The 57,671-nt window shown below is 39.2% G+C and carries 54 protein-coding genes (1 of these 54 running past the window's edge); 30 read left to right on the top strand and 24 right to left on the bottom strand.

Annotation, left to right across the window (positions count from 1 at the left end):
• On the bottom strand, nt 1–359 hold the 5' portion of the coding sequence (locus tag MMP60_RS15615; RefSeq protein ID WP_241337252.1) for an MBL fold metallo-hydrolase. 496 nt of this gene lie to the left of the window's left edge; the window shows 359 of its 855 coding nt (coding positions 1–359); its start codon is at nt 357–359; the stop codon falls past the left edge of the window.
• Nucleotides 360–466: 107 nt separating this feature from the next.
• On the opposite strand from MMP60_RS15615, the gene MMP60_RS15610 reads away from it, so the two are divergent.
• The 3 genes from MMP60_RS15610 (at nt 467) to dnaK (ending at nt 4,166) form a co-directional block, all read left to right on the top strand.
• Entirely contained in the window at nt 467–1,360 is an 894-nt protein-coding gene (locus MMP60_RS15610) for a LysR family transcriptional regulator (RefSeq protein ID WP_241337251.1), read from the top strand.
• A 159-nt stretch (nt 1,361–1,519) separates the two neighbouring features.
• The gene (grpE, locus tag MMP60_RS15605) at nt 1,520–2,065 is read left to right on the top strand and encodes a nucleotide exchange factor GrpE (protein WP_241337250.1); all 546 of its coding nucleotides are present in this window, start codon (nt 1,520–1,522) and stop codon (nt 2,063–2,065) included.
• Between the two features lie 157 nt (nt 2,066–2,222).
• The gene (dnaK, locus tag MMP60_RS15600) at nt 2,223–4,166 is read left to right on the top strand and encodes a molecular chaperone DnaK (RefSeq protein ID WP_241337249.1); all 1,944 of its coding nucleotides are present in this window, start codon (nt 2,223–2,225) and stop codon (nt 4,164–4,166) included.
• A gap of 47 nt (nt 4,167–4,213) precedes the next feature.
• Here dnaK and MMP60_RS15595 read toward each other — a convergent pair whose 3' ends face one another.
• Nucleotides 4,214–5,098, bottom strand: coding sequence for an MBL fold metallo-hydrolase (locus tag MMP60_RS15595; protein WP_241337248.1), 885 nt, complete (start codon nt 5,096–5,098; stop codon nt 4,214–4,216).
• Nucleotides 5,099–5,295: 197 nt separating this feature from the next.
• On the opposite strand from MMP60_RS15595, the gene MMP60_RS15590 reads away from it, so the two are divergent.
• From MMP60_RS15590 to MMP60_RS15575, 4 genes are all read left to right on the top strand, one after another.
• Nucleotides 5,296–5,712: a hypothetical protein gene (locus MMP60_RS15590; RefSeq protein ID WP_241337247.1), complete on the top strand. Its 417-nt coding sequence runs from the start codon at nt 5,296–5,298 to the stop codon at nt 5,710–5,712.
• Nucleotides 5,709–6,617 (top strand): matrixin family metalloprotease, encoded by a 909-nt coding sequence (locus tag MMP60_RS15585; RefSeq protein ID WP_241337246.1) that lies wholly within the window; start codon nt 5,709–5,711, stop codon nt 6,615–6,617. The genes MMP60_RS15590 and MMP60_RS15585 overlap by 4 nt, the downstream gene beginning before the upstream one ends.
• A 381-nt stretch (nt 6,618–6,998) precedes the next feature.
• The gene (locus MMP60_RS15580) at nt 6,999–7,931 is read left to right on the top strand and encodes a matrixin family metalloprotease (RefSeq protein ID WP_241337245.1); all 933 of its coding nucleotides are present in this window, start codon (nt 6,999–7,001) and stop codon (nt 7,929–7,931) included.
• Between the two features lie 318 nt (nt 7,932–8,249).
• Complete coding sequence (locus tag MMP60_RS15575; RefSeq protein ID WP_154650428.1) at nt 8,250–8,633, top strand: hypothetical protein; 384 nt, start codon at nt 8,250–8,252, stop codon at nt 8,631–8,633.
• 51 nt (nt 8,634–8,684) lie between these two features.
• Here MMP60_RS15575 and MMP60_RS15570 read toward each other — a convergent pair whose 3' ends face one another.
• The 5 genes from MMP60_RS15570 to MMP60_RS15550 form a co-directional block, all read right to left on the bottom strand.
• Nucleotides 8,685–9,980, bottom strand: coding sequence for a lytic murein transglycosylase (locus tag MMP60_RS15570; protein WP_241337244.1), 1,296 nt, complete (start codon nt 9,978–9,980; stop codon nt 8,685–8,687).
• A gap of 578 nt (nt 9,981–10,558) precedes the next feature.
• A complete protein-coding gene (locus MMP60_RS15565) occupies nt 10,559–11,530 on the bottom strand; it encodes an acyl-CoA desaturase (RefSeq protein WP_241337243.1) in 972 nt (323 codons plus the stop codon).
• 301 nt (nt 11,531–11,831) lie between these two features.
• Nucleotides 11,832–12,953, bottom strand: a complete 1,122-nt coding sequence (locus MMP60_RS15560) for a 5-(carboxyamino)imidazole ribonucleotide synthase (protein WP_241337242.1) — start codon at nt 12,951–12,953, stop codon at nt 11,832–11,834.
• Nucleotides 12,954–12,964: 11 nt separating this feature from the next.
• Nucleotides 12,965–13,477: a 5-(carboxyamino)imidazole ribonucleotide mutase gene (gene purE / locus MMP60_RS15555; RefSeq protein WP_208727585.1), complete on the bottom strand. Its 513-nt coding sequence runs from the start codon at nt 13,475–13,477 to the stop codon at nt 12,965–12,967.
• Nucleotides 13,478–13,611: 134 nt separating this feature from the next.
• Complete coding sequence (locus MMP60_RS15550) at nt 13,612–13,911, bottom strand: DMT family protein (protein WP_241337255.1); 300 nt, start codon at nt 13,909–13,911, stop codon at nt 13,612–13,614.
• Between the two features lie 265 nt (nt 13,912–14,176).
• On the opposite strand from MMP60_RS15550, the gene mpl reads away from it, so the two are divergent.
• Complete coding sequence (mpl, locus tag MMP60_RS15545) at nt 14,177–15,538, top strand: UDP-N-acetylmuramate:L-alanyl-gamma-D-glutamyl-meso-diaminopimelate ligase (RefSeq protein WP_241337241.1); 1,362 nt, start codon at nt 14,177–14,179, stop codon at nt 15,536–15,538.
• A gap of 247 nt (nt 15,539–15,785) precedes the next feature.
• Here mpl and MMP60_RS15540 read toward each other — a convergent pair whose 3' ends face one another.
• The 4 genes from MMP60_RS15540 to MMP60_RS15525 are packed head-to-tail and all read right to left on the bottom strand — an operon-like array spanning nt 15,786 to nt 19,608.
• Complete coding sequence (locus MMP60_RS15540) at nt 15,786–16,529, bottom strand: SDR family oxidoreductase (RefSeq protein WP_241337240.1); 744 nt, start codon at nt 16,527–16,529, stop codon at nt 15,786–15,788.
• Nucleotides 16,530–16,546: 17 nt separating this feature from the next.
• Complete coding sequence (locus tag MMP60_RS15535; RefSeq protein ID WP_241337239.1) at nt 16,547–17,245, bottom strand: histidine phosphatase family protein; 699 nt, start codon at nt 17,243–17,245, stop codon at nt 16,547–16,549.
• Nucleotides 17,242–18,363: a phosphotransferase family protein gene (locus MMP60_RS15530; RefSeq protein WP_241337238.1), complete on the bottom strand. Its 1,122-nt coding sequence runs from the start codon at nt 18,361–18,363 to the stop codon at nt 17,242–17,244. The genes MMP60_RS15535 and MMP60_RS15530 overlap by 4 nt, the downstream gene beginning before the upstream one ends.
• Before the next feature lie 15 nt (nt 18,364–18,378).
• Nucleotides 18,379–19,608, bottom strand: a complete 1,230-nt coding sequence (locus tag MMP60_RS15525) for an acyl-CoA dehydrogenase family protein (RefSeq protein ID WP_241337237.1) — start codon at nt 19,606–19,608, stop codon at nt 18,379–18,381.
• Between the two features lie 106 nt (nt 19,609–19,714).
• Here MMP60_RS15525 and MMP60_RS15520 point away from each other — a divergent pair, with 106 nt between their 5' ends.
• The 5 genes from MMP60_RS15520 (at nt 19,715) to MMP60_RS15500 (ending at nt 23,780) form a co-directional block, all read left to right on the top strand.
• On the top strand, nt 19,715–20,647 hold the full coding sequence (locus MMP60_RS15520; protein WP_241337236.1) for a LysR family transcriptional regulator: 933 nt from the start codon (nt 19,715–19,717) through the stop codon (nt 20,645–20,647).
• Between the two features lie 286 nt (nt 20,648–20,933).
• Nucleotides 20,934–21,890: a TerC family protein gene (locus tag MMP60_RS15515; protein WP_241337235.1), complete on the top strand. Its 957-nt coding sequence runs from the start codon at nt 20,934–20,936 to the stop codon at nt 21,888–21,890.
• A gap of 192 nt (nt 21,891–22,082) precedes the next feature.
• Complete coding sequence (locus MMP60_RS15510; protein WP_241337234.1) at nt 22,083–22,472, top strand: hypothetical protein; 390 nt, start codon at nt 22,083–22,085, stop codon at nt 22,470–22,472.
• A 20-nt stretch (nt 22,473–22,492) separates the two neighbouring features.
• Nucleotides 22,493–23,653 (top strand): glutathionylspermidine synthase family protein, encoded by a 1,161-nt coding sequence (locus MMP60_RS15505; protein ID WP_241337233.1) that lies wholly within the window; start codon nt 22,493–22,495, stop codon nt 23,651–23,653.
• Nucleotides 23,601–23,780 carry a hypothetical protein gene (locus MMP60_RS15500; RefSeq protein ID WP_241337256.1) on the top strand — a complete coding sequence of 60 codons (180 nt, stop codon included), beginning with the start codon at nt 23,601–23,603 and terminating at the stop codon, nt 23,778–23,780. Before MMP60_RS15505 ends, MMP60_RS15500 begins: the two co-directional genes overlap by 53 nt.
• Before the next feature lie 50 nt (nt 23,781–23,830).
• Here MMP60_RS15500 and MMP60_RS15495 read toward each other — a convergent pair whose 3' ends face one another.
• The 3 genes from MMP60_RS15495 to MMP60_RS15485 are packed head-to-tail and all read right to left on the bottom strand — an operon-like array spanning nt 23,831 to nt 25,570.
• Nucleotides 23,831–24,664 (bottom strand): SDR family oxidoreductase, encoded by an 834-nt coding sequence (locus MMP60_RS15495; RefSeq protein WP_241337232.1) that lies wholly within the window; start codon nt 24,662–24,664, stop codon nt 23,831–23,833.
• A 17-nt stretch (nt 24,665–24,681) separates the two neighbouring features.
• Complete coding sequence (locus MMP60_RS15490; RefSeq protein WP_241337231.1) at nt 24,682–25,065, bottom strand: DoxX-like family protein; 384 nt, start codon at nt 25,063–25,065, stop codon at nt 24,682–24,684.
• Nucleotides 25,066–25,096: 31 nt separating this feature from the next.
• Entirely contained in the window at nt 25,097–25,570 is a 474-nt protein-coding gene (locus MMP60_RS15485; protein WP_241337230.1) for a hypothetical protein, read from the bottom strand.
• A gap of 186 nt (nt 25,571–25,756) precedes the next feature.
• Here MMP60_RS15485 and guaD point away from each other — a divergent pair, with 186 nt between their 5' ends.
• From guaD to MMP60_RS15470, 3 genes are all read left to right on the top strand, one after another.
• Nucleotides 25,757–27,073, top strand: coding sequence for a guanine deaminase (gene guaD, locus MMP60_RS15480; protein WP_241337229.1), 1,317 nt, complete (start codon nt 25,757–25,759; stop codon nt 27,071–27,073).
• Between the two features lie 224 nt (nt 27,074–27,297).
• Nucleotides 27,298–27,825, top strand: coding sequence for a hypoxanthine phosphoribosyltransferase (gene hpt, locus MMP60_RS15475; RefSeq protein ID WP_241337228.1), 528 nt, complete (start codon nt 27,298–27,300; stop codon nt 27,823–27,825).
• A 224-nt stretch (nt 27,826–28,049) separates the two neighbouring features.
• Nucleotides 28,050–28,301: a GlsB/YeaQ/YmgE family stress response membrane protein gene (locus MMP60_RS15470; RefSeq protein ID WP_241337227.1), complete on the top strand. Its 252-nt coding sequence runs from the start codon at nt 28,050–28,052 to the stop codon at nt 28,299–28,301.
• A 53-nt stretch (nt 28,302–28,354) separates the two neighbouring features.
• Here the strand turns inward: MMP60_RS15470 and MMP60_RS15465 are convergent, their stop codons facing one another.
• On the bottom strand, nt 28,355–29,053 hold the full coding sequence (locus tag MMP60_RS15465) for a DsbC family protein (RefSeq protein WP_241337226.1): 699 nt from the start codon (nt 29,051–29,053) through the stop codon (nt 28,355–28,357).
• A gap of 439 nt (nt 29,054–29,492) precedes the next feature.
• On the opposite strand from MMP60_RS15465, the gene MMP60_RS15460 reads away from it, so the two are divergent.
• Nucleotides 29,493–30,662, top strand: coding sequence for a PilT/PilU family type 4a pilus ATPase (locus tag MMP60_RS15460; RefSeq protein WP_241337225.1), 1,170 nt, complete (start codon nt 29,493–29,495; stop codon nt 30,660–30,662).
• A gap of 97 nt (nt 30,663–30,759) precedes the next feature.
• On the opposite strand, the gene MMP60_RS15455 is transcribed toward MMP60_RS15460, so the two are convergent.
• From MMP60_RS15455 to rpmH, 6 genes are all read right to left on the bottom strand, one after another.
• On the bottom strand, nt 30,760–31,101 hold the full coding sequence (locus MMP60_RS15455) for a hypothetical protein (RefSeq protein WP_241337224.1): 342 nt from the start codon (nt 31,099–31,101) through the stop codon (nt 30,760–30,762).
• 246 nt (nt 31,102–31,347) lie between these two features.
• Nucleotides 31,348–32,703, bottom strand: coding sequence for a tRNA uridine-5-carboxymethylaminomethyl(34) synthesis GTPase MnmE (gene mnmE / locus MMP60_RS15450; RefSeq protein WP_241337223.1), 1,356 nt, complete (start codon nt 32,701–32,703; stop codon nt 31,348–31,350).
• Between the two features lie 114 nt (nt 32,704–32,817).
• Nucleotides 32,818–34,575 carry a membrane protein insertase YidC gene (yidC, locus tag MMP60_RS15445; protein WP_241337222.1) on the bottom strand — a complete coding sequence of 586 codons (1,758 nt, stop codon included), beginning with the start codon at nt 34,573–34,575 and terminating at the stop codon, nt 32,818–32,820.
• Between the two features lie 5 nt (nt 34,576–34,580).
• Nucleotides 34,581–34,901, bottom strand: a complete 321-nt coding sequence (yidD, locus tag MMP60_RS15440; RefSeq protein ID WP_241337221.1) for a membrane protein insertion efficiency factor YidD — start codon at nt 34,899–34,901, stop codon at nt 34,581–34,583.
• A gap of 9 nt (nt 34,902–34,910) precedes the next feature.
• Nucleotides 34,911–35,306 (bottom strand): ribonuclease P protein component, encoded by a 396-nt coding sequence (rnpA, locus tag MMP60_RS15435; RefSeq protein WP_241337220.1) that lies wholly within the window; start codon nt 35,304–35,306, stop codon nt 34,911–34,913.
• Nucleotides 35,307–35,334: 28 nt separating this feature from the next.
• A complete protein-coding gene (gene rpmH, locus MMP60_RS15430) occupies nt 35,335–35,469 on the bottom strand; it encodes a 50S ribosomal protein L34 (protein WP_000831329.1) in 135 nt (44 codons plus the stop codon).
• A gap of 663 nt (nt 35,470–36,132) precedes the next feature.
• Between rpmH and dnaA the strand changes: the two genes are divergently transcribed.
• The 5 genes from dnaA to cybC all read left to right on the top strand — a co-directional run bounded on the left by dnaA (nt 36,133) and on the right by cybC (nt 42,803).
• A complete protein-coding gene (gene dnaA / locus MMP60_RS15425) occupies nt 36,133–37,527 on the top strand; it encodes a chromosomal replication initiator protein DnaA (RefSeq protein ID WP_241337219.1) in 1,395 nt (464 codons plus the stop codon).
• 90 nt (nt 37,528–37,617) lie between these two features.
• Nucleotides 37,618–38,766, top strand: coding sequence for a DNA polymerase III subunit beta (dnaN, locus tag MMP60_RS15420; RefSeq protein WP_241337218.1), 1,149 nt, complete (start codon nt 37,618–37,620; stop codon nt 38,764–38,766).
• A gap of 15 nt (nt 38,767–38,781) precedes the next feature.
• Complete coding sequence (recF, locus tag MMP60_RS15415) at nt 38,782–39,864, top strand: DNA replication/repair protein RecF (RefSeq protein WP_241337254.1); 1,083 nt, start codon at nt 38,782–38,784, stop codon at nt 39,862–39,864.
• Between the two features lie 48 nt (nt 39,865–39,912).
• A complete protein-coding gene (gene gyrB, locus MMP60_RS15410) occupies nt 39,913–42,381 on the top strand; it encodes a DNA topoisomerase (ATP-hydrolyzing) subunit B (RefSeq protein WP_241337217.1) in 2,469 nt (822 codons plus the stop codon).
• A gap of 35 nt (nt 42,382–42,416) precedes the next feature.
• A complete protein-coding gene (cybC, locus tag MMP60_RS15405; protein ID WP_241337216.1) occupies nt 42,417–42,803 on the top strand; it encodes a cytochrome b562 in 387 nt (128 codons plus the stop codon).
• Between the two features lie 110 nt (nt 42,804–42,913).
• Here the strand turns inward: cybC and MMP60_RS15400 are convergent, their stop codons facing one another.
• Nucleotides 42,914–43,471, bottom strand: coding sequence for a VTT domain-containing protein (locus MMP60_RS15400; protein ID WP_241337215.1), 558 nt, complete (start codon nt 43,469–43,471; stop codon nt 42,914–42,916).
• Between the two features lie 313 nt (nt 43,472–43,784).
• Complete coding sequence (locus MMP60_RS15395) at nt 43,785–45,713, bottom strand: ATP-binding cassette domain-containing protein (RefSeq protein WP_241337214.1); 1,929 nt, start codon at nt 45,711–45,713, stop codon at nt 43,785–43,787.
• Nucleotides 45,714–45,927: 214 nt separating this feature from the next.
• Here MMP60_RS15395 and MMP60_RS15390 point away from each other — a divergent pair, with 214 nt between their 5' ends.
• From MMP60_RS15390 to erpA, 6 genes are all read left to right on the top strand, one after another.
• Nucleotides 45,928–46,935 (top strand): putative solute-binding protein, encoded by a 1,008-nt coding sequence (locus MMP60_RS15390; RefSeq protein ID WP_241337213.1) that lies wholly within the window; start codon nt 45,928–45,930, stop codon nt 46,933–46,935.
• Nucleotides 46,936–46,989: 54 nt separating this feature from the next.
• Nucleotides 46,990–48,003 carry a putative solute-binding protein gene (locus MMP60_RS15385; protein ID WP_241337212.1) on the top strand — a complete coding sequence of 338 codons (1,014 nt, stop codon included), beginning with the start codon at nt 46,990–46,992 and terminating at the stop codon, nt 48,001–48,003.
• Between the two features lie 242 nt (nt 48,004–48,245).
• A complete protein-coding gene (locus tag MMP60_RS15380; RefSeq protein ID WP_241337211.1) occupies nt 48,246–49,247 on the top strand; it encodes a putative solute-binding protein in 1,002 nt (333 codons plus the stop codon).
• Between the two features lie 214 nt (nt 49,248–49,461).
• Nucleotides 49,462–50,469 carry a putative solute-binding protein gene (locus MMP60_RS15375; RefSeq protein WP_241337210.1) on the top strand — a complete coding sequence of 336 codons (1,008 nt, stop codon included), beginning with the start codon at nt 49,462–49,464 and terminating at the stop codon, nt 50,467–50,469.
• A gap of 288 nt (nt 50,470–50,757) precedes the next feature.
• Nucleotides 50,758–51,762: a putative solute-binding protein gene (locus MMP60_RS15370; RefSeq protein ID WP_241337209.1), complete on the top strand. Its 1,005-nt coding sequence runs from the start codon at nt 50,758–50,760 to the stop codon at nt 51,760–51,762.
• Nucleotides 51,763–51,884: 122 nt separating this feature from the next.
• A complete protein-coding gene (gene erpA, locus MMP60_RS15365) occupies nt 51,885–52,220 on the top strand; it encodes an iron-sulfur cluster insertion protein ErpA (protein WP_018679880.1) in 336 nt (111 codons plus the stop codon).
• A 55-nt stretch (nt 52,221–52,275) separates the two neighbouring features.
• Here erpA and MMP60_RS15360 read toward each other — a convergent pair whose 3' ends face one another.
• Nucleotides 52,276–53,403, bottom strand: a complete 1,128-nt coding sequence (locus MMP60_RS15360) for an anhydro-N-acetylmuramic acid kinase (protein ID WP_241337208.1) — start codon at nt 53,401–53,403, stop codon at nt 52,276–52,278.
• A 61-nt stretch (nt 53,404–53,464) separates the two neighbouring features.
• Here MMP60_RS15360 and tyrS point away from each other — a divergent pair, with 61 nt between their 5' ends.
• Together tyrS and MMP60_RS15350 are read left to right on the top strand one after the other, a co-directional pair.
• A complete protein-coding gene (gene tyrS / locus MMP60_RS15355) occupies nt 53,465–54,697 on the top strand; it encodes a tyrosine--tRNA ligase (RefSeq protein ID WP_018679882.1) in 1,233 nt (410 codons plus the stop codon).
• Between the two features lie 522 nt (nt 54,698–55,219).
• Nucleotides 55,220–57,343 (top strand): ATP-binding protein, encoded by a 2,124-nt coding sequence (locus MMP60_RS15350; RefSeq protein ID WP_347005394.1) that lies wholly within the window; start codon nt 55,220–55,222, stop codon nt 57,341–57,343.
• Nucleotides 57,344–57,671 lie beyond the last annotated feature (328 nt).

Genomic DNA, 57,671 nt, shown 5'->3' with positions numbered 1-57,671 from the left:
TTCAACGCTTGTGTATCCTGAATATGTTTTACCGTTTCTGGTGTCGCAATAATTTGCACATTCGGGAAGTATTGTTTAAAGACATCTAAACCAAAATAGAAATCTGGATCGCCATAACTGACAAAAATAGTTTTCAAGGTTTTCCCACGATCTAAAATATCGGCAGCAATACGCAAAGCTTCTGATTTAGAGAATTGGGCATTGACTAATAAGACTTCTTTATCCCCTTCAATTAAGGTAGACGTCACACCAAAGTGTTCAGGTTTTGCTAAAAAATTTTGGATTTTTAAATCTTGTGCAGAAGCGACTGATGTTGCTGCTAAAGTAGTTAAGGCAATCGTATAAAGTTTGATATTCATCTTATCGTCTCCAATCTGATAAGAGCTACTTTACGTTGCAATTATTGCTGAATAAACACACTAAATTAAGATAAAATGTTGCATATATTGCAACAATGATAATAAATATGGATACCTTAAAAGCCATCCAAGTCTTTGTTTGTATTGCCCAACAAGGCAATCTTAGCAAAGCCGCTGAACATCTCGATTATTCGAAAGCCATGGTCTCTCGTTACTTAGAACATCTCGAGCAAACGTTTTCAACTCGACTGTTTCAACGCAATACGCGTAAAGTTTCACTGACCCCAGCAGGCGAAAAAGCATTGTTGTATTGTGAAAATATTTTACAACAGCAACAACTTCTCGAAGGCTTAGCTGCACCTGAACAACATCGCGGTACGATTCGCTTTACCTGTGGCTTGTTTTTATTTCAGTTGGGTGTCAATGAATGTATAAAACAATTTAAGCAACGTTACCCACAGATTCATTTTGACGTGTATTTAACTGAAGATACCGTCGATCTCATGGATGCTCAAGTTGATCTAGCATTACGTATCACCCAAAAAGTCGCGGATGGTTTAATTGCACGCCCCGTCTGCCAAATCGAATCGGTCTTTTGTGCGCACCCACATTATTTACAAGACCACACTCCCCTGTTACACCCAAGCCAACTATTGCAACATGAGTGCATTGCACATCACACACATAACCAATATTGGACCTTATTTGATACAGATCAGCAACCGCAGAACTACCCTTTAAATGTTAGCTTTAAAAGTAATGATGTGATTGCGCTTTACCAAATGTGTCTCAAAGCTGAGGGTATTGCGATGCTACCAACTTTACTGGTGCGCAAGGATATTGCGCAACAGCATTTGCAACAGGTATTTACAGATTTTTCTGCACCTGATCTGACCTTGTCCTTAGTCTATGCTTCAAGGCAACATTTACCCAAAATGACTCAAGAATTTATTGCTTTCGTGATCGAAAACTTAGGTTTTTACTTAAATCAACAAAATTAAAAGATTTAAATCAACCTGAACGCTTGAATTTTGTCGCGTTGCCCATACTTCATCCCTATCTATGAATGACGAATATGTGGCGGTTCGGGTTTGACCCTATAAGCATTCACGCTAAAAGGACTGTACATGTTTAAGAACCTTTTTAAACGGAGATCATCAATGGCTAATGAGCACAATGAGCAAGCTCAAGACATTCAAAATGAGCAACAAACTGAACAAACTCAAGCTGAAGGTGTAGAGCAAGCAAACGAGCTTAGCGTTGAAGATTTACAAGCGCAAATCACCAAACTTGAAGAAAGTTTGAAATTAGAAAAAGCTCGTACAGCCAATGCAGTTTATGAAGCACAGAAAAGCGTAGAACGTATCCAACGTGAATCTGAAAAGCATAAAGAAACCGTGCTAGAGAAATTCGCAAAAGAACTTTTGGATTCTGTCGACAACCTTGAACGTGCGATTCAAGCTGCGGGTGAAGAAGAGACACCTGTACTTGAAGGTGTAAAATTAACGTTGAAATCACTATTAACTGCACTTGAGAAATTTGGCGTGGTTGAAGCAGATACCCAAAATGGTTTCAATGCCGATTTACACCAAGCGGTGGGCATTGATCCAAATGCTACTGCCAATCAAATTGGCACTGTTTTACAGAAAGGCTATACCTTAAATGGTCGCCTACTCCGCCCAGCAATGGTTTTGGTCGGTCAGTAAAACCTAGTTTTTTGAGAGTTTTTTGATTTTTTTTCATAAATATGCTTGAAAAAAACCGATTCACTCTCATATCGAATAACAAGCAAATCCCCTTTTTAAGTCTCCTTGACCAAAGAGGAAATTAGGGGATTCACAAAATTTTAGAGGAACATCCCAAATGGCAAAAATTATTGGTATTGACTTAGGTACTACCAACTCATGTGTTGCTGTACTTGAAGGCGATAAAGTAAAAGTAATCGAAAACGCAGAAGGCGCACGTACAACTCCATCAATCATTGCATACAAAGATGGTGAAATCCTAGTTGGTCAAAGTGCGAAGCGTCAGGCTGTCACTAACCCAAAAAATACATTGTTCGCGATCAAACGTTTAATTGGTCGTCGTTATGAAGATCAAGCGGTACAAAAAGATATCGGTCTTGTACCTTACAAAATCATCAAAGCAGACAATGGCGACGCTTGGGTTGATGTAAACGATAAAAAATTAGCACCTCAACAAATCTCTGCTGAAATCTTGAAAAAGATGAAGAAAACTGCAGAAGATTATTTAGGTGAAACGGTTACTGAAGCCGTGATTACGGTACCTGCTTACTTTAACGATGCACAACGTCAAGCAACTAAAGATGCAGGTAAAATTGCAGGTCTTGATGTTAAACGTATCATTAACGAACCAACTGCTGCTGCGCTTGCGTTCGGTATGGACAAAAAAGAAGGCGATCGTAAAATCGCGGTTTACGACTTAGGTGGTGGTACATTCGACGTATCAATCATTGAAATCGCTGACCTTGATGGCGACCAACAAATCGAAGTGTTATCAACCAATGGTGATACTTTCCTTGGTGGTGAGGACTTTGATAACGCATTAATTGAATTCTTGGTTGAAGAGTTCAAGAAAGAACAAAGTGTGAACTTGAAAAATGATCCACTTGCGTTACAACGTTTGAAAGAAGCTGCTGAAAAAGCAAAAATCGAGCTTTCTTCATCGAATGCAACTGAAATCAACCTGCCATACATCACGGCTGATGCGACTGGTCCTAAACACTTAGTGATCAACGTAACGCGTGCGAAACTTGAAGGCTTGGTTGCTGATTTAGTTGCTCGTACCATTGAGCCTTGCCGTATTGCGCTTAAAGATGCTGGTCTTTCGACGTCTGACATCTCTGACGTAATTTTAGTTGGTGGACAGTCTCGTATGCCACTTGTACAACAAAAAGTACAAGAATTCTTTGGTAAAGAGCCACGTAAAGACGTGAACCCTGACGAAGCAGTTGCGATTGGTGCAGCGATTCAAGGTGCGGTATTGTCTGGTGACAAAACTGACGTACTTTTATTAGACGTAACACCGTTAACACTTGGTATCGAAACCATGGGTGGCGTATTAACAGCAATCATTGAGAAAAACACAACGATTCCTGCGAAGAAATCTCAAGTGTTCTCTACTGCTGCTGACAACCAACCTGCTGTCGACATTTCAGTGTTCCAAGGTGAACGTAAAATGGCTCAACAAAATAAATTGTTGGGTAACTTCCAATTAGGCGATATCCCACCTGCTCCACGTGGTGTACCGCAAATTGAAGTATCGTTCGACATCAACGCTGACGGTATCTTGAAAGTATCGGCTAAAGATAAGAGCACTGGTAAAGAGCAATCAATCCAGATTAAAGCAAACTCAGGTTTGTCTGATGCTGAAATCGAAGCAATGATTAAAGATGCTGAAGCGAATGCTGAAGAAGACCGTAAGTTTGAAGAGTTAGCAAAAGCACGCAACGAAGCGGATGCTTTAGTGTCTAGCTCGAACAAAGCAGTGAAAGATCTTGGTGACAAAGTCACTGAAGATGAAAAAACTGCAATCGCGACTGCGGTTTCTGAGCTTGAAGCAGCAACCAAAGAAAATGATGTTGAAGACATCAAAGCGAAAACTGAAGCTTTACAAAACATCTTGATGCCGATCACTCAACGTGCTTATGAACAAGCACAAGGTGCTGGCGGTGCAGAAGGTTTTGATCCAAATGCATTCCAAGGTGGTGATGCAGGTCAACAACAGAAAGCGGACGATGGCGTTGTAGATGCTGAGTTCACAGAAGTAAAAGACGACAAAAAATAATTTGTCTCTTTAAAAAAAACCGCGCTTTTGCGCGGTTTTTTTATGTTTTAAAGTTCTGTATTTTGATCAAAATACAGTTCGCCTAAAATCGGCATAAACAAAGGTATAACGCCACAGGCTTTTATTTCATCAAGAAACTCAGGAATGTTCACCCCAGGTAATAACTGTGGTGGTGCATCAATCGGTGTCACCATGCTATCCCAATGACATGGAATAATGTATTTGGGTTTTAGCAAACGCACCACATCTTTGACATAATTGGGGCGATATTTCCGTCCAATCGCACATAGACAGACGATATCTGCCTGCCTGCCCTGCAACTCTTGTTCAATAAAATCGGCTGAATCAATATGTACAACACTAAGCTGCCCCGTATTAATCCACCAATTAAAAACTTGCCCATGCCGTAGATGATGAAATTTCGGTGGAAACGGTGGTGGTGTGGTCATATCCCCTGGTAATGGAACACGACCAAACAATGCTTTACCATGAATGGATGGCAGACCAACCACTTGCCATTTTCCACATTGAATCGCTTCCCGCCCCGTTGTCTCAAGCATTTGTTGCTCAGATAAACCTGCTGATCGTCCATACATTAAAGTTGCTTGCGAACCAATTAACCTTGCCCCAGTTTGTTTACAAAGCTCTGGTGCATCCAGAATATGGTCATAATGTGCATGCCCAATCAGTACATCATCAGCGTATGGAATATATTGTTTAACTAATACTGGATCACTCAATAACGGTTGGCTAAAGGTTTGCCAAAGATTAGGACGGCTAATAAAAGGGTCAAGTACAACTGTACGATGCTGATCAGAAAGAATAAATCCCGCTGTCCCCAAATATTTAATTTTTAAATTTTCAGCTTTTGCCTGAGCTGGAGAAGTGGCAACCCATGTTGAATCAGGTGCTTTCAGTAAATATTTCAGCATGCATATTCCTTTGCATTTTATGTGTTGATTGGTATTTGATCAAAGTCTCGTAAATATGGCAGCTGTAGACATGAATAACAAGTAATAGCCAAAATTCGAGCACATTCAATTATAATCAATCAAGTAATATCAATTTGATACAGCTAAAATATTGTATGTATAATCTAAAGCATTAAAACATCACACTATTTATAAAAATGAAAACTGACCCCATTATCACCAAAACCAAATTTAGAGGAATGCTTCTTGCATCTCTACTCTGTGTCTTTATTAGTACAATCTTTGATGCATATGATGAAACATCCATCTTGATTAATGAGGCTTTATCAAAGGATCCCCAAAACTGGGAGTTAGCCATTACCTTTATTCTTTCAATTGGTCTTTTTGTTGTAGCGATAGGTTTACTTCTATTCAAAGAATGGGCAAGAAAATTATATGTTTATAGCTTTTTCCCTCTCTTACTCATTTATCTCTTACCTAGTTTTTCTTGGATATTCATATCGGGTCTAGGTGCTATTTTTTATGAAATAAGCTGTATTCTATCTACATTAATCTTGGGAATTTTGATTGTACCAAGCCTATACCAACCCTTATTTAAAAAAAATATTGAATGAAACGAATAATTTTTATTGTTATCGCAGTTTTCATCCTATGGTCGGGTTATCAAACTCACCAACACCCTCAACTCAAATTTAACTCATTGGCCGACCGTATGAGCAGCCCACTAGATACACGACTGCATTATCGAATTGCTGAAGTCGACTCTCGTTTTAAACTAAGTATTGAACAGGTTAAAGCAATAACTCAGCAGGCAACTCAAATTTGGAAAGATGGTACTGGGCAGGATTATTTTGTCTATGATCCAAATGCCAAACTTGCAATCCACCTGATTTATGACGAACGCCAGTTTGAAAGCGAACAACGTCGAGAACATTTAAATCAGCTCGAGTCGAATCAGCAGGTTTGGCTTGATAAAAAAGAACAATTAGATCAAATTGAACGAGAAGTAGTTCAAAATAAACAGTTTTTAGATCTCAAACAACAGCTGTTAAATCAACAAATTCAGCAATACAATCAAGAACAGCTCTCTACTCAACAAAATCAATCTGCTTTTGAAAATCCTGAATACGCTCAACAACGACAACAGGAACTACAGCAAAAAATTGAATTAATTCAACAAGAAATAAATACACATAATCAAAAAATCAATCAATTAAACCAGCAAGTTGATGAACTTAATTCACTTAATCAACAACTAGATTCCTCCGTCACACAATACAAACAACGCTTTCAGCCCCATTTATTCCATAAAGGTTTATTTAATGGTAAACAGATATTAATTTATGAGTTTGAATCTGAAGATGATCTAAAATTAACGCTAGCACATGAATTAGGTCATGCCTTGGGTCTACAGCATGCAAATGATCCACAGGCGTTGATGTATCCAATGATGCAGGATCAAGATATGGCTCATTTCCGTCTGACTCCAGCAGATCGTAATTTGTTGTTAACGAGATAAGCTCAACAAGGCTGATGATCTCATCAAAGCAGAAAAAGGTTAAAATTCCAGTGGACTTTAAATGTCACAAACAAACAATTTTTCACTAAAAAGTAAAATAATTCCCATTTTTTCGTAATCTTTACAAAAGTTAACAATTTGATGGTTTTCTCACTTCCTTTTAGGGAGTTTTTATCTTTTTAAATTTAATACTTTGATATTCTTTGATTTAAGAATAAAAAAAAACAAATATGCTCCTTTTTCATTCTGTAAATCATTCGATTCATTTTTTTATTTATTAGAAAAAAATCACACTTTTTACTTATATTTATTAAATCTATAGCGTTTTGACGAACCCAAAAGATTGCTTAAAAATAAGCTTTATTCAGGGGGAGATTACTCATGCGCTACCATCATTTTGCTTTTTTTGCTGCATGTATATGTATGGGAATATCTAACCTCAGTTATGCGCAAAATAACTCAACAAATACTGACACGCACACACATGAACTGGTGAAAGCTCCTCTACATTATCGTATTGCTGATATTGACCCTCGATTTAACTTAAGCACACAACAAGTACTCGAGTTAACCCAACAAGCTGCTCAGATTTGGGAAAAAGAAACAGGTCAACAACATTTTATTTATGACCCTCAAGCAGAGTTCACGATTAATCTCATTTTTGATGAACGCCAACAACGCAGTACTGAACGTGTTCAAAACCTAGATCAACTTAAGCAACAACAAGGGCAATGGGAACAACAAAATAAACAGTTACAACAGTTCAAAGATGAGGTTCAAAAAACTACCCTTTTGATTGCCAGCAAACAATCTCAACTGGCAGCACAATTTCAACAGTATAATATTGATGTACAACGTTTTAATCAGATGCGTTCTTCTTCTAAAGAATTAGCAGACCAGTTGACCCAACGTCAAAAAGTATTGCAGCTTCAATCTGCTGCGTTGCAGCAAGAAGTTCAACAGCATAACCAGAAAACTCAACAGCTGAATCACGATATCAAAATACTTAACCAAAATAATAAACAATTGGTTGCCTCAGCCAATCAATTTAACCAGACCTTCGAACCACGCTTGTTTCATAAAGGACATTTCAATGGTAAACAGATTTATGTTTACGAGTTTTCATCTAAGAATGATCTACGTTTAACACTTGCACATGAATTTGGACATGCGCTAGGGCTAGAACATACCAATGATCCAACATCATTGATGTACCCCATCATCCAACAGCAAAATATTCAGAAATTATCACTCACAGAAGCAGACCGAGACCTTGTTAGGGCAACTACCCCGATCCTATCTGCAAGCAACTAAGTACATCTCTTCCTAATAAACTGATCAGTTAATATATTTGGTAGCATAAAATGGCACTTATTCTTGTGAAATAGATCGTGCTTGAAATATTCCTCGTGATTTCAGATCTCAAATATGTCGCCACACATTAGAAAACGGAACGTAAAAAGAACTTTCAACCAACAAATAGTAGTTTAAAACGACTTCCTTTTTGTGGTTAAGCCTCAATCATTAAGATACAACAGCTATATAAGATGATGTTTTTAAAAGATAACAAGAATGAGCAATTCTTTTGATTTATTCATGCTATTGTGGTGTCAAAATATCATCTTAGTCTTAATGGAGATCAGCATGAGCTATTATCATATCTTAATTGAAGTGAGTGACCACATCAGTACGATTGAACAGACTCGTGATATTGAAATTTTGGATATTCAGGATCTTAGTCCATATCTTCATTCGATTTTGATCCCCTATTTCAATGAGCATGAATTAGAGCTTGAAGATGAAAATCTTGCGTATAATGAAGTGTTGCATCTCGAAATCAAACAGACGCTCTTACCAATTGAGCACTTGATTGAAGAAGAACAAAAACAATTACCAAGTGATACCGATGTCACAATTACTGCCTATGAGATTTTTAATGACCGTGATCTCAGCCAAGATGTCACTGCTGTGATTTTTGATATTTTAGAAGCTATAAAGCTAGATGCTGCTCCCTAAATAAAAAAGGTCTGCTCATACGCAGACCTTTTGACTTGCTTCAATAGATTTTTATTGCATCATTTGCTTGGCTTGCTCTTGTCTAAATGCACGTAAAATCTGCTGTCCAGCGCGACCTGTTGGATTCAAACCTAAACGACTTTGCTCTTGACGAATAGCTTGACGACTTTTATCCCCAATCAATCCATCTACAACACCAATATCATAACCGCGCTTAACCAAAAACTGCTGAATTTCACGACGCTCTGCACGAGACGTCCCCGCATCATCGGTTGGCCATGGTGTTAAAAATGACGCCCCGCCCTTCAAGCGATCGGATAAATGGGCAATCGCCAAACCATAACTTTCAGCGGCGTTATAACTATAAATCGCATCAAAATTTTTAAAGACCAAAAATACTGGGCCATTTGCTCCTGCTGGTGAAATCAACCCCGCTGGCGTACTACCCGATAAATTACCTTGAATTAAAGCTGTACCATCAGCACGTATCAGTCCTTGCTCAATCCAACTATTTAGAGATTTTTTATTACGACGACTTTCACCCGCAATCGACATACCTTGTGGAATTTTCACTTCAAAACCCCATGGCAATCCTGTTTGCCAACCTGCTTGCTTTAAAAAGTTTGCAGTTGAAGCCAAAGCATCTGCTGTACTTGAAACTAAATCACGGCGACCATCACCATCAAAGTCTACCGCCAAACGTTCATAAGTCGATGGCATAAACTGGGTATGCCCAAATGCACCTGCCCAAGAACCATAAAGCTGATCTTGGGTTAAATCACCGCGCTGTAAAATACGCATCGCGGCAAAAAGCTCACCTCGGAAATAACTTTGACGACGTCCCTCACAACTTAAAGTTCCTAATGCTTGCAATAAAGGATATTTACCTGAAATATCTCCATAATTACTCTCTACTCCCCAAACTGCCACCACAGTTTCCGCAGGTACGCCATAAGCCTGTTCAACCCGATTTAAAACAGCACGATGTTGAGCAAGTTTCTGCTTACCTGTTTGGACACGCTCATCATCAACCAAACCTGATAAATAGTCCCAAATTGCAGTTGAAAACTCAGGTTGATAATTTAATTTATCAATCACTGAATAATCGGGGTTTAGGTTTTGGGTATAGCGATCATAGCTCGAAGCCGAAACACCAGAAGCAATTGCTTGCGAGCGTAAATTTGCTAAGCAACCTTGAAAATCTGAATTTGAAGTATATGTACTCGGACGTGAAACAATTGTTGCAGAAGGAGAAAATGCTGCACCATTAATCACAAGTTCAGCATGTGCCTGACTGAAAAACGTAAAAAAGGCAGTGCCTAGAAAAAAAGAAAAATAATGTTTCATGACTTAACCAAAATATTTGAATTCAAATTTCCATATCACCTTAACACGCTGCTTGAGTATGTATCGTTTGGAAACGTAACTTTGAATTCATTTTTTGTTTTTAAATTTAAAACGTTATGTTTAAATTCAAAATGAACACATGTTTTTAAATTTAAAAGCTACCAACACCGCAATTTGAATTCAAAATACGCAATTCAACCAACAGAAATTTTAAATTCAAAAGATAACTTCATATCGATCATATTTTTGAATTCAAAAACCCCCACTCAACTTAAATTCATTCCAACCCATTAAAACAGCTTAAATACACCAATTATTCCTTACATTTCATAAAATTAAGATCAAAAAATAAATATCCACAATCTAAAAATTTAAATTAGAAGCACAACCATACTCGTATTTTTAAATTTAAACCGCACTCTTTCACAACCAACCTAATTTAAATTCAAATCTTTCACATAATTTTAAATTCAAAACCAACCACCAAGTTATCCACAATCTATTTTACATTTCATCAACCAGTGGCATAAAACGATTAAAAAAAGACTCGATGAAAAATTTCATCGAGTCTTTTTTATTTAACGAATCAAGCCCAATACAGGACATTTATAAGGCACTTTATTCCCAGTACCCTGTATAGCTCGATAAGTAAGCGCATGTAAATTTTTACGATATGGTACAGCTTCAGGCAATACAATATCCCATACCAAACCCAAATTATTGAGTGCATTGAGCGCCCACCAACCTGGGTCTGGCTGGTTTGCATAGATACCCAAAATTGCTGACTCTGGATAAGCATGGTGATTGTTATGCCATGATTCTCCCATCGTAATATAAGAAGCCCACTTTACGTTATGCCCCTGAACTGCAGCACCCACAACCTCATTATCCATTTCCCCATGATTATGGGCAAAATAACCAATCAACCAATGACCTGTAACAGACACCACTATACGAGCTGAAATCCCCCAAATCACCCACGCAGCCCCACCGCAAGCAAATAAAATGAGTGCTAATGGCAACTGCTGAAACATCCACGTTTTTTCCATAAATCGATAAACAAAATCATCTTTTAAACGGGATTCAGGCGTAAAAACAGGAGGATGTTCGAGTTTCAGATCACAATGTAATTGCCACCAACCATCCTTCAAAATATTCTCGCCATGACGTAAATAGGAATGACAATCTTTCTGCCTTTGTGCCCAATCCCTTAAATCATGTGTATGTACCATGCCAAACGGTCCAGCCAACCCAACAAGCACACCAAGATGAACCAAGAAATACTCCAACCACTTAGGGCATTGATAACTATGGTGAATCAACTTACGATGCATTCCCAACGAATGACCAAAGCATAGTGTAAATGCTGTCGCAACAAGAAAGACCAATAAAGCATCGAGAGAAAAAGTTAGCACCCCGCCCACCACAGCGATCAGCAAATGACTAAACACCCATAAAGATTTTACAGGCGACCACTTCACATCACCATCAAGCGCATTCGTTAAAGGGTTTTGCATTTTTATTCGAGCAATTTCAATTTTGTCAGACATAGACAATCCTTAAAGTTTATAAAAATTTTTGAATTTAATTTCTCTTTTCATCAATTAGAAGTAAGGCTTATTTAGCAAGTAATCGATTTTTTTATACAATATCAGGAATATCTTAACCACGCGTCATTATTTAAATTCAAATCTTTTACATAATTTTAAATTCAAAACCCACCACCAAATTATCCACAGCCACACCCACCATAACAATCCATAATTTTTTAAATTCAAAAACTTTAAATTTAAAAATCATACGCAATAAAAAAAGCGATCCGAAGATCGCTTTTAGATAATGTGGATAAGTTTAGAGATTCATATCATCTGTTAGCGCTAATGGCACAGGCAAAATCTTTGCCAATTGACGACACAATACGGTCAATTCATCACTATTGTTCGGCATCAAAGTAATATGACCAAGCTTACGACCTGTACGCTCAGACTTATTATAAAGATGTAAATGCGCACCTTTCAGTGCCAAAACATCTTCTGATTTCGGGTGTTGACCAATGATATTAATCATCACTGTTGGACGAACAACATCGGTTGAACCGAGTGGCAAGCCTGCAACCGCACGAATATGATTTTCAAATTGCGAGCAAATCGCACCTTCAATTGACCAATGACCTGAGTTATGGACACGACATGCCATTTCATTGGCATATAAACCTTGCTCAGTCACGAACAGTTCAAGTGTCAATACACCCACATAATTGAGGTGATTCAACAAACGAGTAATATAATCTTGCGCAACTGGCTGTAAATCTGTGCTATTTGGTGCAGGAACAATAGAGTGTGACAAGATACCATTGTGATGGTGGTTTTCTGCCAAAGCCCAAGTTTTCACATCACCATTTTGTCCGCGTACTGCAATAATCGACACTTCACGGCTGAATTTCACAAAACTTTCAGCAATCAAGCTTTTTGCAGGCCCTAATTCAGCCCAAGCCGTATCAATTTGATCCTCTGAACGTAACACAAACTGACCTTTACCATCGTAGCCACCTGTTACGGTTTTTAAAACGATAGGTAATCCAAGCACAGCCACGGCTTGCTTTAAGCTCTCTAAGCTATCCACAGCACGATAGGGTGCAACTGGAATAGCCAATTGATCAAATAAAGCTTTTTCAGCCAAGCGGTTTTGGGCTGTTGCTAAAGCAAGGCGAGGAGGGTGTAGTGTTTTGGTTTGGGTCAACACATCTACGTCGGCAACAGGTGTATTTTCAAATTCAAGGCTAAAGACATCGGCACTTGCGATGAAATCTTGTAAGCCTTGTTCATTTTTACTGGAAAATACAGGACCTAAAATTGCTGCAGGACAATTTGTTTCTGCTTCAAAAAAAGTACATTGAAGATTGAGTGGTAAAGCTGCTTGCGCCATCATGCGTCCAAGCTGTCCGCCACCAAAAATACCGATGGTTTTATTCATGATTGGCCTCGTTACACTTGACCAGGAATATTATTGCTCGATACTTTTTCCGTTTGTGCACTACGGAAATCAGCCACATTTTTAGCAATATCTGGACGTGTTAAACCAAGAATTTGCGCCGCAAGAATCGCAGCATTGGTTGCACCTGCCTGACCAATCGCTAAAGTCCCCACAGCAATACCCGCTGGCATTTGTACAATCGAAAGTAATGAATCCACGCCATTTAAAATCGAAGATTTAACAGGCACGCCAAGCACAGGTAAATCAGTTTTAGCAGCACACATCCCCGGTAAATGTGCCGCACCACCCGCACCTGCAATAATCACCTGAATACCACGATCACGTGCTGTTTCAGCATATTCAAACAAACGATCTGGCGTACGGTGCGCAGAAACCACTTCAGCTTCAAAAGGCACACCCAATTGTTTGAGCATGTTAGCGGTATGTTCAAGTGTTGCCCAATCTGATTGAGAACCCATGATAATTCCGACTAAAGGTTGGCTATCTGTTGCGACCGCATTCATTGGCTTTTCCAAAACATGATAAAAATAGAGAAGTATCTCGACTTACGCCAAGTACAAAGGAAGAAATTGGCAAATATTATAGCGGTTTTTTCAAGCATCCCCAACTAAAGAACATTTTTACTGATCCCCAAAAATTAGCTTTGATGACGAAAAACAAAATAGACACAGCCCATTAAACAAAGCATCGCCCAGACATAATCCAACTTGAATGGTTGTTTAAACAGAAAAATCATAAAGGGCACAAACACAATCAGCGTAACGACTTCTTGGGTGATTTTCATTTCGCCCAAACCCCAACCCTGTTGATTTAATAGTTTAGTTGCAGGAATCATAAAACTATATTCCAATAGGGCAATCAACCAACTAAACAAAATCGCTTGCCAAAGCGGCGCATTGTGTAAAATTTTCAGATGCCCATACCACGCCATCGTCATAAAACAGTTAGAAATGATCAACAAACATAATGCTAAAAGTGTAGGGCTCAATCGGATGTCCTTTTATAAAAATAAGGGCTGAATCATTTGCATTTGAATACATCAGAATAACGTTAAAATCACTCAATTTTAAGTTAATAACAACAACGAATTTTGACTATCTTTTCAATGTCAGCCTTGCTATCGTTGCGATTGATTTTTATTGATAACGACAATCATACACACGAGATTAGTGCTGTATGCAAAGCAGTGGAGAAGGCGCATTATGCATCTGCATATTTTGGGTATTTGTGGCACATTTATGGGGTCTTTGGCTCTATTAGCACGAGATTTAGGACATAAAGTCACAGGCTCAGATGCCAATGTTTATCCACCGATGTCAACTCAACTAGAAAATGCGGGTATCGGGTTAATGCAAGGCTATGATCGTAGCCATTTACAACCGCATCCCGATCTTGTCATTGTCGGCAATGCCATGAAACGTGGTATTGATGCGATTGAATACATGCTCAACGAAGGACTCCCTTATATTTCAGGTCCACAATTTTTAGCTGATCATGTACTACAAGGCAAACATGTACTCGGTGTCGCAGGTACACATGGTAAAACCACAACCACAACCATGTTGGCTTGGGTATTGGATCAAGCAGGTTTAAATCCGGGTTTCTTGATCGGTGGTGTGCCGTTAGGTTTTAGTGAGAGCGCACGTTTAGGTGGTGGAAAATATTTCTGTGTTGAAGCCGATGAGTATGACTCTGCCTTCTTCGATAAACGTTCTAAATTTGTTCACTATCATCCAAAAACTGCGATTTTAAATAACCTTGAATTTGATCATGCCGACATTTTTGATGACCTCGCTGCCATTCAAAAACAATTCCATCATTTAGTGCGTACCATTCCAAGTGAAGGTCGTATTATTGCCCCGATTACTGAAACCAATATTGATGAAGTGCTAGAACAGGGCTGCTGGACGCCTGTGGTTCGTACTAGTCTTGAGCCAAATGACCAAGCTGCTTTATCTGCGGCGCTGATCAGTACTGATGGCAGTCATTTTAACGTGCTTGAACACGGTCAAGTGATCGGTACAGTCAAATGGAATATGACAGGGCAACATAGCGTTGCCAATGCTTTGGCGACGATTGCTGCGGCGCAACATGTCGGTGTGTCGATTGAACAAGCTTGTGAAGCTTTATCCAACTTCGGCGGTGTTAAACGCCGTATGGAGCTGTTAGGCACGGTGCGTGGCATCGAAGTCTATGATGATTTTGCCCATCACCCAACCGCAATTGAAACCACGCTGGACGGCGCACGTAAACGTCTAGGCGAACGTAAGTTGTGGGCGATCATTGAACCACGTTCTAACACCATGCGTATGGGCAGCCATAAAGATAGTTTGGCACATTCGGCACGTTTAGCGGATGAAGTGATTTGGTATCAGCCAGAGGGCTTGGATTGGGATCTACAACCTGTCATCTCTGCGTCATCAAACAAGGCTGAAGTCAGCCGTTCATTAGATGACATCATTGCCCGCGTGGTCAATGAAGCAGGTGAGGGCGATGCTGTAGTGATCATGTCCAATGGTGGTTTTGGTGGATTACACCAAAAGTTGATTACGGCTTTATCGTAATCTAGCCGGTAGCCTATTTTCATCATCTAATTTTGTCACGGTATTCACTATCGTGACAGGCGGCATGGATGCCGCCAGTTGAGCAGCGGTTACATGGATGTACCCTCTGCTCAACAAAAGATTTTTGTTACTTTTCATCTTTGAAAAGTAAGGAAATGCCTATACCCAAACAAGTCAATGATTCAGCCTATATGAGGCTGTGCAAACTTGTCGAATAGAGATATCTCCCACCCACTTTAAATTGCAATCAACTCAGTTTATTCAACAATTTCAACGGCAAAATCTTCATTGCAATCCCCATTGGCAACCACGGCCACTGTGGCACATACGCCTTCACAGGCGCTTTCTCAATTGCTTTAACCAAAGCCTTACAACCCGTTTTCTCATCCACCTCAAATGGTAACTTCTTCGCACCTTCATTCAACTCAGTTCGAATATAACCAGGGAAAATCGTCGAGACTTTAATTGGGGTATGCAGTAACTCAGCACGAATCCCTTCAGCCAAATGTGCCACCGCTGCCTTACTGGCGGCATAGGTCGATAAATGCTTTGGTAAACCACGCATTGCACTCATAGAAGAAATCACCACCAAATGCCCTTTATTTTGCGCTCTAAAGATTTCTACTGCTGCTTCACATTGCGCCAATGCCGAAATAAAATTGGTTTCAGCCGTAGCGCGGTTTACATCAAAATGACCCTTACCAATACGACGACCTTCGCCCACACCTGCATTGACAATAATTCGGTCAATTGTCCCAAAATCTTGCTGAAACGCTTTAAATACCGTAAACACATCATCGTAATGAGTGACATCCAATACCTTGATACCCACTTGAATTGAATACTGGCCTTGTAATTCTTGCTTTAGTGTTTCTAAACGCTCTAAACGTCGTGCACACAATGCCAAATTGTAACCTTTAGCCGCAAATTCACGCGCCATGCCTGCGCCCAAACCCGAGCTTGCCCCTGTAATTAAAATGGTCTTTGCCATGCCTGCCACCTATATTTTTAAATCCATGTTAAAAGTTCAGCATCACGTGTTTTTAAATAATGATGCTCATTAAAGCTCAGTAATTGCAAACGTCCATCTGTCCAACGTAGTGTGGTAATACTGGCATTGGCAATCGACCAATTTAGCGCAAAGATCTGCTTTGCATTCAAACCCAATACTTTACCTACCGCCACAGAAATCACGCCGCCTGAACTAAATACGACGGCTTGACGATGCTTTGTCATATCAATACTTTCGCAAAGCGATTGCAGTGCTTGCTCAACACGTGATTGAAAGCCTAACCATGTTTCATGATATTCATAGTCATATTGCGCTCCAATCCAACGATCAATCGCACCATCAAAAATTTTAGCGAGATAAGCACGTGGATTGGCAAGCAAATCGACATCTTGTTTGAGCAATTCAGGCTGATTAAAACGCGGTTCATATTGAGCAAATACATGCTGATGATCAAACTCATTCCACGCCGATTCGGTTTGAATGGATGCATTATGGAAACTTTGCGATAAAGCGAGTTGCGCCGTCTGCTGATGACGTTGCATTGAACCTGCAACCACTAAAGGCGTTTGTTTTAGGGTTTGTTTAAAAAAATCACCCACAACCTGTGCCTGTTGTTCACCTTTAGCTGAAAGCTGATCATAGCTCGCTGCACCAAACGACGCTTGCCCATGCCGCACCAAATAAATCGTGCTCATTGTTTTAAAATATCCTGTAGTTTTGCAGCATATTCAGGAATCAACTGCTGTGCTTCAGTATTGTTTTGGGTTATCAGTTTTAAAGCCCGAATATGTAAGGCATGAATCAAAATCCAAAAACCCTTAAAGGCGGGATTATCAGTTTGCTGATGGTAATAACGATAATAAATCTGTTGCGCAATCACAGCTAATCGGAACAAACCAAACACTTCATAAAAAGCCCAATTCGTTGGTTGCAAACCTGTTTTTTCCAGATAGTAATCCACCACCTGTTGACGTGTCAGCATACCTTTTAAATTGGTCGGTTGACGGCGACTTGATTTCATCAGCACATCATCATCCTCTTGAATCCAGTAGGCGAGGGCACTGCCCAAATCCATCAATGGATCACCAAGTGTCGCCATTTCCCAATCTAGTACCCCAATCACTTGAGTCGGTTGTTGTGGATCTAAGATGACATTATCAAAACGCCAGTCATTATGAATTACACAAGTTTTAGAATCGGCAGGAATATGTTGCTGTAGCCATTGGCGAACAAAGGCAAAATCAGGCACATTCGGCGTGAGTGCTTTGCTATAACGTGCATCCCAACCTTCGACTTGACGGCGACAATAACCTTCACCTTTGCCCAGTTGTTCCAATTCTGTACCTTGATACGGCACTTGATGCAGCTCGATCAATTTATCTAGAACATTCAGGCACAATTGCTGTACCTGTTGCTCATCTAACTGTAATTCTTTCGGTAAATTGGCGCGTGGAATGATGCCCTCAATCCGATTCATCACATAGAAATCACAGCCAATGACGTTCTCATCTTGGCACAATGCCACCATGTCAGGCAGCACAGGGTAGAACGGCGCCAGATGTTTTTGTACCAGATATTCACGCGCCATATCATGCGCTGATTTGGCTTTAGTTCCTTTCGGCGGACGGCGTAAAATCAGATCTGCATTGTCATATTGCAGGCGATAAGTCCAATTGGATGCACCCCCCGAATATTGGGTCACTTGTGCCTGTCCTTGTAGATTTACACCTTGGTCTTTTAACCACATTTCCACTGCGGAAATATCCAGTTCTTCGCCATGACGAACCTGACCACCAACATCAATCACTGCCATTTTCTTATATCCTTATCAACGACCATAGCCACGTTTTTTGAGTTCTAGTTTAGCAATCATGCCCTTATGTACTTCGTCTGGTCCATCAGCTAAACGTAAACTGCGTGCTTGATTAAAAAATGCAGTCAATGGGGTATCACGTGACACACCTTCGCCACCATGAATCTGAATTGCCATATCCACCACGTTTTGCAATACGGTTGGTGCAACGACTTTAATCGCTGAGATTTCCGTGAGTGCCGCCATATTACCTAAAGTGTCCATTTTGTAAGCGGCATACAGCGTTAATAAACGGGCTTGGTCGATTTGCACACGTGCTTCCGCGACTCGTTCTAAATTGCCGCCTAATTTAAGTAACTCTTTGCCAAAGGCTTTACGTGACATACCACGATCAATCATTAGCTCCAAGGCTTTTTCAGCAGCACCGATACAACGCATACAATGATGGATTCGCCCAGGCCCTAAACGCCCTTGCGCAATTTCAAAACCTTGTCCTGCGCCACCAATAAAGTTACCGACAGGTACACGTACATTGTCAAAGCTGACTTGTCCATGTCCATGCGGTGCATCATAGTCACCAAACACGGGGAGCATTCGCTCAATCGTGACACCTTGCGCATCAATCGGTACTAAGACCATCGAATGTTGATGATGACGGTCTTTGCTCTCGTCAGGGGTATAAGCCATGAAGATAATCACTTTGGCATTGGGATCACCCAAGCCCGATGACCACCATTTACGCCCATTCAGGACGATTTCATCACCATCAATCACCGCCGTGGCTTGCATATTAGTTGCATCACTAGAAGCCACCGCAGGTTCAGTCATACAAAATACTGAACGAATTTGACCCGTGAGTAAGGGGTGCAGCCATTGTTGTTTTTGCTCGTCACTGCCATAGCGCCACAACACTTCCATATTGCCGCTATCAGGCGCATTACAGTTAAATACTGTCGGGGCGAGCAAACTACGCCCTGTCAGCTCAGCAATATGTGCATATTCCTGAACGGATAAACCTGCTCCAAGTTCAGCATCAGGCAAAAACATATTCCATAAGCCAGCCACTTTAGCTTTATTCTTGAGCTGTTCGAGCTGCACTGGCCATTGCCATTTCGTCCAGTCCCCATCGACATTTAAATGATGCACTTCATCCCAAAATGCTTTTTCAATTGGTTCTATTTCTTGTTGAATAAAGGCTTGCGTTCGTGCAATAAAATCCTGTGTGCGCTCAGATAATGCAAACATTTGCATCTCCCTTAAGATAAAATTTAGCGAAAAAATCATTCGCTGCTTTACATCACCATAAGCGAAAATTTATTATGAATGAAATGATTTTATTTTATTCAAAACTATGAATCAGATTCATAATAGCAACCCATTGGAAGTGGGACATTTTCATCGAATTGATATTAATTTATATCCGCTTTTTATTGCGATTTTTGAACAAAAAAGTATTTCTAAAGCTGCACAACTGCTCTGTATCAGCCAATCTGCGGTCAGTCATGCTTTACAACGTTTACGTGTACAACTTAAAGATGAGCTGTTTGTGCGTAGTGGGCAAAAAATGCTACCCACCCCCTATGCCGAGCAAATTTATCAGCCAATCCAAATTGCATTATTGGCCATCCAAAATATCGCGATTCCCCAACAAGATTTTCAACCAAGTATGCTGCAAAGTATAAAGATTGCGATTCATGATGAAATCGAACCCATTATTTTTCCTCAATTGGTCAATCACTTTGCGAAACAAAACCTGAATATCCAGTTTTTTAGCTCTAAACTCGATCGTAAAAATATGTTGGCTGATCTTTCTGCACAACAAATTGATTTTGTGATTGATTTAGTACAGCCGTATCAAGCCAATTTACAGTTTGAAAACCTGATTGAAGATCATTTTGTGGTCTGTACTCAGCAAGCTGAAATGGATTTATCCTTGTATTTATCATCACCACACATTGGTGTCTCATCACGGCGTACAGGCTTATTATTGGAAGATATTTATCTTAATCGCCAACAATTGTCTCGACAAATTTTTCTACGTTGTCAGCATTATGCAACAGCGTTACAAGTCTTGGCACAATATCCAAATGCGATTCTTACCATCCCACAAAGTATCCTTAAACATTTGCACTATTCAAAGGATTTACAGATTCATGCGCTCCCCATCGAGTTACCCAAAATCAATATGGGCATGTATTGGCATGAGCATGTAAAATACAATCCTCGACATCAATTTTTACGCACAGAGATTTTGAAAATTTTTAATCCTGACTTAATTTGCTGAAGATTTGCACATTTGCTAAAAATGTGTAATTCTATATACACATTTGGATGTCACCATCCATACAAAATTCGTTTGACAAGGGGAGTAGCCTCTCCAAGCCTAAGGACTGAAATTTAAGTGCTTAGGTGTCAGAGTTTCGTCATTACACTTTGCAAAAAGTCGGACTCTGAGCATCACAACCCATCGTGATGTAGGCAAGACCTTGATCATGTTGAAACAGATGTATTTATTCATCTGGCAACTGGTCAAGGTTTTTTTATGCCCAGTTGCCAGATAGGGAGTTGTGATGGAAACTATCGGTAATCTATGGCTGTACGTCGTATTCTTCGGCCTTGTCACAGTCATGCTTTTGGTCGATTTTTTAGGCTTTAAACAAAAACAAAATCAAGATGTTCCAATCAAGCAAGCCGCTTACTGGAGTATTGCTTGGGTCACTGTAGCAACGCTATTTGGTGGAGGCTTGTGGCTCTATCTACAGCAAACAGTAGGGCTCACCCTTGCGAATCAAAAAACCATGGAATACTTCGCAGGTTATCTACTGGAAAAATCACTGGCAATTGATAACGTCTTCGTTTGGCTCATGATTTTTGCAGCTTTTGCAATTCCACCTGCATTGCAACGTAAAATCTTACTTTATGGTGTATTAGGCGCGATTGTTTTAAGAACCATCTTTATCTTTATTGGTGCTTGGTTCGTTCAAGAGTTTTCTTGGGTACTTTATATCTTCGGTGCATTCCTTGTGTATACAGGTTTTAAATTCCTGAAAGGACAAGATGAAGAAACCAATATTGAAGACATTAAATTACTCAAATGGTTACGTAAACATATGCATATTACCCCACAACTTGAAGGTAATAAATTCTTCGTTCGTCAGAATGGCGTGTTATGGGCAACACCTTTATTTCTAGTCTTAATCTTAGTTGAAGCTTCAGATGTCATTTTTGCGGTCGACTCTATTCCTGCTATTTTTGCGGTGACCAGTGACCCATTCATTGTTTTAACTGCAAACTTAATGGCGATTTTGGGTTTACGTGCAATGTTCTTCTTACTTGCTGGCGCTGCATCTAAATTGCATTATTTACCTTATGGCTTAGGCATTATCTTATTATTTATTGGTGCGAAAATGCTATTGCTCGATGTATTCCATATGCCAATTTGGATTTCACTCGGCTTTATTATTGTAACTTTGACAATCACTGCGTATTTGTCACTGCGTCATAATAAAAAACAATTGCAATCTTAATGCACAACTCAAGGCATCTCATGAAATTTAGATGCCTTGTTCTTTAAAAGATCAGAACAGACTATACATTAAAAAAACAGATCAATATGATATGTTGGTTTATCACTTTTATCTTTCTTAATCAGAAACATAATAACCAAGGTTAATTCACATATTGATATTAACCATGCCAATTAAAATGAGTGGGGTTTCATGCGTTCCAAAAAAATTAGTCTTGTGGTTGTGCCATTATTATTATCTGCCTGTAGTCATAATGACGGTCCACTGGTACAAGATGTCTACAACAACCAATACGACTGTGCAGCTGACTGGAATACGGAAACCTGTGAAGAAGAAAACCATTCAGGCAACAGTGATTCAAGTGCGGGGGTTCGCTATTATGGTGGTTTTGGTTCAGGTCGTTATTTAGGACCACAATATTATCAAAATAACCGTGAAGTTTCGTTCCGTGGCAATACTTTACATCCACGCAGCAATCTCAGCGTGGGTCAACCCTCAATTTCAACCACTGCAAAACGCTATTCTGTATCATCCCCCATTCGTGGTGGCTTTGGTCGTGGCGGCTCATCATTTGGCGGCTAATTAAAAGACTGAAACTCAAGATGAAAAGAAAAATTTTAGCACCCCGCACAGACTGGCAACTCGAACACCAAAAAATTGGTTTCGATTATTTTAATTTACCTTCACTTGATGGCTCAATTTACTGGTCAGAAGGAATTGCCTACGAATTTACACTGAAGCAAATTGAACAGCTTGAAGATGCAGCCAATGAGCTCCACCAAATGTGCTTAGCTGTGACAAGTGATTTGATTCAACGCGGTAATTATCCTGATTATTTCCAGATTCCATCTGCCGCAATTGCACATATCGAGCAGTCTTGGCGACACAATGCGCCGATGCTATATGGACGTTTTGACTTTGCTTATGACGGGCGCAATATCAAAATGCTGGAATACAATGCTGATACCCCCACAGGACTGTTAGAAGCCTCAGTAGCACAATGGCTCTGGATAGAACAGGTATCAGGAATTCCAAATCGCGATCAATTTAATAGTATTCACGAAGATTTAATTAAACGTTGGAAAACGATTCTACCGCGAGGCAGTCATGTGCATTTTGCAGCCTGTCAGGAGGCAGGGCGAGAGGATTGGGGCAATCTAGAATATTTAATGGATACGGCTTTTCAAGCGCATCTACAAGTTTCTGAACTTTCAATGGAAAATATTGGCTGGAATGGACAAAGTTTTGTTGATCTGAACAATCGACCGATTCAAAACCTATTCAAGTTATACCCTTGGGAATGGATTTGGGAAGAATCATTCTCTCAATATCTGAGTCCGCAATCGAATTGGATCGAACCATGTTGGAAAATGCTGCTCTCTAATAAAGCAATTTTAGTGGAGCTTTGGAAACGCTATCCAAATCACCCTCTTTTAGTTGAGACCCATCATTTTGATCCACAGCAAAAACTCTCTGGCAAATGGGTCAAAAAACCGATTTTAGCAAGGGAAGGGGCGAATATCCGAGTGTTGCAAGATGGTCAAGATCAAGGGGCTGCTTCTGGCAGTTTCTATTTTGATGACTATGATAAATATGGTTATGTGGTGCAAGAATGGGTAGATACTCCATTATTTGCAGGGCAGTTACCAACGCTCGGTTTATGGATGGTCGGACATCAATGTGCGGGCATGTCAATTCGAGAAGACTGCTATGACATTATCGGCAATGATGCCCATTTTGCAGCGCATTATTTTGTGGAGTGAAATAAAAATAAATCAAGCAAAAGAATTTGATCAAGCTCTCAGAGCCTTTTGCTATTTTTCTTTGATTGTAGCCTTTGCTTCAATCTTAACAGTCGCTTATGACAAGCTGGTTGGTGATGCAGAGTAAGATCAACAACTCCAGCAAGCAGACACAAGGACAGAAATAGTATGCTCGCGTTATTTGAGATGTTCTAAAGCCGTATCTTTGATTGGATTTCTACGCCAATAATAGGGCTGAAAAAAGCGAATCAATAATCGCCATGGTGTCATCCATACAATACGCACATTCGTCTTTTTATTATTAATTATCCCTTGAGCTAAATAGGCACAGACTTTTTCTGGAGGATCAATAATAAATAAAAATAGACGTTTCATTTTCTTCCAGTTCTGGACATTACCATTTTGCCATGAAGAAATCAGTAAATCCGTAGCAACCATACCTGGACTGAGTGTTCCAACCAAAATCGGAGTAGATTTACTTTCCCTATAAAGTGCCTGACTAAAATAACTGATTGCTCGTTTTGTCGTGCCATATACCGTCATGCCAGCACTCCATTCACCTCGACTACCCCAACCCTCCATATTAAAAATCTGTCCAAAGCCCTGTTTTAGCATGCCTTGTAAAGCAATTTGTGAACCTAACATCGTTCCCAAAAGATTCGTCTGTAGTACGCTATTCAGTTCATATTCCGTCATTCCTATAAATGCTTGGGTGGCATGACAATTACCTGCATTATTAATCCAAACATTGATTCTGCCAAAATGCTGAATGGCTGTATTCCATAACTGCTGTAACTGATCTTTTTGTGTGACATCACAACATAAACCTAAAATATTTTTGCTCTCAAACTGCTCAGTTAATTGCTGAATTGTTTGTTGTATTTGTTCTTCATTTCGAGCTGAAATCACCACAGCCCACCCCAAACTCAAAAAAGCTTTTGCCAACCCCAAACCAATCCCTTTACTACTCCCCGTAATCACCACACAATCCAGCAAACTCACATTACTCATGCATCTATTACCTATGGTTAATTTAAATCTGACTGACGAGATAGCATTAGAAAAATACAAGATAAACTGATCATAGCAAGATTCATGACCACTGGATTAAAAGCACGAAGCAAAGTATCTGGAAGCAATAGCCCAATTAAAATAAGCAGAAAAAGTAGTCCCAATATACTCAGATAATGCATAATCTTGTGATAGATCATCATAAAGCAAAGCCCAAATAGTATTTCGGCAATTCCTGTGGCTTGACCTGCCAACTTAGCAAATTCAGGTGATAACCCCATCCATTGCCAAACTGCAATTTCATCAGGACTGGTAAAAATTAGTTTAGGAATCAATCCTTGATAGACCCATAAAACTGCCAAGATGATATTGATAAATTTTAGAATAATGGCATCTTTCATGGCACACCTCTCAGATCAAAATTATACTAATTTAAATCGTATGCGCTGCAACCCGTTTCATATAAGACACCAAACGAGTGAAAAATAAAATTTGCAGGAAAATGGTAAAAGCCGAAACACACCATTCGTACCACATTTCAAATGCGGTTTGCGCTAAACCAAAATACTGATAAATCGCCAATAACACCACACCAAAAACCACGCCAAATACGGTATTTTGCATCAAAATAGGAAAGGACAATGCCGTGATTCTATTCAAAAAATGAATCCCTTGATCACCACCATTGGCTTGATACACCCTCTGCACACCGATCAACATAATCACAAGTGTTAATACTGCTTCAACCCCAATTACACGAACATCATAATAAGGCGAATACATACCATAGTAGTACACCGCACTCACCACCAATGCCGCTGCGAGATAATAGTTCTTATAATGTTGTTTACTTAAAGTATCCTCAGCCAACTCATGCGCTAACGCTTTGGTATTCCAATAATACATGCTTATTTTTTCCAAAAAGTATAATTATTGCTGACAATTTACCCATTTCCACTCAAAAGTAAAGTGAGTTGATTCAGTCAATTACTCACATTTACACACGTTCCATTCGCTTAAATTAGGAGAATAATCCAGTAAACTCGACAAAATCAGGTACAATCAACCGAAAAAATAAATTGGTAGGTTGTTATGACTTTGGCTACTCCCATCACAGTTATTCGTGGTCGCTTCTTAGATATTCAAAAAATCGTTTCTCAAGCGAGTGAAATTGCAGATCAAGTCCGTTATATCGAAGATGGTGTCTTGATCACTGAACAGGGCAAAATTCGCTGGTTTGGAACATGGGAAGATGCTCAAGCACAGTTACCTACACAAATTGAAATTCAGCATTATCCAGAACAATTGATCATTCCAGGCATGATCGATACTCATATTCATTTCCCTCAAACTGAAATGGTTGGTGCTTACGGCGAACAACTCCTGAGTTGGCTGAATACTTATACCTTCCCAACTGAAATCCAGTTTAAAGATAAAGCCTATGCGCAGGAGATTGCCAAATTCTTTGTGCAAGAACTCCTCAAAAATGGTACGACCACGGCATTAGTTTTTTGTACGGTACATCCTGAATCGGTAGATGCTTTATTTGAAGCCGCAGAACAGCATCAGATGCGTCTCATTGCAGGTAAAGTCATGATGGATCGTCATGCACCTGAAGCACTGTGCGATACCGCAGAGAGCGCCTATGATGATTCTAAGGCACTCATTGAGAAATGGCATGGTCAAGGTCGTGCGCTGTATGCCATCACACCACGCTTTGCTCCAACTTCTACACCTAAACAACTTGAAAGAGCAGGGCAACTCAAAGCTGAATATCCTGATGTTTATGTACATACACATCTAAGCGAAAATAAAGATGAAATTGCATGGGTTAAAGATTTATTCCCAGCGCAAAAAGGTTATCTAGATGTCTATCATCATTATGGCTTAACGGGTCAGCGTTCTGTGTTTGCTCACTGTGTCCATCTAGAAGATGCTGAATGGCAATGTATGCATGAGACTGACTCTGCAATTGCGTTCTGCCCAACCTCAAACCTGTTCCTCGGCAGTGGTTTATTCCCATTGAAAAAGACATGGCAGCAACAGGTTAAAGTCGGTTTAGGAACCGATATTGGGGCAGGGACTTCTTTTAGTCTATTGCAAACGGTCAATGAAGCTTACAAAGTACAACAGTTACAGGGCGACAAATTATCAGCTTTCGAATCACTATACCATGCAACACTCGGTGGCGCAAAAGCGTTAGACTTAGATGACAAGCTAGGCAATTTCAACGTCGGTAAAGAAGCCGATTTTGTGGTGTTAAATATTAAACCAACCGCATTGCAACAATTACGTCAGTCTCGCGCTAAATCACTTGAAGATAGTCTATTTGCTTTATTTACCATGGGGGATGACCGAAATATTGAGGCAACCTATATCTATGGACAAAAAGCCTATAGCCAAAACTAAATTTCTAAGCAAACAACGGCTTGGATTTCTACTATGGGCTACTGAATGTGCTGTTCTATTGAACCATGACAGTACACTTACTCAAAATGAAACATCTTCTTCACCATCAAAAGGTGCATGAAATGTGATTTTGTTTTAAAATTGCCACATTAGCTCAAGATTACGAGGTGTTGCAGGTCAACACCTTTTTTATTTTCCCTTTTTTAAGTTTTAGGAATCTACCGATGACCATTGCAATGCGCATTATGATTTCGAGTGAAGAGATTCAAGCCAAAGTCAAAGAACTTGGTGACAAAATCAATGCACACTATGCTCAAAGTGATAAAGAACTGGTATTAATTGGTTTGCTGCGTGGCTCAGTCATTTTTATGGCAGATTTATGCCGTTCAATCGAAAAACCACACGAACTCGATTTTATGACCGTGTCTAGCTATGGTGGCGGGACGGTTTCAACCCGCGATGTCAAAATTTTAAAAGACCTTGATGGTGAAATTCACGGTAAAGACGTTCTCGTGGTTGAAGACATTATTGACTCAGGCAATACCTTGAGCAAAGTGGTTGAAATGCTTAAAACACGTAACCCGAATTCAATTGAACTGTGTACTTTAGTGAGTAAACCATCACGCCGTGAAATTGATTTGGACGTAAAATTCTTAGGTTTTGAAGTCGAAGATCGCTTTATTGTTGGCTATGGACTGGATTTTGATCAGAAGTATCGTCACCTTCCTTTTATCGGTGAAATTGGTCTTTAATCAATACATGCTCTAGCGATATATAAATTATAAGCTTCATCTTGCGCTGTAATCAAAGCAGTGCATTACTCAGGTGCTAAAAGCACCTTTTTTATTATTCTTTGCTTAACTCAATCCAACAACTGCACAAAAATACGACATAAATAAGGAATCTTCTACAGACAAAATACGATCTAATCTAGCAGGATGTACGAAATATATTGTTAAAACAAGGAGAAAAGGCGATGTGGTCTCTCATTGTAGCGATTGTGGTGGGGTTTTTTGCAGGTTTAATTGCGCGTGCATTACATCCTGGTGAAGATAAAGCAGGCTTTATTGTGACAACGTTATTGGGGATTGCAGGCTCATTACTTGCGACTTATGGCGGTCGTTTACTTGGGTTTTATGGTGAAAACTCAGCTGCCGGTTTTATTGCATCTGTGATTGGTGCGGTGATTATCTTATTCATGTATAAATTAATCACCAAAAAAAGCTAGAACAAACTGATACTCCCAATCCATTACAATCAATGGATTGGGAGTTTTCTGATTTAGAGTCCTAATTCCTTCCAAATCATCTGAATTTCCTCAGCACTTCGCCCACCAACCATTTTCAAGCCATTCCCGAATATCAGCGTTGGCGTTCCTTCTATGCCTAATTTCTTCCCTAATTCTAGATTGCGATCAATCGGATTAGCACAGCTTTTCTCTTTAGGCTGTACATTCTTTTGCAATAAGTTTTTCCAAGCGTAAGCTTGGTTAGGATCACACCAAACCGATTTTGAGATCGCAATTGATTGCGCTTTTAATGGGTAGATAAAGGTGTAAATCGTGACATCATTGAGCTTATCCAGTTCAACTTCTAATTTTTTACAATAGGGGCAATTCGGATCTGAAAAAATAGCAAGCTGCTGTTTACCATTGCCTTTTACAGTTTTAATTGCATCTTTTAGAGGAAGTTGTTTCCAGTCAATTGAATTTTGCTTTAGAACCAAGTCCTTGGTCAGGTTCTTTTGATCTTTTAAACGAACCATCGAACCAATAAACATATGTTGAGCTGTTTCATCCAAATAAATAATCTGTTGATCTAAACTTGCACTGTATAAGCCTGTCATTTCTGTCGTTTGGATATTGCTCACATGGATATTAGGATATTGCTGATTTAAATTATTTTTTAGGGTTTCCACATTTGCAAAACTTAGCACAGACAAACTACTTAATAATGAAAATACCCCAATTCTTCTAAACATGACAGATACTCAATTTAAAAATCAGCACTATTCTAATCAGGCTTGATCCGATAAACCGCCTAGCTTACCGAGTAACAACTAAAACCCAACCAAGCACTGCGATGTTTCACGTGGAACATCCGATTTTTTAAGGGTAGATTCACATCACAGATAAAAAGACTATTTTTGGTAAAAAGATGACAAAAATTCTCACACCATATTGATATTTATGCCATAAATTAAAATCAAACTAGATCGTTTGGTTTATTTTTGGAATAATTAAAGCACAATCAGCAAGGCAACTTCTGTGTTTTCATTATGCTTGAATAGACAGAGATGAATTACAGAACTTTTGGGGCTTCATTTTAAAGAAATAAGGATATGTTTTCCTTTGCATGATTACTTTTAACTTCACATCCTCTGACTGTGTTCAGTCTTGTCTTAAAATTTAGGTATACCCATGTATAATTCGGAACTATTAGAAGAAGCCAAAACGTTTATGTTTCATATGCTGACCAAAGTGGTCGAATATGGCGGCTCAGATTTATTTATTACAGCAGATTTTCCACCGAGTATAAAATTACAAGGTTTGATGCGCCCTTTGGGACAGCAAATCTTAACAGCAGAAAAAACTAAGCTATTTGCATATAGCCTAATGAATGAAAAACAACGCCAAGAGTTTGAAAACGAATGGGAATGTAATTTCGCTATCAACATTCCTGATGTATCTCGCTTTCGTGTTAATGTATTTAAACAACAACTTCAGATTGGCATGGTCATCCGAACCATTACCTCAGAAATCCCAACCTTCCAAAAGCTCAAACTCCCAGAATCATTGAAAAATGTCATGATGGAAAAACGTGGCTTAGTATTAGTCGTTGGAAGTACGGGGTCAGGTAAATCAACCTCATTGGCGGCAATGATTGATTATCGTAATGAAAATTCTGCGGGGCATATTATTACGGTTGAAGATCCCGTGGAATATGTACACAAACATAAGAAATCAATGATTACCCATCGAGAAGTCGGTGTAGATTGCCATACTTGGCACCATGCTTTAAAAAATACCTTGCGTCAGGCACCTGATGTGATTCTGATCGGCGAAATCCGTGATACTGAAACCATGGAACATGCGATTGCTTTCGCTGAAACAGGGCATCTGTGTTTAGGGACGCTCCACGCCAACAATGCCAACCAAGCCTTAGATCGAATCATCAACTTCTTTCCAGATGAACGTCGCAATCAATTACTGATGGATCTTTCATCCAATATGAAAGCCATTATTTCTCAACGTTTGGTACGTACTCAAGATGGTCACGGTCGTCGTGCAGCGGTAGAAATTTTACTAAATACGCCGTTAATTGCAGAAAATATCCTGAAAGGTCAATTTCATAATCTCAAAGAAATTATGACCAAGTCTCGTGAATTAGGTATGCAGACTTTTGATCAGGCTTTATTTGATTTATATAATGAAGGTGCAATTAGTTATGACGAGGCATTACGTAATGCTGACTCACTCAATGAATTGCGTCTACAGATTAAACTGAAAAGTACTCGCCAAGAAGGTGTTCCTGCTAGCGCTGCGACATCACTTAATATGGTAAAAGAGGGCGAACAAGAAGAAGCTTGATATTAACGCAGCTTAGATAATAGAAATAAGTAACTAAGCTGCTTTTTACTTTATATTGAGGAATATAAGATTAAAATATAAATTAATTGATGATTTTTTAAGAATCAATAGCGAATTTTTTCTTTAAAGCATGCCAATAACTCACAATCTTATTTTTAAAATTTATAAGAAATGCTTTAAAGCCTAATTCTTTTTTATCTTGTTGTTTCAACCGATCTTGCAAACGTTTTTCTTTGGCTTGAATTTCAGCGAGTTTCTGTTCTTTTGCTTCTTTCTCTTCTTTTAATTTATCTGCTACTGTCTTCCCTGTACCCTTACAAGGCTTTGATTGAAATACAACGGCGCCATTCTCTTTGCATTGATAAACTTCAGTTTGAGCATAGATAGAGAGAGATGATGTTAAAAATATGCAAAATATAGCCAAAATAAAATAATTCACGGTATATAACCTAATATTCTCAAATTTAATAAATTTATAAAAACTCAACCATATTAATTCATATGCATAATAAAGATCAAAGATATGCCATTAAAATAATGTAAGAAAATAATTTTTATTTAAAATATCACGTTATTTTAAAATTAAAAATGGTTATATCCTATCTAAAAAAACCATAAAAAAGCACTAAGTTAATATCTTAATGCTTATCTCGCTTTCTAAGCTCGAACAATTATTCGAAATAAATTACTTTCCAATACAAAACGAACCAAAAATCTTACCCAATAAATCATCGGCACTAAAATCACCCGTGATTTCACCTAATGCATTTTGAGCCAAACGTAGTGACTCTGCGACTAGTTCACCCGCATTAAATACCACAAGTTGCTCACGAGCTTCCGACAAATAGCGCTGAGTGCGCTTCATTGCGTCTAAATGGCGCGTTCTAGCAATAAAGGTGTCTTCCTCAGGTTGAAAGCCTGCATGCGCTGTAATCGCATCTATGAGCGCCTGAACACCCATATCTTGTTTCGCTGAGACACGGATATGACGAAAACCTTGATAATCGCTCAGTTCTGCAGCCTGATCTGTTAAATCACACTTATTACCAATCAACAACAACCGCTTTGGTTCAAGATGATCGGCAAAATATTGCTGTGCTAACTGCAAAGGTTCATCACCTTGATTTAAATCATAGACCAACAGCAATAAATCTGCCTGTTCAATTTCTTTGATGGCACGACGGATTCCTTCTTGCTCGACAAGATCACCCGTTTCGCGCAAACCCGCAGTATCAGTTAAAGTAATCGGCAAACCATTTAGACTGATCTTTTCATGTAAAACGTCACGCGTTGTTCCTGCAATATCCGTCACGATCGCACGCTCATGCCCCGCCAATGTATTTAACAGACTAGATTTACCAGCATTGGGCTTACCTGCAATCACGACCTGTAAACCTTCGCGTAATAGCTGTCCTTGACGTGCAGACTGTTGAACAACTTTGACGGAGTCCTGTACATCATCTAGCAAAGCCAAAATCTTGCCATCAGCAAGAAAATCAATTTCCTCTTCTGGAAAATCAATCGCAGCTTCAACATGCAAACGCAAATGAATCAATTTTTCTAAAACTGTATTAATTTTAGTTGAAAATACCCCCTGCAAGGAACGAACTGCCGAACGTGCCGCAGCTTGTGAAGTCGCATCAATCAAATCAGCAATCGCTTCGGCTTGAACCAAATCCATTTTGCCATTTTCAAAAGCACGCATGGAAAATTCACCTGCCTTTGCAGCCATTGCGCCCAAATCAAGCAAGCGCGCCAACAAGGCATTCTGAATCACAGGACCACCATGCCCCTGTAGTTCCACCACATCTTCACCAGTAAAGGAATGTGGATTTGGAAAACATAATACGATCCCTTCATCCATCACCGAACCATCAGCATCACAAAACTGACGAAAACCTGCCATTCGTGCCGCAGGAAGACTTTTCTGGGTCAATTGCTCAGCAATCTCATAGGCTTTAGGTCCAGAGAGCCGAATTACCCCCACACCACCACGACCTAATGGGGTAGCAATCGCAGCAATTGTGGTTTGATATTGCATCTTAAATTCACCTAAAAACGAGCGGGTTATACAATGGATAACCCTAAATACAGACAAAGAAAAATCCGCCTAAGATTACCATCTTAAGCGGATTTATTCAGTAAAAGTTCGAACTTAAGCGCTCGGCTCAACCTTGTTGAGACGATCTTTTTCGACACCTTTGTTAATAAACCATTGTTGTAAAATGGTAATACTGTTGTTGACGATCCAGTAAAGTACCAAGCCCGCAGGGAAGAACAGCATGAAGACCGTAAACATGATTGGCATAATACGGAATACTTTCGCTTGCATTGGATCTGTCGGTTGTGGATTCAGCATTTGCTGAACATACATGGTCACACCCATGATCAATGGCAAGATAAACCACGGATCCATCGCAGATAAATCTTGAATCCAACCTAACCACGGTGCATGGCGAAGTTCAACCGATTCCATCAATACCCAGTATAAGGCTAAGAAAATCGGCATTTGTAACAGCAATGGCAAGCAACCAGACAATGGATTGACTTGTTCACGCTTATAAAGCGCCATCATTTCTTGAGAGAAACGCATACGATCTTCACCAAATTCTTCTTTCATGCGTTGCATTTCTGGTGCAATCACACGCATTTTCGCCATTGAGCGATAACTTTTCGAAGAAAGTGGCCATAAAATCAACTTCACTAAGATCGTCAACAAAATAATTGACCAACCCCAGTTACCCACCAAATTATGGAAGAATTGTAGACCAAGGAACAATAATTTAGCGATCGGCCATAACCAACCATAATCTACAGTTTGGTTTAAACCAGCGGCTAAATCTTTCAGCTCAGATTGAACCTTTGGACCTGCATAGAGTTTCGCATCGACTTCCATTGAAGTACCAACAGGTACATTAATCACTGGAGAGGTGAAACTCATAATGTTCATTTTATCAGTAGACTGACGTGACTCTAATTTAGCTATATAAGGCTGGCCATCAGGTTGAGTCTGTTTTAGATTCCCTGGAATCCAGGCACTGACAAAATAATGCTGAACCATGGCAACCCAACCGCCCTTGGCTTCAACATTTAATTTTTCATCATTAAAATTAGTAAACTTTAACTTATTATAATTTGCATCAGGTGTACCCCATGCCCCACCAAGATAAGTACCTAAAGTGAAAATACCTTGTGAAGATTTACCTGGGTCATCTGAATCATCACGCTTTAACTGACCAAACATTTGACCTTGCCAGTTCTGCTGACTACGGTTAATGACTTGATGCTTCACCGTGATTGGATAATCACCTTGCGTAAATGTAAATGACTTAATAACTTCCACGCCTTCTGGTGTTTTAAATACCAACGGCACAGTCAATACTTGATGTGTTTTTCCATCTTTAGTCGCTACAGTTTTCGCATCAGCCAAAGTATATGCTGTTTTTTCAACATGATACATTGGTCGACCATTCCGGCTACTATCAGGTCCATTTAAACCAATTAAACCAGATTGAGCGACGTAAGTACGTTTCGCATCACTTTCCAGCATGACAAACGGTTTATCGCTGTCTTTACTTTCATCATGGCTTAATAACTCAATACGAACAATATCACCACCTTTTGGATTGATCCAAAGATGGTAAAGATCCGTTTGTACTGAAATCAGTTGCTGACTAACAGAAGGAGTTTCTGTCGTTTGTGATGTAGTCACATTTGCTTGTGGCAAGTCTGAAGCCGCTGTTGCATTTTGAGCATTTGGCAAATCTGCAGATACTTCATGAGCACTTACAACCGCCGCTTGTTGTTGCGGTGCTGGTGCAGCATGACCATAATCTTTTTGCCAAGCCAAAATAAGCAAATATGCGGTAACAAACATGGCTCCAAGAATTGCAAATCTGGCCCATTGTTGCATATCTATTATCCCAAATGGTTAGAGAGATTTTGCTTGAGTAAACGATCACGAAAGGGTACAGCAACGTGATGCATTTGAGAATCTATTTGATGAAACGAAATAAAACGAAGTGCTTTGCATGGTACTGGATCGTAGCCTGAACCACCCCAAGGATGACAACGGCAAACTCGTTTGGTTGATAACCATACACCTTTGACCGTACCATGAGTTTGCAATGCTTCGATTGCATATTGCGAGCAAGTGGGGATATAGCGACAACGAGGACCCAATAATGGACTAATTGCAATTTGGTAACATCTAATCAACCAATGTAGTAAACGTACCATTGGATATCTCTAATTTTTTGAGGATGTTACAACAACTTTGGAATGCTTTTTTGCTAAGCGTTGTAATTTCTGCCAAGCAAAATCTAATTGTTGATGTAATTCTTGATTTGCGATTGCTTCTATACCAACTTTAGGCATCACTACAATATCAATATCAGCATTAAATTGCGCTTGATGTAAGCGAAAGCTCTCCCGAGCAAGACGTTTTATTCGATTTCGTTCATGTGCCCGACGGACTTTCTTTTTAGCAACAACAATACCCAAACGGCTATTCGGCTGTTCGGTTAATTTTGCTAAAAAAAGGAAATGGGGCTGGTGCACTTTAAAAAGCGCACCATCAAATACACTTTTATAATCAGCAGCACAACGAATACGAGATTCTGTGCCGAAACTGTAAAGTGCCATCACCCAAGTCTGGTCGGCTTAACAGTAATTAAACAGTTAAGCTGTGACGACCTTTCGCACGACGACGAGCTAAAACTTGACGACCTGCTTTAGTAGCCATACGAGCGCGGAAACCATGAACGCGTTTACGCTTTAATTCAGATGGTTGGAAAGTACGTTTCATTTCGAAACTCCAAAATGATCTTTCTATAAAGGTCCGCGATTTTATTGTGCAATGTTTACGCTGTCAATCAAAAATCAAAAACTTTACATTTTGTTTATGTTGTTTTGAAGCAAGAAAGCAACAAGCGATCAAATGCTTTTATTGAAAACAAAAAATATACACAAGCTATCTATTTAAATTATATCAATATTAATATATATTCACAGTTTACAAACAAGTTTATCAACAATTTAATTTCAGTTATAAATTTAATTCTTGGATTTTAAATTTAATTTTCGATATGCTCACTTATCCACAAATCGTGTGAGCCTTATAAGTAAATTCAAATTTTAAAATTTAAATTTATTACTATTAGTGTTGATAAATTCTGTGGAAATCTACTTTTTCACTTAGATAAACAGTTAGTTGGTTTGTGGATAACCGTGTTTTTATTGTTTTTATAGTTTGTGGATAACTTTGTGCTAAAAAGTATCCACAGGTTGTTCAAAAAGTTATGCACATGTGGTTTGAATTTAAATTTAAAAGCGAATGTTTTCTTTTTCAGCAAAAGTCTCATAAATTTGCCTGACAGATGTGGATAACTTGGTTAGAATGGCGACCCCTTTGAAAATAGGGTGTTGGTTTTTATTTTTGAATTTAAAATGGATGGATTAGGGGATGCACATGCTTTGGACAGACTGCTTAACTCGCTTGCGACAAGAGCTCTCTGATAACGTCTTTGCGATGTGGATTCGTCCTTTGGTTGCCGAAGAGGTTGATGGAGTCATGCGTTTATACGCACCTAACCCTTATTGGACACGTTATATTCAAGATAATCATCTAGAGTTGATTTCAATTCTTGCTGAACAACTTTCTGAAGGTCGAGTACGTCAAGTTGAGATTTTAGTCGATTCCCGTCCTGGAACGATCTTATCTTCTAGTGAACAACCAGCAACAACGACAGCTGCTTTAAATACGCCAGTTTCTGTACCTACCAAAGTTAAAAAAGATTCAGATTTGGTGCAACCAAGCCAAAATGTCACCAAAATACCGAAAAAAAGACAATTAAATCCTCTATTTACATTTTCTTTGTTTGTGGAAGGTCGTTCCAACCAGATGGCGGCTGAAACTTGCCGTAAAGTGTTAACGCAATTAGGTGCATCTCAACACAATCCTTTATTTTTATATGGCCCAACAGGTTTAGGTAAAACACATTTAATGCAAGCAGTTGGTAATGCTTTATTGCAAGCCAAACCGAATGCGCGTGTGATGTATATGACTTCAGAGAGTTTTGTCCAAGACTTTGTTAGTTCATTACAGAAGGGGAAGGTAGAGGAATTTAAGAAAAACTGTCGTTCTTTAGATTTGCTATTGGTGGATGATATTCATTTACTCGCAGGTAAAGAGGCGAGTTTGGTCGAGTTTTTCTATACTTTTAATGCTTTACTCGATGAATCTAAACAAATTATTTTGACATCTGACCGTTATCCAAAAGAATTAACTGAACTTGATCCGCGTTTAGTCTCTCGTTTTTCATGGGGCTTATCGGTGGGGGTTGAACCACCAGATATTGAAACACGGATCGAAATTTTGTTGAAAAAAGCTGAAAATAGTGGTGTGGATTTACCACGGAATTGTGCTTTATTTATTGCACAACAAGTGGTTGCGAATGTTCGTGAACTTGAAGGTGCATTGAATAAAGTTGTTGCGATTTCTCGTTTCAAAGGTACGGCGATTGATCTTGATGTGGTGCGTGAGTCTTTAAAAGATGTCCTTGCCATTCGTGCGCGTACTATTAGTGTTGAAAATATTCAGCGTGTGGTCAGTGAATATTTCCGTATCCCACTCAAAGAATTGGTTGGTCCAAAACGTACCCGTATTTATGCGCGCCCACGTCAACTTGCAATGGGCTTAGCGCGTGAACTGACAGGGGATAGTTTCCCTGAAATTGGGATGGCATTTGGTGGTCGTGACCATAGTACCGTGATGCATGCTTGTGAAAAAGTGATGAGTTTGCGGGAAGAAGACCCAATTTTTAATGAAGACTATAAAAACTTACTTCGTCTGTTACAAAGTTAATCTATTTTTCAGAGTTGCAAACTGCTTTTAAGTGCAGCATAGTACACTGCTAACATTCATATCGGCTTCTGTTGTTAAGAGGAATAAATCGTGCGTTTGAAAATCGCTAAAGAAAGTTTACTCAATGTTTTATCACATGTCGTGGGGGCTGTTGAGCGCCGTCATACTTTGAATATTCTTTCAAATGTTAAAATTCAAACCACTCAACAAGCTCTCACCATTACAGGTTCAGATTTAGAAGTCGAATTGGTTGCAAGCACAACTCTAATCGAAGGGGCTTGTTTGCAAGCAGGTGAAACCACAGTTCCTGCACGAAAACTCGTCGAGATTTGTAAATCTCTTCCAACGGCTGCACTTATTGATTTACAAATTACAGAAGATCAGCGCTGTATTTTAAAATCAGGCAATAGCCGTTTTGTCTTAGGCACGCTGCCTGCTGAAGATTATCCTTTATTAACTACTGAAAATAGTCAAGGTACGCAAGTTCAAGTCACGCAACGTGAATTGAAACGTTTATTTGAAAAAACAGCCTTTGCAATGGCAGTGCAAGACGTACGTTTTTATTTAACAGGTACTTTACTTGAAATTGATCAAAATCAATTACGTACAGTCACAACAGATGGTCATCGTTTGGCTTTATGTGAAGTATCGGCTTCATCAACAGCTTCTGGGGCAATTCAAGCGATTGTTCCTCGTAAAGCAGTAGGTGAATTACAGCGTTTACTCAGTATTGAAGATGAACAATTGACCTTGTTGATTGGTCGTGAATTGTTAAACGTGACGATCAATACGCCAAGCCGTGACAAAGAGCAAGGTGATATTACCGTTCGCTTTACCACTAAATTAATTGATGGGAAATTCCCAGACTATCGCCGTGTTATTCCAAAAGGTGGCGATAAACACGTCTTGATTGCACATGATGTATTTAAACAATCTTTGCAACGTGTGGCAATTTTGAGTAATGAGAAATTACGTGGTGTATTTTTGAATTTTAACCAAGATTCATTGCAATTGCGTGCGAATAACCCTGAGCAAGATGAAGCCGTTGAAGATATTGCGATTCAATATCAAGATGCGCCATTAGAGATGTCATTTAATGCGCAATATATCCTTGAAGTCTTGGGGGTGCTTGATGGTGATGATGTAAAAATGAGTATGTCTGAAGCAAACCAGTCTGTTCTTGTGCAAGACCCTGAGCATCCAGATCAAACCTATGTGGTCATGCCGATGCGAGTTTAATTCGGGCTTTCAATGATGCAAATTACGCGTTTAAATATCGAGCGTGTACGTAACTTACAAACGGTTGCACTCAGTGAGTTGCAACCGTTTAATATTTTTTATGGGGCAAATGGTTCTGGTAAAACGTCGATTTTAGAAGCCATTCATTTGTTAGCAACAGGGCGATCATTTCGCACTCATATTCCAAAACATTATATTCAGTACGAGGCGAGTGATGCGATTGTATTTGCACAATCCACACATGAACGTATTGGTATGCAAAAACTGATATCAGGTGAGCAACTGATTAAGGTCAATGGCGACACGATTGCGACACAAGGGCAATTGGCAAAACTATTGCCATTACAGCACATTGATCCACAAAGTACCGATATTATTGACCATGGCGCTAAACCTCGGAGACAGTTGCTCGATTGGTTGATGTTTCACGTGGAACCTGAGTTTTATTTTGCATGGCAATATTATTCGCGTGCATTAAAACAGCGTAATAGTTTATTGAAAACACGACGTAACCTAACTTTGGTTGATTTAGAGCCGTGGAACAAGATGTTGAGTGATTATGGTGAAATTTTGCACTCACAACGCGTGGGGATTGTTGAGCAATGGAACCAGTTTTTTCTTGAAGATTTACAAAAATTATTGCCAAACCTTGAAATTGAACTGGAATACTGTCCGGGTTTTCATACCGAGCAAGGTTTATTTCAAAATTTAGTACAGCAGCATCAAAAAGACCTAGATCGACGTTATACCGAGTATGGGCCACATCGGGCAGATTTACGTTTAAAAACACCTTTTGGCAATGCGGATGATGTGTTGTCTCGCGGACAAAAAAAGTTGTTAATCATGGCATTAAAACTGTCACAAATTGCAATGCTGCATGCGAGTAACAAGGAAACTGTGGTATTATTAGATGATCTGACAGCAGAATTAGATCTAGCTGCACAACAACGTTTAATTGAGCGGCTGAGTCAATTAGGAAGTCAAGTTTTTATGACAACCTTAGACCATACGTCGGTATTAAAACACTTACATGATTTATCGATTCCTTTTCAATTGTTCCATGTTGTTCACGGTCAAGTCAGTCTTGCTGCACCATAATTTTATTTCCTCATTTTTGGATAGATCAATATTTACTAGGGAGTAACCATGAGTTCAGAGTCTCAATCAGTCTCTCAAACAGAACAAACAAATGAAAAGGCTTATGATTCCTCTAGTATCAAAGTATTACGTGGATTAGATGCGGTTCGTAAACGTCCTGGGATGTATATCGGTGACACTGATGATGGTACAGGTTTACATCACATGGTATTTGAGGTGGTGGATAATGCCATCGATGAAGCCTTAGCAGGTCATTGTGATGAAATCTTAGTGACGATTCACGAAGATGAATCAGTCAGCGTTTCAGATAACGGTCGTGGTATTCCAACGGATATTCACCCTGAAGAAGGGGTGTCTGCGGCAGAAGTGATTTTAACCATCCTGCATGCGGGTGGTAAGTTTGATGACAATAGTTATAAAGTCTCCGGTGGTTTACACGGCGTAGGTGTTTCCGTTGTAAATGCGTTGTCAAAAAAATTACAATTGACGATTTATCGTGCTGGTCAAATGCATGAGCAAGAATACCAACATGGTGATCCGCAATATCCTTTGAAAGTTGTTGGTGAAACAGACCGCACAGGTACAGTGGTACGTTTCTGGCCAAGTGAGTTGACTTTCAGCCAAACTATTTTCAGTGTTGATATTCTTGCACGTCGCTTAAGAGAGCTTTCATTCTTGAATGCCGGTGTACGTATTGTATTACGTGATGAGCGTGTCAATTTTGAGCATATTTATGATTATGAAGGTGGTTTATCCGAGTTTGTTAAATATATTAACGAAGGCAAAACGCATCTAAATGATATTTTTCATTTCACTGCCGATACTGAAAATGGTATTGGAGTTGAAGTTGCTTTGCAATGGAATGATAGCTACCAAGAAAATGTTCGCTGTTTTACCAACAATATTCCACAAAAAGATGGTGGTACACACCTTGCTGGTTTCCGTGCAGCGTTAACACGTGGTTTAAATAGCTACATGGAAAATGAAAACCTACTGAAAAAAGAAAAAGTCGCAGTTACAGGTGATGATGCGCGTGAAGGCTTAACTGCGATTATTTCAGTGAAAGTGCCAGATCCAAAATTCTCATCGCAAACCAAAGAAAAGCTAGTTTCAAGTGAAGTTAAACCTGCGGTAGAGCAGGCAATGAACAAAGAGTTTTCTGCTTATTTGCTCGAAAATCCGCAAGCTGCTAAATCAATTGCAGGCAAGATCATTGATGCAGCACGTGCGCGTGATGCGGCACGTAAAGCACGTGAAATGACACGTCGTAAAAGTGCATTAGACATCGCAGGTTTACCGGGTAAATTGGCAGACTGTCAGGAAAAAGATCCTGCATTATCTGAACTGTATCTAGTCGAGGGTGACTCTGCGGGTGGTAGTGCGAAACAAGGGCGTAACCGTAAAATGCAGGCAATTTTACCATTGAAAGGTAAAATCCTAAACGTTGAGCGTGCGCGTTTTGACAAGATGATCTCAAGCCAAGAAGTCGGTACCTTAATTACTGCTTTGGGCTGTGGTATTGGTCGTGAGGAATATAATCCTGACAAATTACGTTATCATAAAATCATTATCATGACCGATGCGGACGTGGATGGTTCACATATTCGTACTTTGTTATTGACCTTCTTCTTCCGCCAAATGCCTGAGTTAGTCGAGCGTGGCTATATTTATATTGCACAACCACCATTGTACAAGTTGAAAAAAGGTAAACATGAGCAGTACATCAAAGATAATGATGCGTTGGAAAATTTCCTGATTTCCAATGCCATTGATGAACTTGCTTTGCATATTAGTGCTGAAGCACCTGCGATTACTGGTGCAGCAATAGCAAGTGTAATTGCTGATTATCAAGTGTCACAAAAAAGCTTACAACGTTTAACACAACGCTATCCTGCAAGTTTATTGGATGGTTTGCTTGAATTAGAAGCATTCAAAGCTGATCATAACCATGAGCGTGACTATGTTGAAACATGGGCAGAGCAATTACGTGTTGCAATTGAAAAGTTACAACCAAGTTTGCGTCCCGAAATTAGCTTAGAAACATTTGAACGTGAAAATGCGCAAGGTGAAAAATCAGCGCATTATTGGCCGCGTGTCACCGTTTATGTGCATAATTTACCGCACGCTTATTTATTAGATGCAGGTTTATTAAACTCTGCTGAATATGCACGCTTGCTGAAAAACTCGAAAAGCTGGTTCAAGTTGCTTGAAGAAGGGGCATACTTACAGAAAGGTGATCGTCGTATTCAGGTGAGTAATTTCCATCAAGTGTGGCAGCATATTTTACAAGACTCTCGTCGTGGCATGATGATCCAACGCTATAAAGGTTTGGGTGAGATGAATGCTGAGCAGCTTTGGGAAACCACAATGGATCCTGAAAATCGTAATATGTTGCAAGTGACTATTGATGATGCGATTGAAGCAGACCGCATGTTCTCATGCTTAATGGGTGATGATGTCGAGCCACGTCGTGCATTCATTGAAGAAAATGCATTGAATGCAGATATTGATGCTTAATTAAGATTGAGCATTAATTTCTAGGGATGGAATAAATGAAAAAATTGATAATTAGTTTGCTGATCAGTGCTGCTGCTATCCTGAGTCAAAATACGATAGCAGCTGATTTGGACACAGATATGTGGGCTTTAGCTAAAAACTATAAAGCCTTCAATAAAGCTGAAAATATATCAGATGCCTTAAAGTCATTGGATGCAATGAAGTTTGCAGCCAATGATGCTAAACAGTCTGTTCCAAACAAGCTTAAATCTTTAGCAAAAGATGATGTTCAGGTCGTTGGGTATCAGGCTGGTTTAGATGCTTTAATTGCAGAAATTGATAAAACAGCAACACTTGTTCAAGCAAATCAGCTAGATCAAGCAAAAATTGAAGCAAAGAATTTACTTACAATTCGGGATGAAAATCATAAGAAATTTAAGTAAATTTATTGTTTAGATACATGATGATGCGTCATGAATAAGGCGATGGGTCGCAGCCCATCGCCTTGTTTTTTTTCTAAATGTTTTGTTTCACGTGGAACATCACTGGTTTTTTATTTATCGACTAAATCGCCGACTTGGATCAGTGCATGTCCAAATAAATAGCCTGCAGTAACTAACACACTAATCCACAATAGTGCACCCAAAATATTATAAATCACAAAATGCGTATAATTCATATTACTCGAGCCTGCTGCTAAGGGGGCAAATGAGCGAGCAAATGGAATGAATCGGGCCAACAAAATGGTTTTCCCGCCATGTTTTAAGAAAAATGTGTTGGTTTTCTTTAGATATTCTTGTTTGATAAATCGAGATTCCATCTTAAAAATACGATCACCAAAATGACGACCGATATGATAATTCACCATATAGCCTAAAGCAGCAGCCATAAAAAGTAAGCTGATGATATAGCCTAGATGCATAATCTCGATTACAGCACATAGAGCACCAACGGTGAGTAGAAGACTATCACCTGGTAGAAAAAACATAAAAACAAAGGCGGTTTCTGAAAAAATAATCAAGAAGAGGATCACATAAATCCATAAGCCATATTCTTGAACCAGGATGGGAAGGACATGTTCAAAATTAAAAATAAAATCTAACGAATTCATTCAGTTTGTATGATCCCAAAATAGAGTACTCACCAAATTGAAGTACAAAAATATAAAATGAAGCTAGTTCTCAGCACTCATTTAAAAGTAATAACTTTAAAATGATGGAGTTGAGTATATCTAGCCTGAACCTAAAGCTCAATTTTATGAGAAAATTCCAATTTTAACCTTATCTGAAATGATTGGCAGAATCATGACATTTTTAGCAGGATTCTTAGTATTTTTTAGTATCCTAGAAAACTGTAAGACAACCTTTTCCTCTGTGATTAGATAATGCCTAATTCATCATCGAGAGAGAATTAGGCATTGCTTTTCAGACCTCAAAAGAACTTTCTAGCTCTTCGAGTTCCATCATGAGTTCTAATAATTGCTCTTCATGCTGTTCTAACTTTACTTTAAGCTCATTTTGTTCATCCATGAGTTTCATTAGATTATCTTTTTGATTGGCTTCGTATAAAGCACTGTCTGCCAAAGCATGTTCAATAGTGGCTAAGCGAGGCTGAACTTTCTCAATTTGCGCTTCAACTTTCTCAATGTTTTTACGGATTGGTCGGGTTAACTCACGGCGACGTGCTGCTTCTTTACGTTGTGCTTCTTTGTCTACTTTTGTTGTCGAGGTTTGAGGGTTTGCTGTTTGCTGCTGTTGTGTATTTTGTGCATTGATTTGTTGTTGGCGTGCTTCACGTAACCATTTCGCATAGTCTTGTAAATCACCCTCAAATTCAGAGCATTGACCTGCATGAACCAAAAGTAAGTCATCACAGACACTGGCAATCAATTGGCGTTCGTGTGAAACCAATACCACAGCACCATCAAAGTCTTGCAGTGCCATACTGAGCGCATGGCGCATATCTAAGTCTAAATGGTTGGTGGGTTCATCTAGAATGAGTACATTGGGACGTTGCCACACGATGAGGGCTAAAGCTAAACGGGCACGTTCACCACCTGAAAAACTTTCACACGGTGTATCCATGCGTTCGCCACTAAAACCAAAACCACCTAAAAATGACCGTAAAGTGGCTTCACTAATTTTTCTATCTGCTATGCGAGCCAACTGTAGCATAGGGCTTGCATTGGCATCTAAGGCATCCATTTGATGTTGAGCAAAGTAGCCAATATTTAATAGTTCAGAGGCTTTTCGTTCACCTGCGAGCAGAGGTAAATCCCCAACCAAAGTTTTGATGAGCGTAGATTTACCTGCGCCATTCATCCCTAATAAGCCAATACGCGAACTTGGTGTGATTTGCAGGCGAATCTTTTCTGCAATTATTTTGTCACCATAACCAATCGTGGCTGCATCTAGACTGAGGAGTGGTGAACTCATTTTAGTGGGTTCACGAAAACTAAAGGTAAACGGGGTGTCGACATGGGCAGGTGCAAGCTGCTGCATCCGTTCAAGCTGTTTAATACGGCTTTGTGCTTGGCGTGCTTTGGTGGCTTGGGCTTTAAAGCGGTCAATATATTTTTGAATATGTGCGCGTGTTTCAAGTTGCTTTTCATAAGCTTGTTGTTGTTGTGCCAAACGTTCTGCACGAGTGGTTTCAAAGGTCGAGTAGTTCCCTGTATATAAGGTTAATTCTTGATTTTCGATATGTAGAATATGGTCGGTAATCGCATCTAAAAAGTCACGATCATGCGAAATGAGGACTAAGGTTCCTTCATAGGCTTTGAGCCAATCTTCTAACCATAAGATCGCATCTAAATCCAAATGGTTAGTCGGTTCATCCAGTAATAGGAGATCTGAACGACTCATCAAGGTACGTGCTAAGTTTAAACGCATTCGCCAACCACCTGAGAAGCTTGCGACATTTAAACGGATTTGATAATCAAGAAAGCCTAAACCTGCCATTAGTTGGGCGGCTTTTGCGGGTGCAGCATAGCCGTGGATTTCATCAAAGCGACCATGCAATCTAGCCAAATCATCATTACTTAGCTGATCTGGGTGGGCTAATTTTTCTTGAATGTCCCAATACTCTTCATCGCCTGATAAAACAAAATCAATTGCTGGCATTTCCAAGGCTTTGATTTCTTGTGCCATGTGTGCCACAGTCCATACCGCAGGGCGGGTTAGATTCCCTTCATCAGCAACCAAGCCACCCAAGAAAGCGGAAAAGAGTGTTGATTTACCTGCACCATTGACCCCTGTAAGACCAATTTTCCAGCCTGGATGAAGCTGCATAGAGGCTTTTTGAAATAGGACTCGCCCACCACGGCGTAAAGAAACTTGGTCAAATTGAATCATGAGTATGCAAGGTCGCAAAGAGATAGCTGCATTTTAAGGTGATCGCTCATGAATGCAAATTTTTATATTACAGATCAAACTGATCAAGTTAAGTTATTCAATCAATAAAAAATAGAGTAAAAACTCTACTTTTGTCATTCAAATCAGATTATTATTTAGTTTATATGAAAAAATAAGTAACAAGACTAGAAATATAGAAACAGGATTATGAATAATGAAGAATGGAATTCTTGCATTAGGGGCAATGTTACTTTTGGGTGTAAACACCCAAGCGAATGCCTCAACGACCGTTTGTGTTTTTGACTTATTGGGTAAATCAGGTGAAGCCTATAAAGTTATGGAAGAATGGGCACTTACTGCTAAAACATGGCGTGCTGACGTTCGTTTAGTGAGTTATCAAAGTGAAGCACAAGCTGAGAACGATTTTGAGCAAGGCAAATGTGATGGTGTATACATGACCTCCATGCGTGCGCGTCGTTATAATAAATTTGCAGGTTCTGTCGATGCTATTGGTGCTGTACCCAGCTATGCGATTGCGCAAAAAGCAATTAGTTTTGCCTTAGATCAACGTAATCAACGCCGTTTGACCAGTACGGTTGGTCATCAGGTTTATGAGGTCGTTGGGATTTCGCAAATCGGTTTAGCTTATATTTTTGTTAAAGATAAAAAGATGAATACCATTGAGCAAATCAAAGGTAAAAAATTCGCTGTTCTCGCATATGACGAAGCACAAAAAATTGTTGTAAAAAGTCTGGGTGGACAGGCTGTACTTTCTGATATTTCTGACATTGCGAAAAAATTTAATAATGGCCAAGCCGATATTATGGCTGCACCTGCTTATGCCTATAAGCCATTAGAATTATATAAAGGTTTAGGAAATGACGGTGCAATTATTACCTTTCCAGCAGTCAATATGACCATGGATTTGATCATTCGCCCAGAAAAATTTTCCAGTAACTTTGGTCAAAATTCGAGAACATGGTTTTTGAATCGTTTGAATAATAATTTTACGTTAATTCAAAAAATTGAGACGGAACTACCAGCGAAATACAAAATTAATCTGAACAATGAAGACAAAATACGTTATCAGCAGATTTTGCGTGAAGCTCGGATTGGGTTAACTAAACGTGGCATTTACGATGCCAGTATGATGAGCGTTTTGAAGCGTGCACGTTGTACGGTGGAGCGTACCAATTTTGAATGTACTTTGGGTGGAGAATAGTTTTTTAATTTTTGTTTGTGTGTTTGATAATTTGATTCTTTGTAGGGAAATGAAATGAAAAAGGGGTTGTTTGTTTTGGCTGGTTTGGCATTCATGGGTATGGGTGTAACTAGCCAAGTTCAGGCTAAACAAAATGTATGCGTATTTGATTTACTTGGTAAAGCAGGTGAGACATTTAAAATTACTGAAGAGTGGGCTGTTGCAGCAAAAGAATGGAAAGCAGATATTCGCTTGATCTCATATCAAGATGAAGCCAAAGCACAAAATGATTTTGAGGCGGGTAAATGTGATGCGGTTTATATGACTTCAATGCGTGCTCGTAAATATAATCGTTTTGCAGGATCGATTGATGCGATTGGCGGGGTTACAAGTAATCATGTTGCGCAAAAGGCGATTAGTTTTGCTCTAGACAAGCGAAATAAGCGCCGTCTGTTGGCGAATGTTGATAATCAGAATTACGAAGTCGCAGGTATCTTACAATTTGGTTTGGCATATGTATTTGTACACGATCGAAATTTAAATACGATCGAAAAAGCAAAGGGTAAAAAGTTTGCTTACTTACACTATGATATTGCACAAAAAGAGATCGTTGATAGCTTAGAAATGGTTTCAGTCCCTTCTGAAATTTCAGATTTCGTTAAAAAATTCAATAGTTATCAAGTAGACGTGATTGCTTCACCAGCCTATGCATTTAAACCACTTGAAATTGAACGTGGTATTGCAAAAGGTGGCGCTATGTTCTCATTTCCCGTGGTCAATATTACGGGTGACTTGATTATTCGCCCAGAGAAATTCCCTACAAATTTTGGTTTGCAATCAAGAGAGTGGTTTATTGGTCAATTGCCAAGAAGTTTTGCAATGGTAAAACGTCTAGAAAATGGAATTCCTGCTAAATATAAACTCAATCTTCCAAAAGAAGATGAAGTTCGTTATCAGAGGATTCTAAGAGATGGTCGTATTCGTTTAACTAAACAAGGGGTTTATGATCCGATTATGATGAGTGTACTGAAGCGCGCTCGTTGTACAGTGGAAAGAACAAGTTTTGAATGTTCTTTAGGCGGTGAATAAGTTATTTTTATTATATAAATTTAATAGAGTGATTATTTTTAATAAATGATCACTCCATCAAAATATTCATCAAGTTATTTGTGAAAATGTGATGAATTATGTAAAAAATTATAAAAAACCGACGTATGTCGATAAAATCACTAGGTTTTTAAGCAGTATTTGACTATATTTGACTATATTTGACTATATTTGACTCAATTTGGTGGAAAAATATGCAAGAACAGCAAATAAGGGAAAACAAGATGAAAAAAGGAATTTGGACATTGGGTGCAGCTACTCTATTTGTCATGAGCACTTCTGTACAAGCAAAACAAGAAATTTGTGTATTCGATTTACTAGGCAAAGCTGGAGAATCTTACAAACTTGTTGAAGAGTGGAAACTCGCGTCTAAAACTTGGCAAGGAGATATTGAACTGATCCCTTATCAAGATGAAGAAAAAGCTGAAAGAGATTTTGATGCGGGCAAATGTGACGGCGTTTATATGACTTCGATGCGCGCTCGTAAATATAATAAGTTTGCAGGATCTGTCGATGCAGTGGGTGCCGTAACCAGTAATGCAATTGCGCAAAAAGCAATTACGTATGTCCTTGATAAGCGAAATCAGCATCGTTTAACAGCAACAACCAATGGTGAAAAATATGAAGTTGTTGGTATTATTCAAGTTGGTTTAGCCTACATTTTCGTTCGTGATAAAAACTTAGATACGATTGAAAAAGCCAAAGGCAAAAAATTTGCATATTTACATTATGATCAAGCGCAAAGAACGATTGTTGAAAGTATAGATCTTGTTGCTGTGCCCTCTGATATTTCAGATTTTGTGAAGAAATTTAACAGTGGTCAAGTGGATGTTATTGCTGCACCTGCTTATGCTTATAAACCTTTAGAAATTAGTAAAGGTTTAGTGAATGGAGCATTATTTAATTTCCCTGTTGTCAACATTACAGGGGATTTGGTGATTCGTCCAAGTAAATTCCCTGCGAATTTTGGATCCCAATCTAGACAATGGTTTGTGAATAAATTGCCAAGTAACTTTGCAATGGTACAGCGTTTAGAAGCGGGTATGAGTGCAAAAAGAATCACATTATCCAATGAAGACAAAATTCGTTACCAAAAGATGTTGCGTGATGGTCGAATGAATCTCACTAGACAAGGTGTATATGATGCGAGCATGATGAATGTGCTTAAAAGAGCACGTTGTACGGTTGAACGTACAAACTTTGAATGTTCTTTGAGTGGCGAATAAAAGCTGCTCAGGAATTCTAGGTTTATAAATCAGTAAAAAGTGAGTGAATTAAACCAATAAATTTATGAAAATATGTGAATAAGATAAATCAGGACAAAAAACAAACAGTATTGACATAAAAATAGAGTACGAGCTCTATTTTTTTTTGGAAAACATGATTAATATTTGCTTCGAACAAGGAGACAAACTTCAAGTTTGTGAAAGGATGAAAAATATGAAAAAAATTGCATTGGCCATTGCAGCAACTTCGATCTTAAGCGTATCTGCTTCTACTCAAGCAGCAATTGATGTGTGTGTATTCGACTTATTAGGAAAGTCAGGTGAATCATACAAAATGATGCAGGATTGGGCACTTGCAGCAAAAGGCTGGGGGGCTGACGTAAATCTTCTTGCGATTACTGATGAGCAAGTTGCGGACAATAACTTTAAAGCGGGTAAATGTGCTGCTGTAGCAATGACAGCAATGCGTGCTCGTCCATATAACAAGTTTGCGGGTTCTATTGATTCTTTAGGTGGTGCACCGAGTAATGAAATTGCTCAACGTGCAATCACTTATGTTTTAGATGCGCGTAATGCAGCAAAGATGACCACGAATCTTGGTGGTAATAAATACGAAGTTGGTGGTATTGCTCCACTAGGTGCAGCATATATCTTTGTACGTGATAAGAGCATTAACTCAATCGAAAAAGCAGCGGGTAAAAAATTCGCAGTATTGGGTTATGATGATGCACAAAAAATCATGGTACAACGCGTAGGTGCTCAAGCTGTACTTTCTGACATTTCAAACTTCGCGGCGAAATTTAACAATGGTCAAGTAGACATGGTTGGTGCGCCTGCTTATGCTTATAAACCATTAGAATTAAGCAAAGGTTTAGGTGCAAATGGTGCGATGTTTAACTTCCCAGTGTTACAAGTGACTGCGGATCTTGTTTTACGTCCAGAGAAATTCCCAGCTGGTTTTGGTCAAAAATCTCGTGATTATTTTGTGAAGCAACTTCCAAAAGCTTTTGCAATGATCAAACGTTACGAAGCTGAAATTCCAGCGAAATACAAAATGAACTTAACGCCTGAAGATAAGTTGAAGTATCAAAAATTAATGCGCGATGGTCGTTTGGAAATGACTAAACGTGGTATTTATGATGCAAGTATGATGACTGTATTGAAAAAAGCACGTTGTTCAGTAGACAAAGCGAACTTTGAATGTGCATTACCTGGTGAATAATCATCAATTGCTATAGATATAACTTAAGGCCTAGATTTTTCTAGGCTTTTTGTTTTTAAGTGCTTGTCATTTAAGTCATTGTCTTTATATAGAAAGATCGCAATCATACCAACATATAAAAAACCAAATGAAATCGTGAAGATTTAAAATATGTTTTAATCAGGACGATTAAACAGCACTGAATTTGAACATATATTCATTTAAACACCCGATTAATATGGAATGTTGCTTTTCATATACGAAGTGTTATGCAACAACAAACAGTATAGATGCAAAGGAAAAAATAACATGCAATGGTCTAAAACTTTACTACTTGCGACAGGGATTGCTGCGGTGTCTGCTGGAGCACAGGCAAAACAAACGATTTGTGTATTTGACATTGTTGGAAAAAGCGGTGATGTCTATGCATTAATGAAAGATTATCAGCTTGCTGCTAAAACTTGGGGGGCTGATATTGAGCTCAAAGTGGGAACCAATGAAGCGGTTATTGCAGAAGATTTTAAAGCAGGAAAATGTGATGGCGTGAGCATTACAGGAATGCGTGGTCGCCAGTTTAACCAATTTACAGGGTCATTAGATGCGATTGGTGCAATCACAGACCTTAAGCTTGCTGTGAAAGTGATGCAAGGTTTGGCAAGTCCAACTTTTGCTAAAGCGATGGTGAATGGTAAATATGAAGTTGTCGGCGTAATCCCTATTGGTGATGCATATTTATTGGTCAATGACCGTAATATCAATACGGTTGCTAAAGCTGCGGGTAAAAAAATTGCCGTTTTAGACTATGATGAAGCGCAAAAAATTATGGCCTCACAGGTGGGTGCACAAGCTGTAAATTCTGATATTACTAACTTTGGTGCCAAGTTTAATAATGGTCAGGTGGATATTATTGGTGCACCTGCGGCTGCATTTAAACCGCTGGAGCTTCATAAAGGACTGGGTACTAAAGGTGCGATTGTGAATTACCCGATCTTGCAAGTGACAGGTAATTTAATTATTCATCCGGATAAATTCCCAGCAGGTTTTGGTCAAAAATCAAGAGAATGGGTGAAGGCTCAATTACCACGTGCTTTTGGTATCTTGGGTAAAATGAAAGCTGACATTCCGCAAAAATATTGGATGGAAGTTCCTGCCTCTGACAAACCAGGTTATCAAAAACTTATGCGAGAAGCACGTATTAACCTGACCGCAAGAGGAATCTATGACAAGCGTATGATGAAATTGTTATGGCAATTCCGTTGTCGTGAAGATGCCAAGAATTTTGAATGTGCATTACAAGAAGAGAATTATAAATAATCTGCTAAAAATGCGGTAATCGTACTTTAAACTTCAAATACAGACCCGATATTGAGTATGCTATACTAAATATCAGGTCTTTTATTTATGAAAGACATATTGAAGTCTGAGGAATACCGACCATGAACGCCCAAGCTCTAGAATTGTCAGATAATGCTGCCAACAAAGTTCGCCAACTACGCGAAAGTGAAGGGAATAACGATCTGATGTTACGTGTCTATGTAACAGGTGGTGGATGCTCAGGATTTTCTTATGGTTTTAACTTTGCAGAAAGCGTCAATGAAGATGATGCTGAATTCATGAATGGTGATGTAAAAATGCTCGTGGATTCACTCAGCTATCAGTATTTAGTCGGTTCAGTTGTCGACTATACAGAAGGCTTAGATGGCTCACGTTTTATTATTCAAAACCCAAATGCAACAACCACATGCGGTTGTGGGTCATCTTTCTCGATTTAAAAATTTGTTGATATCAAAAAAAGCTTCTCCAATTGAGAAGCTTTTTTTATTGGCATTAAACGATAGTGACTGTTCCAAGAATACGATCACCTACTGCACCTGTGACGGCTGGTAAATTCCCACTCAGTTGTTCAACGAAACGCATTGCAAGCCAAGCAAACGCCGTTGCTTCGACCCATGTCGGTGCTAAACCGAGTGCATCCGTGGTTTGTACAGACCAATTGTGTTTACGCAAACGCCAACGTAATTGTTCTAGTAGATAAGAATTATAAGCGCCACCACCACAAACATAGAGTTCACCTGTTTCCATACTAGAGCGATAGACGGCTTTTTGAATCGCTCTTACTGTCAGTTTGAGTAAGGTCGCTTGAATATTTTCAGGGGTATCTTCGAGTTCATCATAGGTTAAATCATTACGCCAATCGATCAGTTGATCATCCAACCAATCAATATGGAAGTCTTCACGTCCTGTACTTTTTGGCGGTTCTTTTGAAAAGTACTCATGTGAATGTAAACGATCTAATAAAGAACGAATCGGGTGACCGTAGGCTGCCCAATCGCCATTTTCATCATAAGGGTGTCCTGTATGACGATGACACCACGCATCCATGAGCATATTGGCAGGGCCTGTATCAAAGCCATACACACCTTCTACGTCATTTGCAGGCAACATGCTGACATTGGCAATCCCACCCAAATTCAAAATCACGCGATGGATATTGTCATGTTGAAACAGTGCTTGATGGAAGGCGGGAACTAAAGGTGCACCTTGACCACCTGCTGCCATGTCACGACGACGGAAATCAGAGACCACAGGTAGTTGTGTAATTTCTGTGATGATATTCGGGTCGCCGATTTGTAAGGTAAAACCATGTTCTGGACGATGACGAATCGTCTGTCCATGTGAACCAATGGCTTTAATTTGAGTTCGGTCTAAATTATGCTTTTCAATCAGCAGATTGATCCCATTTCCAATCATTTGTGCCAAAGCGACATCGGCTTTGCCCATACGATCAATTTCATTGTCATCTGGAAGGGTCAACGCCATTAACTCATCACGTAAATCTTGTTCAAAAGGTACGGTGAGTGTGGCATGTAAGGTTAAAGGATCAAATGAAGTTGCAACAATATCAACACCATCCATGCTCGTGCCTGTCATTACACCAATATAGATTGCGCTCATATACAACTTATCCTGCAAGATGCTGAAAAAATGTTAGTATATCGCACAAATTGAATAACTGATGTGTTTAGGTTTTGTGATGTCAAATTTCTTGCCAGCCGAAGAACAGCTTGCTCTCATTCAACGAGGCACGCACGAGATTATCTCTAACGAAGATTTATTGAAAAAACTCAAAGAGAATCGTCCACTCCGTGTAAAAGCAGGCTTTGACCCAACGGCTCCTGATTTACACTTAGGGCATACGGTTCTGATTAATAAATTAAAAACTTTTCAAGACTTGGGTCATGAAGTTACGTTCTTGATTGGTGACTATACCGCAATGATCGGTGACCCAACAGGTAAAAGCGCAACACGTCCACCTCTGTCAAAAGAACAAGTGCTTGCCAATGCCAAGACTTATCAAGAACAAGTATTTAAAATCTTAGATCCAAATAAGACCAAAGTCCGTTTTAACTCGGAATGGTTTAATCAAAAATCTGCTGCTGACTTAATTCAATTGGCAAGTCAACAAACTGTATCACGTATGTTAGAACGTGATGACTTTACCAAGCGTTATAGCAATCATCAGCCAATCGCAATTCATGAATTCTTATATCCATTGGTACAAGGTTATGACTCGATTGCGCTTGAGGCAGATGTCGAGTTAGGTGGTACAGACCAAACCTTCAACTTACTCATGGGACGTACCTTACAAGGTCGTTATGGTCAAGAATCACAAGTCTGTATTACTGTGCCGATCCTTGAAGGTTTGGATGGCGTCAATAAAATGTCTAAATCTTTAGGCAACTATATTGGTGTGTTTGATGCCCCTGGCGCGATGTACCAAAAAATCTTGTCGATGCCAGACAGCTTGATTGAACGTTATTTTGATTTACTCAGCTTTAAATCACTCGATGAAATCAAAGCCCTACTTGATGAAATGGCTGCGGGTCGCAATCCACAAGAAATCAAACGTATTTTAGCACTTGAGCTGGTGGAACGTTTCCACGATGCTGAAGCCGCGGAAAATGCACACAAGAGCGCGGGTAACCGTGTCACAGAAGGCGAAGTGCCAGAAGGTACACCAGAAGTCACCATTTCTCGTGGAGAGTTTGGTGGAGAGTTGTTTATTGCAACGATTCTACGTGTTGCAGGTTTAAACCCGAATGCAGCAGCAGCCAAAGACGCTGTCGGTCGTGGTGCAGTAAAAGTAGATTGGAATGTGGTGGATATGAGTTTCTCTGTTAAAGAGAATGTCACTGTCATTATCCAGTCAGGTAAAAAAGCGATTGCACGTGTGACATTTACAGATTAATTTAATTTTTAAATGATCTTTAAATAATGCCCATTTGTTAAAATGGGCATTATTTTTATTAATAATAAATAAAAACTCTTGCGAACTTATAATAAGCATTTTAGAATAACGCCAAAATCAAGCGTCAATCGCTTAAAAACCAAAATGACTTCTATTTAATTCCACTCACTTCAATATTGATCTTGTACCGTTGCCTTTGACAAGATTGCCCTAAAACAATGACTGGTTGCAGGATGACCATAATATCTTGATTTAACCCAATACACAGCAATCATGGATTGTTGGTTTTAAGAATGTTTGGCTGTATGCCATCTTCGGGAGAGAAATCATGCGTGTAATAACTTACTTTATCGGCTTTATTTAAATACAGGATAATATTTTCTATTATCCAGATTTAATTGAAGTAAAAAATTTAAATCTTATTTCCCAAGAATGAATATGTTCTTGTAGATGATTATTGCCTTTAAATAAAAATGGCAAGGATTAAATCTGCACGACATTTAGAAATAATATCAAAATAATATGAATGATTTTATGAATAACCCTTTTATGCAAAATATGCAGCAAGAGGAAGACCGATATTTAACTGAAGTACACCCTTTAGCAAAATTATGGGCATTACGTATTTTGGTTGAGCTTGGTGGTGCGAAAGAATTTATCAATGATAATTGTTTTAGTCATCAATGGATTGCTAAACATTTAGGCTTTTCTGAAGCTTTATTGGGTGAACAATTTAATTCACAAATAGCATATCAGGAATTAGCTCAACTTCATCAGATGGCTGAAATTGTACAGGTACAAAATCCTGCTCAATTTAGTGCGGAATTGTCGTATAACCTGAAACTGTTGCAACGATTGCTTGGTTTAAACGAAGTTGAATGTTTAATTCTCGGTTTTGTGGTGTTGGTACATAGTGAACAATTACTCGATGATATTGCAGATCATTTGGGTACATTAACTGCCGCAAAAAGTATGAAAGCTTTAGCGATTATTTTGGCAATTCCTTATGAAGATGTACGTCAGGCATTGGCAGTACAGGGGTGCTTACATCGAAGCGGACTCATTCATTTACAGCGTGAATATAGCAGTTATTTACGCAGTAAATTGGATTTGGTTTCTGCTCAGTTGGTGGATAAATTATTGGTCAAAGCCAATGATGTGATGGACTTATTTGTAGGCACAATTAATAAAAGTGCAGCAGCTGAATTGACACTAGAAGATTACCCTCATCTTCAATCACAACTGGATTTACTGCTTGCTTATCTCCAACAGGTGAAACAACAGGCGCAAGTGGGCGTCAATATTTTTATCTATGGCAGCTCAGGCACAGGTAAGACTCAGTTGTGCAAAGTACTGGCTGAGGCATTACAGGTACAACTGTTTGAAATTGCTTGTGAAGATGAGGATGGTGATGCCATTACTGCAACAGGGCGATTATGTGCCTATCGTGCCGCGCAAAGTGTGTTTGATGGTCAGACGGCTTTATTACTTTTTGATGAAGTTGAAGATGTATTTAATGACACAGAAAAAGGCGCGGGTATGAAAAGTACGGCACAAAGTCGAAAGGCTTGGGTCAATCGCATACTGGAACAGAATCGTACCCCAGCGATTTGGGTATCCAATTCTGATCAGATTGACCCAGCATTCTTGCGTCGTTTTGATTTGATCCTTGAAGTCACGATTCCGCCGAAACAACAAAGAATGAAGATGATTGAGCAATACTGTGGTGACCAACTCAGTGAGCAGCACCAGCAAGCTTTGGCAAATGCTGCTCATTTATCACCAGCATTATTGCGCCGTGCCTATCGTGTGGCTAAGACAGCAAAACGTGCTAATCAAAGCCTGCAAATTCAAAATACCATGCTGCAACTTGTTTCTAATACGTTAGTTGCTCAGGGGCACAATCGGATTAAATTATATGATAGTACTGGCTTACCCAAATTCTATGATTTGGAATATATCAATACCAAAGCCAACATGATGCAGATTGCAGCAGGGATTAAACAACATGGCTTTGGGCGATTGTGCTTATATGGTGCATCAGGTACGGGGAAAACGGCATTTGCTCGTTGGTTAGCGGATCATATTGGACAACCTTTACTGATTAAGCGAGGTTCAGACCTACAATCACCTTATATTGGCGAAATGGAACAAAATCTAGCAAAAGCGTTTGCTGAGGCAGAGGAACAAAAAGCAGTCTTACTGCTAGATGAAGTGGACAGCTTATTACAAGACCGCCGTAATGCAGTTCGGTCTTGGGAAATTGCCCAGGTCAATGAGTTCCTCGTACAAATGGAAAGCTTTAATGGCATTGTGATTACCACCACCAATCGTTTTGATGATCTTGATCAAGCTGCCTTGCGCCGTTTTGATTTCAAAATCCATTTTGACTATTTAACTTACATACAACGCTTGCAGCTATTTAAGCAAGTATGTCAGCAGTTAAGTATTGAAATGAATGAACAGCAGATTTCAGTCAAACTAAAACAGCTTAACCGCCTATGTGCAGGAGATTTTGCTGTGATTATTCGACAAGCCCGTTTTCATCCATTTCAACATGCCGATGAAATATTGCAGCATTTAAATGCTGAAATGGCTGTGAAATACCAAGTTTCTCAAACGATAGGCTTTTCAGCATCAGCTTAATGCTGAAAAGATGAGCGACCAAAAAGTCTAAAACTGCTGATTTAGTGTGGAAAATATACGATCTATCACTAAAAAAGCAGATTTAGCCTGAAAAACAATCGTTCAAAAAGAAATAAGAAAAAAGGGGGTTGTATTGATTTTGGAATACTGTAGAATGCACATCCATCGGCGGTGATGCAGATAAAAACTTGTTGAGAAACAAGGATTTGGCTAGAAAGGTTGGATTCTTAGAGTGATTGATAGGTTTTAAAAATATCGAAATTACCTGTTGACTTTAGTATAGATTAGAGTAACATAGCCGACCTAGCTTGATGATGACGAATCATCG

The organism is Acinetobacter sp. ANC 4805, assembly GCF_022549495.1.
Lineage (GTDB): Bacteria > Pseudomonadota > Gammaproteobacteria > Pseudomonadales > Moraxellaceae > Acinetobacter.
This window is presented reverse-complemented; position numbering and strand designations above follow the sequence as displayed.

What these genes read in the sequence shown, in the direction of transcription:
- MMP60_RS15530 (WP_241337238.1), bottom strand. Translation starts at nt 18,363, where the DNA reads ATGGCAGTGATTGATGTTGGTGGTCAGGTTCGTCATGGCGAAGAACTG.
- yidC (WP_241337222.1), bottom strand. Translation starts at nt 34,575, where the DNA reads ATGCAACAATGGGCCAGATTTGCAATTCTTGGAGCCATGTTTGTTACC.
- MMP60_RS15610 (WP_241337251.1), top strand. Translation starts at nt 467, where the DNA reads ATGGATACCTTAAAAGCCATCCAAGTCTTTGTTTGTATTGCCCAACAA.
- MMP60_RS15590 (WP_241337247.1), top strand. Translation starts at nt 5,296, where the DNA reads ATGAAAACTGACCCCATTATCACCAAAACCAAATTTAGAGGAATGCTT.
- MMP60_RS15485 (WP_241337230.1), bottom strand. Translation starts at nt 25,570, where the DNA reads ATGTATTATTGGAATACCAAAGCGTTAGCGCATGAGTTGGCTGAGGAT.
- MMP60_RS15570 (WP_241337244.1), bottom strand. Translation starts at nt 9,980, where the DNA reads ATGAAACATTATTTTTCTTTTTTTCTAGGCACTGCCTTTTTTACGTTT.
- MMP60_RS15580 (WP_241337245.1), top strand. Translation starts at nt 6,999, where the DNA reads ATGCGCTACCATCATTTTGCTTTTTTTGCTGCATGTATATGTATGGGA.
- dnaA (WP_241337219.1), top strand. Translation starts at nt 36,133, where the DNA reads ATGCTTTGGACAGACTGCTTAACTCGCTTGCGACAAGAGCTCTCTGAT.
- tyrS (WP_018679882.1), top strand. Translation starts at nt 53,465, where the DNA reads ATGTGTTTAGGTTTTGTGATGTCAAATTTCTTGCCAGCCGAAGAACAG.
- MMP60_RS15500 (WP_241337256.1), top strand. Translation starts at nt 23,601, where the DNA reads ATGACATTATCGGCAATGATGCCCATTTTGCAGCGCATTATTTTGTGG.
- MMP60_RS15505 (WP_241337233.1), top strand. Translation starts at nt 22,493, where the DNA reads ATGAAAAGAAAAATTTTAGCACCCCGCACAGACTGGCAACTCGAACAC.
- grpE (WP_241337250.1), top strand. Translation starts at nt 1,520, where the DNA reads ATGGCTAATGAGCACAATGAGCAAGCTCAAGACATTCAAAATGAGCAA.
- hpt (WP_241337228.1), top strand. Translation starts at nt 27,298, where the DNA reads ATGACCATTGCAATGCGCATTATGATTTCGAGTGAAGAGATTCAAGCC.
- MMP60_RS15525 (WP_241337237.1), bottom strand. Translation starts at nt 19,608, where the DNA reads ATGTTTGCATTATCTGAGCGCACACAGGATTTTATTGCACGAACGCAA.
- MMP60_RS15515 (WP_241337235.1), top strand. Translation starts at nt 20,934, where the DNA reads ATGGAAACTATCGGTAATCTATGGCTGTACGTCGTATTCTTCGGCCTT.
- MMP60_RS15540 (WP_241337240.1), bottom strand. Translation starts at nt 16,529, where the DNA reads ATGGCAAAGACCATTTTAATTACAGGGGCAAGCTCGGGTTTGGGCGCA.
- MMP60_RS15370 (WP_241337209.1), top strand. Translation starts at nt 50,758, where the DNA reads ATGCAATGGTCTAAAACTTTACTACTTGCGACAGGGATTGCTGCGGTG.
- MMP60_RS15585 (WP_241337246.1), top strand. Translation starts at nt 5,709, where the DNA reads ATGAAACGAATAATTTTTATTGTTATCGCAGTTTTCATCCTATGGTCG.
- MMP60_RS15495 (WP_241337232.1), bottom strand. Translation starts at nt 24,664, where the DNA reads ATGAGTAATGTGAGTTTGCTGGATTGTGTGGTGATTACGGGGAGTAGT.
- MMP60_RS15360 (WP_241337208.1), bottom strand. Translation starts at nt 53,403, where the DNA reads ATGAGCGCAATCTATATTGGTGTAATGACAGGCACGAGCATGGATGGT.
- MMP60_RS15510 (WP_241337234.1), top strand. Translation starts at nt 22,083, where the DNA reads ATGCGTTCCAAAAAAATTAGTCTTGTGGTTGTGCCATTATTATTATCT.
- MMP60_RS15470 (WP_241337227.1), top strand. Translation starts at nt 28,050, where the DNA reads ATGTGGTCTCTCATTGTAGCGATTGTGGTGGGGTTTTTTGCAGGTTTA.
- dnaK (WP_241337249.1), top strand. Translation starts at nt 2,223, where the DNA reads ATGGCAAAAATTATTGGTATTGACTTAGGTACTACCAACTCATGTGTT.
- MMP60_RS15535 (WP_241337239.1), bottom strand. Translation starts at nt 17,245, where the DNA reads ATGAGCACGATTTATTTGGTGCGGCATGGGCAAGCGTCGTTTGGTGCA.
- MMP60_RS15565 (WP_241337243.1), bottom strand. Translation starts at nt 11,530, where the DNA reads ATGTCTGACAAAATTGAAATTGCTCGAATAAAAATGCAAAACCCTTTA.
- rnpA (WP_241337220.1), bottom strand. Translation starts at nt 35,306, where the DNA reads ATGGCACTTTACAGTTTCGGCACAGAATCTCGTATTCGTTGTGCTGCT.
- MMP60_RS15490 (WP_241337231.1), bottom strand. Translation starts at nt 25,065, where the DNA reads ATGAAAGATGCCATTATTCTAAAATTTATCAATATCATCTTGGCAGTT.
- MMP60_RS15550 (WP_241337255.1), bottom strand. Translation starts at nt 13,911, where the DNA reads ATGACGATGGCGTGGTATGGGCATCTGAAAATTTTACACAATGCGCCG.
- purE (WP_208727585.1), bottom strand. Translation starts at nt 13,477, where the DNA reads ATGAATGCGGTCGCAACAGATAGCCAACCTTTAGTCGGAATTATCATG.
- MMP60_RS15465 (WP_241337226.1), bottom strand. Translation starts at nt 29,053, where the DNA reads ATGTTTAGAAGAATTGGGGTATTTTCATTATTAAGTAGTTTGTCTGTG.
- MMP60_RS15560 (WP_241337242.1), bottom strand. Translation starts at nt 12,953, where the DNA reads ATGAATAAAACCATCGGTATTTTTGGTGGCGGACAGCTTGGACGCATG.
- MMP60_RS15520 (WP_241337236.1), top strand. Translation starts at nt 19,715, where the DNA reads ATGAATCAGATTCATAATAGCAACCCATTGGAAGTGGGACATTTTCAT.
- MMP60_RS15575 (WP_154650428.1), top strand. Translation starts at nt 8,250, where the DNA reads ATGGAGATCAGCATGAGCTATTATCATATCTTAATTGAAGTGAGTGAC.
- MMP60_RS15375 (WP_241337210.1), top strand. Translation starts at nt 49,462, where the DNA reads ATGAAAAAAATTGCATTGGCCATTGCAGCAACTTCGATCTTAAGCGTA.
- MMP60_RS15400 (WP_241337215.1), bottom strand. Translation starts at nt 43,471, where the DNA reads ATGAATTCGTTAGATTTTATTTTTAATTTTGAACATGTCCTTCCCATC.
- guaD (WP_241337229.1), top strand. Translation starts at nt 25,757, where the DNA reads ATGACTTTGGCTACTCCCATCACAGTTATTCGTGGTCGCTTCTTAGAT.
- MMP60_RS15390 (WP_241337213.1), top strand. Translation starts at nt 45,928, where the DNA reads ATGAAGAATGGAATTCTTGCATTAGGGGCAATGTTACTTTTGGGTGTA.
- MMP60_RS15350 (WP_347005394.1), top strand. Translation starts at nt 55,220, where the DNA reads ATGAATGATTTTATGAATAACCCTTTTATGCAAAATATGCAGCAAGAG.
- MMP60_RS15595 (WP_241337248.1), bottom strand. Translation starts at nt 5,098, where the DNA reads ATGCTGAAATATTTACTGAAAGCACCTGATTCAACATGGGTTGCCACT.
- MMP60_RS15380 (WP_241337211.1), top strand. Translation starts at nt 48,246, where the DNA reads ATGAAAAAAGGAATTTGGACATTGGGTGCAGCTACTCTATTTGTCATG.
- rpmH (WP_000831329.1), bottom strand. Translation starts at nt 35,469, where the DNA reads ATGAAACGTACTTTCCAACCATCTGAATTAAAGCGTAAACGCGTTCAT.
- gyrB (WP_241337217.1), top strand. Translation starts at nt 39,913, where the DNA reads ATGAGTTCAGAGTCTCAATCAGTCTCTCAAACAGAACAAACAAATGAA.
- mpl (WP_241337241.1), top strand. Translation starts at nt 14,177, where the DNA reads ATGCATCTGCATATTTTGGGTATTTGTGGCACATTTATGGGGTCTTTG.
- yidD (WP_241337221.1), bottom strand. Translation starts at nt 34,901, where the DNA reads ATGGTACGTTTACTACATTGGTTGATTAGATGTTACCAAATTGCAATT.
- MMP60_RS15460 (WP_241337225.1), top strand. Translation starts at nt 29,493, where the DNA reads ATGTATAATTCGGAACTATTAGAAGAAGCCAAAACGTTTATGTTTCAT.
- erpA (WP_018679880.1), top strand. Translation starts at nt 51,885, where the DNA reads ATGAACGCCCAAGCTCTAGAATTGTCAGATAATGCTGCCAACAAAGTT.
- MMP60_RS15395 (WP_241337214.1), bottom strand. Translation starts at nt 45,713, where the DNA reads ATGATTCAATTTGACCAAGTTTCTTTACGCCGTGGTGGGCGAGTCCTA.
- mnmE (WP_241337223.1), bottom strand. Translation starts at nt 32,703, where the DNA reads ATGCAATATCAAACCACAATTGCTGCGATTGCTACCCCATTAGGTCGT.
- cybC (WP_241337216.1), top strand. Translation starts at nt 42,417, where the DNA reads ATGAAAAAATTGATAATTAGTTTGCTGATCAGTGCTGCTGCTATCCTG.
- MMP60_RS15385 (WP_241337212.1), top strand. Translation starts at nt 46,990, where the DNA reads ATGAAAAAGGGGTTGTTTGTTTTGGCTGGTTTGGCATTCATGGGTATG.
- recF (WP_241337254.1), top strand. Translation starts at nt 38,782, where the DNA reads ATGCAAATTACGCGTTTAAATATCGAGCGTGTACGTAACTTACAAACG.